The organism is Pseudomonas sp. GW821-FHT02C04 (assembly GCF_059421845.1).
This window is the reverse complement of sequence record NZ_JBWKVT010000004.1, coordinates 547,553-605,223: the sequence shown is the minus strand read 5'-3', so window position 1 is coordinate 605,223 and position 57,671 is coordinate 547,553. Positions and strand designations below refer to the sequence as shown.

Annotated in this window: 48 protein-coding genes (1 of these 48 cut by a window edge); 37 read left to right on the top strand and 11 right to left on the bottom strand. The window is 61.5% G+C overall.

Features of this window, described 5'->3' with window-relative positions:
- Nucleotides 1–64: 64 nt before the first annotated feature.
- Together AC07VV_RS18315 and AC07VV_RS18310 are read right to left on the bottom strand one after the other, a co-directional pair.
- Nucleotides 65–622 (bottom strand): NUDIX hydrolase, encoded by a 558-nt coding sequence (locus AC07VV_RS18315; RefSeq protein ID WP_495037022.1) that lies wholly within the window; start codon nucleotides 620–622, stop codon nucleotides 65–67.
- Between the two features lie 3 nt (nucleotides 623–625).
- Nucleotides 626–1,693, bottom strand: coding sequence for a DUF2333 family protein (locus AC07VV_RS18310; RefSeq protein ID WP_096819736.1), 1,068 nt, complete (start codon nucleotides 1,691–1,693; stop codon nucleotides 626–628).
- Between the two features lie 416 nt (nucleotides 1,694–2,109).
- Here AC07VV_RS18310 and gcbA point away from each other — a divergent pair, with 416 nt between their 5' ends.
- The 12 genes from gcbA (at nucleotide 2,110) to AC07VV_RS18250 (ending at nucleotide 18,186) form a co-directional block, all read left to right on the top strand.
- Nucleotides 2,110–3,780, top strand: a complete 1,671-nt coding sequence (gcbA, locus tag AC07VV_RS18305) for a diguanylate cyclase GcbA (protein ID WP_495037021.1) — start codon at nucleotides 2,110–2,112, stop codon at nucleotides 3,778–3,780.
- Between the two features lie 51 nt (nucleotides 3,781–3,831).
- Nucleotides 3,832–5,778, top strand: coding sequence for a methyl-accepting chemotaxis protein (locus tag AC07VV_RS18300; protein ID WP_495037020.1), 1,947 nt, complete (start codon nucleotides 3,832–3,834; stop codon nucleotides 5,776–5,778).
- A 175-nt stretch (nucleotides 5,779–5,953) separates the two neighbouring features.
- A complete protein-coding gene (aroQ, locus tag AC07VV_RS18295; RefSeq protein ID WP_096819739.1) occupies nucleotides 5,954–6,409 on the top strand; it encodes a type II 3-dehydroquinate dehydratase in 456 nt (151 codons plus the stop codon).
- A gap of 24 nt (nucleotides 6,410–6,433) precedes the next feature.
- A complete protein-coding gene (accB, locus tag AC07VV_RS18290; protein ID WP_096819740.1) occupies nucleotides 6,434–6,898 on the top strand; it encodes an acetyl-CoA carboxylase biotin carboxyl carrier protein in 465 nt (154 codons plus the stop codon).
- 17 nt (nucleotides 6,899–6,915) lie between these two features.
- On the top strand, nucleotides 6,916–8,274 hold the full coding sequence (accC, locus tag AC07VV_RS18285) for an acetyl-CoA carboxylase biotin carboxylase subunit (protein WP_096819741.1): 1,359 nt from the start codon (nucleotides 6,916–6,918) through the stop codon (nucleotides 8,272–8,274).
- A 166-nt stretch (nucleotides 8,275–8,440) separates the two neighbouring features.
- Nucleotides 8,441–9,319, top strand: coding sequence for a 50S ribosomal protein L11 methyltransferase (gene prmA, locus AC07VV_RS18280; RefSeq protein ID WP_085732735.1), 879 nt, complete (start codon nucleotides 8,441–8,443; stop codon nucleotides 9,317–9,319).
- Between the two features lie 30 nt (nucleotides 9,320–9,349).
- Nucleotides 9,350–10,621: a DUF3426 domain-containing protein gene (locus AC07VV_RS18275; protein ID WP_495037019.1), complete on the top strand. Its 1,272-nt coding sequence runs from the start codon at nucleotides 9,350–9,352 to the stop codon at nucleotides 10,619–10,621.
- Between the two features lie 185 nt (nucleotides 10,622–10,806).
- On the top strand, nucleotides 10,807–11,817 hold the full coding sequence (gene dusB, locus AC07VV_RS18270) for a tRNA dihydrouridine synthase DusB (RefSeq protein WP_493065778.1): 1,011 nt from the start codon (nucleotides 10,807–10,809) through the stop codon (nucleotides 11,815–11,817).
- On the top strand, nucleotides 11,814–12,134 hold the full coding sequence (gene fis, locus AC07VV_RS18265; RefSeq protein ID WP_003186237.1) for a DNA-binding transcriptional regulator Fis: 321 nt from the start codon (nucleotides 11,814–11,816) through the stop codon (nucleotides 12,132–12,134). Before dusB ends, fis begins: the two co-directional genes overlap by 4 nt.
- Before the next feature lie 82 nt (nucleotides 12,135–12,216).
- Nucleotides 12,217–13,824, top strand: coding sequence for a bifunctional phosphoribosylaminoimidazolecarboxamide formyltransferase/IMP cyclohydrolase (gene purH, locus AC07VV_RS18260; RefSeq protein WP_495037018.1), 1,608 nt, complete (start codon nucleotides 12,217–12,219; stop codon nucleotides 13,822–13,824).
- Nucleotides 13,825–14,013: 189 nt separating this feature from the next.
- Nucleotides 14,014–15,306 (top strand): phosphoribosylamine--glycine ligase, encoded by a 1,293-nt coding sequence (gene purD, locus AC07VV_RS18255; protein WP_102620084.1) that lies wholly within the window; start codon nucleotides 14,014–14,016, stop codon nucleotides 15,304–15,306.
- Between the two features lie 102 nt (nucleotides 15,307–15,408).
- Nucleotides 15,409–18,186: a hybrid sensor histidine kinase/response regulator gene (locus AC07VV_RS18250; RefSeq protein ID WP_495037017.1), complete on the top strand. Its 2,778-nt coding sequence runs from the start codon at nucleotides 15,409–15,411 to the stop codon at nucleotides 18,184–18,186.
- On the opposite strand, the gene AC07VV_RS18245 is transcribed toward AC07VV_RS18250, so the two are convergent.
- Both AC07VV_RS18245 and AC07VV_RS18240 read right to left on the bottom strand, forming a co-directional pair.
- A complete protein-coding gene (locus AC07VV_RS18245) occupies nucleotides 18,187–18,897 on the bottom strand; it encodes a hypothetical protein (RefSeq protein ID WP_495037016.1) in 711 nt (236 codons plus the stop codon).
- A 61-nt stretch (nucleotides 18,898–18,958) separates the two neighbouring features.
- Complete coding sequence (locus AC07VV_RS18240; protein ID WP_495037015.1) at nucleotides 18,959–19,753, bottom strand: hypothetical protein; 795 nt, start codon at nucleotides 19,751–19,753, stop codon at nucleotides 18,959–18,961.
- Between the two features lie 252 nt (nucleotides 19,754–20,005).
- Here AC07VV_RS18240 and AC07VV_RS18235 point away from each other — a divergent pair, with 252 nt between their 5' ends.
- A complete protein-coding gene (locus AC07VV_RS18235; protein WP_096819748.1) occupies nucleotides 20,006–20,602 on the top strand; it encodes a MarC family protein in 597 nt (198 codons plus the stop codon).
- A gap of 65 nt (nucleotides 20,603–20,667) precedes the next feature.
- Here AC07VV_RS18235 and AC07VV_RS18230 read toward each other — a convergent pair whose 3' ends face one another.
- The 6 genes from AC07VV_RS18230 to AC07VV_RS18205 form a co-directional block, all read right to left on the bottom strand.
- Nucleotides 20,668–27,807, bottom strand: coding sequence for a TcdA/TcdB pore-forming domain-containing protein (locus tag AC07VV_RS18230; RefSeq protein WP_495037014.1), 7,140 nt, complete (start codon nucleotides 27,805–27,807; stop codon nucleotides 20,668–20,670).
- A gap of 345 nt (nucleotides 27,808–28,152) precedes the next feature.
- Nucleotides 28,153–29,856 (bottom strand): precorrin-3B C(17)-methyltransferase, encoded by a 1,704-nt coding sequence (gene cobJ / locus AC07VV_RS18225; RefSeq protein ID WP_495037013.1) that lies wholly within the window; start codon nucleotides 29,854–29,856, stop codon nucleotides 28,153–28,155.
- Nucleotides 29,856–30,590 (bottom strand): precorrin-2 C(20)-methyltransferase, encoded by a 735-nt coding sequence (locus AC07VV_RS18220; RefSeq protein ID WP_372238685.1) that lies wholly within the window; start codon nucleotides 30,588–30,590, stop codon nucleotides 29,856–29,858. The genes cobJ and AC07VV_RS18220 overlap by 1 nt, the downstream gene beginning before the upstream one ends.
- A complete protein-coding gene (locus tag AC07VV_RS18215) occupies nucleotides 30,587–31,213 on the bottom strand; it encodes a precorrin-8X methylmutase (RefSeq protein ID WP_495037012.1) in 627 nt (208 codons plus the stop codon). The genes AC07VV_RS18220 and AC07VV_RS18215 overlap by 4 nt, the downstream gene beginning before the upstream one ends.
- Nucleotides 31,206–32,591, bottom strand: coding sequence for a precorrin-3B synthase (gene cobG / locus AC07VV_RS18210; RefSeq protein ID WP_495037011.1), 1,386 nt, complete (start codon nucleotides 32,589–32,591; stop codon nucleotides 31,206–31,208). The genes AC07VV_RS18215 and cobG overlap by 8 nt, the downstream gene beginning before the upstream one ends.
- A 57-nt stretch (nucleotides 32,592–32,648) precedes the next feature.
- Nucleotides 32,649–33,299: a hypothetical protein gene (locus AC07VV_RS18205; RefSeq protein ID WP_495037010.1), complete on the bottom strand. Its 651-nt coding sequence runs from the start codon at nucleotides 33,297–33,299 to the stop codon at nucleotides 32,649–32,651.
- A gap of 185 nt (nucleotides 33,300–33,484) precedes the next feature.
- On the opposite strand from AC07VV_RS18205, the gene cbiE reads away from it, so the two are divergent.
- From cbiE to ureC, 24 genes are all read left to right on the top strand, one after another.
- Nucleotides 33,485–34,696: a precorrin-6y C5,15-methyltransferase (decarboxylating) subunit CbiE gene (gene cbiE / locus AC07VV_RS18200; protein ID WP_495037009.1), complete on the top strand. Its 1,212-nt coding sequence runs from the start codon at nucleotides 33,485–33,487 to the stop codon at nucleotides 34,694–34,696.
- Nucleotides 34,689–35,786 carry a cobalt-precorrin-5B (C(1))-methyltransferase gene (locus AC07VV_RS18195; protein ID WP_495037008.1) on the top strand — a complete coding sequence of 366 codons (1,098 nt, stop codon included), beginning with the start codon at nucleotides 34,689–34,691 and terminating at the stop codon, nucleotides 35,784–35,786. Before cbiE ends, AC07VV_RS18195 begins: the two co-directional genes overlap by 8 nt.
- On the top strand, nucleotides 35,783–36,502 hold the full coding sequence (locus AC07VV_RS18190) for a cobalt-precorrin-6A reductase (protein ID WP_495037007.1): 720 nt from the start codon (nucleotides 35,783–35,785) through the stop codon (nucleotides 36,500–36,502). Before AC07VV_RS18195 ends, AC07VV_RS18190 begins: the two co-directional genes overlap by 4 nt.
- A gap of 188 nt (nucleotides 36,503–36,690) precedes the next feature.
- Nucleotides 36,691–37,092 (top strand): DUF2946 domain-containing protein, encoded by a 402-nt coding sequence (locus AC07VV_RS18185; protein ID WP_096819757.1) that lies wholly within the window; start codon nucleotides 36,691–36,693, stop codon nucleotides 37,090–37,092.
- Between the two features lie 48 nt (nucleotides 37,093–37,140).
- Nucleotides 37,141–37,620 carry a copper chaperone PCu(A)C gene (locus AC07VV_RS18180; RefSeq protein WP_495037006.1) on the top strand — a complete coding sequence of 160 codons (480 nt, stop codon included), beginning with the start codon at nucleotides 37,141–37,143 and terminating at the stop codon, nucleotides 37,618–37,620.
- Nucleotides 37,621–37,641: 21 nt separating this feature from the next.
- Complete coding sequence (locus AC07VV_RS18175) at nucleotides 37,642–38,076, top strand: DUF2946 domain-containing protein (protein ID WP_495037005.1); 435 nt, start codon at nucleotides 37,642–37,644, stop codon at nucleotides 38,074–38,076.
- Between the two features lie 84 nt (nucleotides 38,077–38,160).
- Nucleotides 38,161–40,281, top strand: coding sequence for a TonB-dependent copper receptor (locus AC07VV_RS18170; RefSeq protein WP_495037004.1), 2,121 nt, complete (start codon nucleotides 38,161–38,163; stop codon nucleotides 40,279–40,281).
- 80 nt (nucleotides 40,282–40,361) lie between these two features.
- Nucleotides 40,362–41,741 carry a PepSY-associated TM helix domain-containing protein gene (locus tag AC07VV_RS18165; protein ID WP_495037003.1) on the top strand — a complete coding sequence of 460 codons (1,380 nt, stop codon included), beginning with the start codon at nucleotides 40,362–40,364 and terminating at the stop codon, nucleotides 41,739–41,741.
- Nucleotides 41,742–41,903: 162 nt separating this feature from the next.
- Nucleotides 41,904–44,030, top strand: coding sequence for a TonB-dependent receptor (locus AC07VV_RS18160; protein ID WP_495037002.1), 2,127 nt, complete (start codon nucleotides 41,904–41,906; stop codon nucleotides 44,028–44,030).
- A gap of 12 nt (nucleotides 44,031–44,042) precedes the next feature.
- Nucleotides 44,043–44,831, top strand: coding sequence for an ABC transporter ATP-binding protein (locus tag AC07VV_RS18155; RefSeq protein WP_495037001.1), 789 nt, complete (start codon nucleotides 44,043–44,045; stop codon nucleotides 44,829–44,831).
- Complete coding sequence (locus AC07VV_RS18150; protein ID WP_495037000.1) at nucleotides 44,828–45,775, top strand: ABC transporter substrate-binding protein; 948 nt, start codon at nucleotides 44,828–44,830, stop codon at nucleotides 45,773–45,775. The genes AC07VV_RS18155 and AC07VV_RS18150 overlap by 4 nt, the downstream gene beginning before the upstream one ends.
- Complete coding sequence (locus tag AC07VV_RS18145; RefSeq protein WP_495036999.1) at nucleotides 45,772–46,782, top strand: FecCD family ABC transporter permease; 1,011 nt, start codon at nucleotides 45,772–45,774, stop codon at nucleotides 46,780–46,782. The genes AC07VV_RS18150 and AC07VV_RS18145 overlap by 4 nt, the downstream gene beginning before the upstream one ends.
- Nucleotides 46,783–46,826: 44 nt before the next feature.
- Nucleotides 46,827–47,126 carry a 7(1) septoil knot domain-containing protein gene (locus tag AC07VV_RS18140; protein WP_096819766.1) on the top strand — a complete coding sequence of 100 codons (300 nt, stop codon included), beginning with the start codon at nucleotides 46,827–46,829 and terminating at the stop codon, nucleotides 47,124–47,126.
- Nucleotides 47,127–47,350: 224 nt separating this feature from the next.
- Nucleotides 47,351–48,616, top strand: coding sequence for an urea ABC transporter substrate-binding protein (gene urtA / locus AC07VV_RS18135; protein WP_495036998.1), 1,266 nt, complete (start codon nucleotides 47,351–47,353; stop codon nucleotides 48,614–48,616).
- Nucleotides 48,617–48,758: 142 nt separating this feature from the next.
- The gene (gene urtB, locus AC07VV_RS18130) at nucleotides 48,759–50,261 is read left to right on the top strand and encodes an urea ABC transporter permease subunit UrtB (RefSeq protein WP_495036997.1); all 1,503 of its coding nucleotides are present in this window, start codon (nucleotides 48,759–48,761) and stop codon (nucleotides 50,259–50,261) included.
- The gene (gene urtC, locus AC07VV_RS18125; protein ID WP_495036996.1) at nucleotides 50,261–51,340 is read left to right on the top strand and encodes an urea ABC transporter permease subunit UrtC; all 1,080 of its coding nucleotides are present in this window, start codon (nucleotides 50,261–50,263) and stop codon (nucleotides 51,338–51,340) included. Before urtB ends, urtC begins: the two co-directional genes overlap by 1 nt.
- Nucleotides 51,337–52,209 (top strand): urea ABC transporter ATP-binding protein UrtD, encoded by an 873-nt coding sequence (gene urtD, locus AC07VV_RS18120; RefSeq protein WP_495036995.1) that lies wholly within the window; start codon nucleotides 51,337–51,339, stop codon nucleotides 52,207–52,209. Before urtC ends, urtD begins: the two co-directional genes overlap by 4 nt.
- A gap of 14 nt (nucleotides 52,210–52,223) precedes the next feature.
- Complete coding sequence (gene urtE / locus AC07VV_RS18115; protein ID WP_432218434.1) at nucleotides 52,224–52,922, top strand: urea ABC transporter ATP-binding subunit UrtE; 699 nt, start codon at nucleotides 52,224–52,226, stop codon at nucleotides 52,920–52,922.
- A gap of 30 nt (nucleotides 52,923–52,952) precedes the next feature.
- Nucleotides 52,953–53,792 (top strand): urease accessory protein UreD, encoded by an 840-nt coding sequence (locus AC07VV_RS18110; protein ID WP_495036994.1) that lies wholly within the window; start codon nucleotides 52,953–52,955, stop codon nucleotides 53,790–53,792.
- Between the two features lie 33 nt (nucleotides 53,793–53,825).
- Nucleotides 53,826–54,128, top strand: a complete 303-nt coding sequence (gene ureA / locus AC07VV_RS18105; RefSeq protein WP_007950602.1) for an urease subunit gamma — start codon at nucleotides 53,826–53,828, stop codon at nucleotides 54,126–54,128.
- A 9-nt stretch (nucleotides 54,129–54,137) separates the two neighbouring features.
- Entirely contained in the window at nucleotides 54,138–54,671 is a 534-nt protein-coding gene (locus tag AC07VV_RS18100; protein WP_495036993.1) for a GNAT family N-acetyltransferase, read from the top strand.
- Between the two features lie 5 nt (nucleotides 54,672–54,676).
- Nucleotides 54,677–55,210 (top strand): GNAT family N-acetyltransferase, encoded by a 534-nt coding sequence (locus tag AC07VV_RS18095; protein WP_102620108.1) that lies wholly within the window; start codon nucleotides 54,677–54,679, stop codon nucleotides 55,208–55,210.
- A complete protein-coding gene (locus AC07VV_RS18090) occupies nucleotides 55,210–55,515 on the top strand; it encodes an urease subunit beta (RefSeq protein ID WP_096819774.1) in 306 nt (101 codons plus the stop codon). The genes AC07VV_RS18095 and AC07VV_RS18090 overlap by 1 nt, the downstream gene beginning before the upstream one ends.
- A 36-nt stretch (nucleotides 55,516–55,551) precedes the next feature.
- A complete protein-coding gene (ureC, locus tag AC07VV_RS18085) occupies nucleotides 55,552–57,252 on the top strand; it encodes an urease subunit alpha (RefSeq protein ID WP_495036992.1) in 1,701 nt (566 codons plus the stop codon).
- Between the two features lie 49 nt (nucleotides 57,253–57,301).
- On the opposite strand, the gene AC07VV_RS18080 is transcribed toward ureC, so the two are convergent.
- A protein-coding gene (locus tag AC07VV_RS18080; RefSeq protein WP_495036991.1) for an NEL-type E3 ubiquitin ligase domain-containing protein crosses the window boundary here: on the bottom strand, nucleotides 57,302–57,671 show its 3' portion. The gene runs 6,683 nt beyond the window's last position; the window shows 370 of its 7,053 coding nt (coding positions 6,684–7,053); its start codon lies beyond the right edge, outside the window; the stop codon is at nucleotides 57,302–57,304.

Sequence of the window (57,671 nt, the reverse complement as noted above, 5' to 3'; positions counted from 1 at the left end):
GCTTGAAAAGGTCGCGCAGTGTAACGGCAAAAACGCCGATTGCTAAGTGCCAATCGGCGCCATTTTATGAGTTCTTTGCGACGTCGCTTTGTTGAGCCTTCAGATAGCGCTTCAAGGCTGCCAGAGAGTCCGGGCAATAAGGCTTTTGCTCGATTTCCAGCATGACCTGAGCGACCGGAATGAAGCGTGCTTCGAGTACCTCTTCCGGTTGCAGGATCAACGGCCCGTCCCACACCGCCGAGAACGCCGAGCACCACAGGCGATTGCCGGTGTCCTCGAAGTAGAAATGGTCGTGGGCCGTCAGCTCGACGCCGCTCACCCCCAACTCTTCTTCCAGCTCACGGGCCGCCGACTCGACGTAGGTCTCGTTCGCCTGCACCATGCCGCCCGCCGCCACATCCCAGTAGCCGGGATAAATGGCTTTGCTCAGGGTCCGCCGATGGACACAGAGCTCACCGGCGGAGTTGAACAGCATGATGTAGGTGCCACGCCCGATCAGCCCGCGTTCGCGAAGGTCGGAGCGCACCAGGGCGCCGAGCAGGTTGTCCTGCTCGTCGACCCAGGCGATCTGTTCGGCATCCGAGGCCGCCCGGTGGGCTGCCTCTCTGGCGTTGTCGCTCATGACTCAGCCCTGATTGAGCAGTTGACGAAGATCGATCACGGCGGCGTTGGCCCGGGAAATGTAGTTGGCCATCACCAGCGAGTGGTTGGCCAGCACCCCGAAGCCGCTGCCGTTGAGGATCATCGGACTCCACACCGGCTCCTGCGAAGCCTCCAGTTCACGAATGATCTGGCGCACGCTGACCGTAGCGTTCTTCTTCGCCAGCACGTCGGCGAAATCGACTTCGATGGCACGCAGCATGTGCGAAAGCGCCCAGGCCTGGCCGCGGGCTTCATAGAACACGTTGTCGATCTGCATCCACGGGGTCTCGACGATTTCCTCGTCGACCTGTGGCACTTCACCCACCGCCGGCACTTCGGTTTTCAGCGCGGTGTTGAGCTTGACCCGGCCGACACTGGCCGACAGTCGTTGCGACAGCGAACCGAGACGAGTCCCGACATCACCCAGCCAGTTGTTCAGGTTGTCGGCGCGAGCGTAGAACAGCGCGTTCTTTTGCGTCGGGTCAGACAGGCGCGCCTGATAACGGCTCAGGGAGTTGATGCCTTCCTGGTATTCCGACTCACTGGACGGCAGGATCCAGCTCTTGTTGTCGAAGTTGAAGCGCGGTTCGGCCTTGGCCAGATCGGCGTCTTCAGCCGATTGCGACTGCGAGCGGGCGAAGTCCTTGCGCAAGGCACGGGTCAGGTCACGCACCTGCACCAGCACGCCATATTCCCAGCTCGGCATGTTGTCCATCCACAAGCCCGGCGGGAAGCGATCGTTGGAAATGTAGCCGCCCGGCTTGTTCAGCAGCGTGCCGGCGACGGTCTTGAGGGTTTCGACGGTGGTGTAGCCAACCACCATCTGCTTGCCTTCTTTCTCGGCGGCAAGCTGTGCGTTCTGCGCCACCGGGAACAGGGCCGGCTCTTCACTCCAGTACCAGCCCAGGCCGATGGTCACCAACAGATAAATACCGACCAGCGTGGCCAGCGCGCGGCTGAACAACAGGCCGCCAACATAGCTGCGCGCGGCCGACTTCGGCTCGGCGGCACGTTCGGGCGCGCTGCCCGCGCGATTCTTCCAGTCCAGCATGGCGATATCCTTTCAATCTTGGGTTCAACGGTTCGACAGCAACCATACAACAACGTGCCTCTGGCCCGCACCCGTCAATAATGACAGGGGGTGACTCTTCTGGCCTGCCGTCGTGCGCTAAGGGATTCCCTGATACCTGTCGCCCTGAGAAAACCTTGTCGATACCGATGGAAAAATTCGTGAACCCTCAGGTTTTCGTTTCGCGCTTTCGGCAGAACCTGGTTCTCGATACGCCACGAAGTGCCCTGTTCACGGGAACTTTCCCGACGATCCGGTGCGGATTGAAACCCGCCGGTCGGAAACTGAATGGTGACGCACCGCAGATTATTGACGTACGACACTCATGTAACCGGAAAGAGGTGCTAGCATAGAGCCACCAGTCGATCTCAGCATGCACCCTAACTAGTAGTCAGGATATGACCGAGCCAGAAGACCCCAGCCGTGAGCGCCTCAAGCACCACTTTGCCCAGCGGGTAATTCATCAGGCACGTCAGATTCTTGAGATATGGCAGCGCCTGCAACGCAGTGAGTGGTCCACTGCCGACCTCGCCGAACTGAGCGAGGCCAACCTGCGCCTGCTGCGTTTTGCCGAACGCTTCGAACAGCCCGAGCACACTCAACTCGCCCATCACATCAGCCAGTCACTGGAAGCGGTGGATGCCAATCGCGGACGCTTGAGCAGCGGCCTGATCACCGATCTCAACCGTTTGATGCAGCGCTTGTCGCGCACCGGCCTGCGCCATGGCGATCAGCTCGACCAGACCTTTTTGCCGCCCCTGCGCAAACCGATCTACGTGATGCTTCAGGATCACGACCGCGCCGAGCGGCTGGCCAAGCAACTTGAGTTTTTTGGTCTGAGCGCCCAGGCGCTGGACAGCGTGTCGGCGTTTCGCTCGTCGATGGTCGAGCGCCTGCCGGCCGCCATCGTCATGGACGTGGACTTCAGTGGCGCCGGCGTCGGCCTGAAACTCGCCGCCGAGGCCCAGCAAGGTCTGGAAGAACCGCTGCCGCTGCTGTTCTTCAGCCTGCATGAAACCGACACCCCGACCCGCCTCGCCGCCGTGCGCGCTGGTGGTCAAGAGTTTCTCACCGGCACCCTCGAAGCTTCGAGCCTGCTGGAGAAAATCGAAGTCCTGACCTGCGTCGCCCAGTACGAGCCTTATAAAGTACTGATCATCGACGACTCCCGCGCCCAGGCGATGCACACCGAGCGCCTGCTCAACAGCGCCGGGATTGTCACGCGCACATTGATCGAGCCGATTCAGGCGATGGCCGAGCTGGCGGATTTCCAGCCGGACCTGATCATCCTCGACATGTACATGCCGGCCTGCACCGGCACCGAACTGGCCAAGGTCATCCGTCACAACGATCGCTACGTCAGCGTGCCGATCATTTACCTGTCGGCCGAAGACGACCTGGACAAGCAGCTCGACGCCATGAGCGAGGGCGGCGATGACTTCCTGACCAAACCGATCAAGCCGCGCCACCTGATCACCACGGTGCGCAACCGTGCGGCACGGGCACGTAATCTCAAGGCGCGGATGGTCCGCGACAGCCTCACCGGCCTGTACAACCACACGCACATTCTTCAGTTACTGGAAGACTGCTCGTTCCGCGCCCGCCGCGAGAACAAGCCGCTGAGTTTTGCGATGCTCGACATCGACCACTTCAAACGAGTCAACGACAGCCACGGCCACCCCATGGGCGACCGGGTGATCAAGAGCCTGGCGCTGTTCCTCAAGCAACGTCTGCGCAAGACCGATTTCATCGGCCGTTACGGCGGCGAAGAATTCGCCATCGTCATGCCCGACACCGATATAGAAGCCGCGCACAAAGTGCTCGACGAAATCCGCCAGCGCTTTGCCGAAATCCATTACCCGGCCCAGCCGCAGGATCTGTGGTGCACGTTCAGCGCCGGGGTGGTGGAGATGCACGACGACTCCGACAGCCTGATGATGGCCAGCCAGGCCGACGAGGCGCTGTACCGCGCCAAGGGTGAAGGCCGCAATCGGGTGCAGACCGCGCGGGACTCAAAGCAAAGTGCCACTTTTTCACCGGATTCCACCGATTCGGTCATAACCCTGTAACAGAACCGCAATAAATTCAGGCGCTTACCATTTCTGCCGTTGGTAGCCGTCATGCGCCTGAAGTTGCTCACCAATCTCAACACGCTGTTGCTGGTCGCCGTCTGCGTGGCCCTCGGCGCCACGCTGTGGTGGTCGCAAAAAGCCCTCGAACGCCCTTATCTGCTGATGGAGCGCTACCTCGGGCTGTCCCAGCAATTTCAGAATGAAGTGGCGCGCAACGTCGAGGACTACCTCGGCAGCGGCGACGCCTTGCGCCTGAGCAGCGCCAGTCAGGCCATCGACAGCTTGCAGAAAGAGCTCGGCGAACTGCCGCCAGCGTTGGCCGACACCCTACGCCCGAGCCTGTCGAGCCTCGAAGAATTCAGCAAGACCGACCTGCTCGCCGCCGGCAAACTGGCCGGGGATCCACAGGCCTTGCTGTTGCAGGCCGAGCGCGAACTGAGCGCCAGCCTCGATCAGCTCAGCACCTATGCCGGTGGCAACTCGACTTACCTGACACCGCTGCTCGCGGCCTCTCAACACCTGGGCAAGTTGTCGCTGGCCCGGGACAAACTGGTCAGCAGCGGGCGCAGCGAACTGGCTGCCGATGTCGAGCGGGAGGTCACCAACATCCGCACCCAGGCCCAGGCGATCGATGCCCTGCCCTTGCTTGGCGTGGTCACCCGCAGTGAATCCGGCAGCGACGATTTTGCCTCGATGATGGGCATTGAAAGCACTGAAAAAGCGGTCGCCGAAGATGCCGGCGTCGGCCTCAAACGCGAACTCAACAGCTTGCTTGGCCGCTATCCTGCAGAACTGGCCCGTACCCGCGACCAGATCCAGAAACGCACCGAACTCAGCACCGCCACCCACCAGAAAATCGCTGCCGTTCAACAAGCCATCGCCGGTCTGGAGCCAGTAGTGCGCGCCCAGCACGGCCAGATTCAGAGCGAAGTGCGCCTGATGCAAGGCGTGATGATCGGCCTGATCCTGTTGATCGCCCTGCTGATCGACACCTTGCAGCGACGCCTGGCCCGTACCCTGACCAACCTCGCACCGGCGCTGTCGACCTGGGCCGAAGGTGACTTCAGCCGTGACATTCATCTGGGCAAGACCAACCGCGAACTGCACGACATCGAAGCGTCGCTCAACCGCCTGCGTGCCTATCTGGTGGATCTGGTCGGGACGATTCGCGGCAACGCCGAGCAAGTAGCGGGCAGCAGTCGCACCCTCGCCGATCTGAGCAATGACCTGCACAGCGGTGCCGAACATCAGGCCGGCGATACAGCACTGATCCGCGACTCCCTGAGCGAACTGGAAGCAACCATCCAGCAAGTGGCCGGCGATGCGCGTCAGGCTGCAGACGCCAGCCGTCACGCGGGACAGGCTGTCGAGCATGGGCAAAAAGTCATCGGCCTGAGCCTCACCGGCCTGCATGCACTGGTAGAAGAAGTGCAAGGCAATGCACAGATGATCGAGCATCTGGCGGAAGAGTCGGCCACCATCGGCGGCGTGCTGACGGTGATTCGCTCGATTGCCGACCAGACCAACCTGCTGGCGCTGAACGCAGCGATCGAAGCCGCCCGCGCCGGGGAAATGGGCCGTGGTTTTGCCGTGGTGGCCGAGGAAGTCCGCTCACTGGCGCAACGCACCGCTGGCGCCACCGCAGAAATCCAGACCTTGATCGCCGGCCTGCAAACTGCGGCCCGACAATCGGTCGAAGGCATGCGCGCTCAGGTTGAACACGCCGAAGCCACAGCCAATCAGGCGCAATCGGCGGACGGTGCGCTGGACAAGATCGTCGGCGCAATCCAGACCATTTCCGACACGGCAGTCCGCATCGCCGATGTCACGGCGCAGCAAAGCGGCGCGGTCAGCGAAATCCGCGATCACAGCGAACGGATTCACCAATTGGGTGGGGATAACTTGCTGCGCATCGGCGAAGGACGCGAACAAGGAGAGAATCTGCTGGTATTGGGTGGGCAACTGCATACAGCGGTTCAGGCATTCCGTGTCTGATCGCGATTGTGCCGGGTTTAGCGGCGTGAATGACCGGATCTGATCACTCAGTCACATATTTCGCGCAAACATCGGAGATCGTGCTGGCTATTGCAGAGAACTGGACAGTCACAAAGTCTTTGCGGCATAGTCGCCGGGTTCTGACGAAGGCTCACCCATAACAAGGAACACGCAGATGGCAACGCTACTGGTGCTGCACGGCCCCAACCTGAACCTGCTCGGCACCCGCGAACCCGGGACCTACGGGTCGACGACCCTGGCGCAGATCAATCAGGACCTGGAACGCCGCGCCCGTGAAGCCGGCCATCACCTGCTGTACCTGCAAAGCAACGCCGAGTACGAATTGATCGACCGTATCCACGCCGCACGCGGCGAAGGTGTGGACTTCATTCTGATCAACCCAGCAGCTTTTACACACACAAGTGTCGCATTACGTGACGCGCTGCTGGCGGTGAGCATCCCATTCATCGAAGTGCATTTGTCCAACGTGCACAAACGCGAACCTTTCCGCCATCACTCTTACTTCTCCGACGTAGCGGTGGGAGTGATCTGCGGCCTTGGCGCCAGCGGTTATCGACTGGCCCTGGAGGCTGCACTAGAGCAGCTTGAACAACAAGCTATACGCCCCTGACCGACCCTTGGGAGTTGATGATTCATGGATATCCGTAAAGTTAAGAAACTGATCGAATTGCTGGAAGAGTCCGGCATCGACGAGCTCGAGATCAAGGAAGGCGAAGAGTCCGTACGCATCAGCCGCCACAGCAAGACCCCGGCGCAGCAGTACTACGCACCGGCTCCGATGCAGGCTCCGGCCGCTGCACCTGTTGCCGCTGCCGCTCCAGTCGCTGCCGCCGCTCCAGCTGCCGCTGCTGCTCCAGCGCTGAACGGCACCGTTGCCCGTTCGCCGATGGTCGGCACCTTCTATCGCAAATCTTCGCCAACCTCGCCGTCCTTCGTTGAAGTCGGCCAGACCGTGAAGAAAGGCGACACCCTGTGCATCGTTGAAGCCATGAAGATGATGAACCACATCGAAGCTGAAACCAGCGGTGTGATCGAGTCCATCCTCGTCGAAGACGGCCAGCCGGTTGAGTACGACCAACCGCTGTTCACCATCGTTTGAACTGCGGAGAGCCTTTGATGACTGCGAAGTTGGAAAAAGTTCTGATCGCTAACCGCGGTGAGATCGCCCTGCGGATTCTGCGTGCCTGCAAAGAGATGGGCATCAAGACCGTCGCCGTTTACTCCAAGGCCGACAAAGAGCTGATGCACCTGGGTCTGGCAGACGAATCCGTCTGCATCGGCCCGGCTTCTGCCGCGCACTCTTACCTGCACATCCCGGCAATCATCGCGGCAGCTGAAGTGACTGGCGCTACCGCCATTCACCCAGGCTACGGTTTCCTCGCGGAAAACGCCGACTTTGCCGAGCAGGTCGAGAACTCCGGTTTCGCTTTCATCGGCCCGAAAGCCGACACCATTCGCCTGATGGGTGACAAGGTATCGGCCAAGCACGCGATGATCGAAGCGGGCGTTCCAACCGTTCCAGGTTCTGACGGCCCACTGCCGGAAGACGAAGAAACGGCGCTGCGCATCGGCCGTGAAGTCGGCTACCCGGTGATCATCAAAGCCGCTGGCGGCGGTGGTGGTCGCGGCATGCGCGTGGTGCACAAGGAAGAAGACCTGATCGCCTTCGCCAAGCTGACCCGCACCGAAGCTGGCGCGGCGTTCGGCAACCCGATGGTCTATCTGGAAAAATTCCTGACCAACCCGCGTCACGTCGAAGTGCAGGTTCTGTCCGACGGCCAGGGTAACGCCATCCACCTGGGCGACCGTGACTGCTCGCTGCAGCGCCGTCACCAGAAGGTCCTCGAAGAAGCGCCAGCACCGGGCATCGACGAGCAGGCCCGCAAGGAAGTCCTCGCTCGCTGCGTCAAGGCGTGCGTCGACATCGGCTACCGTGGCGCCGGCACCTTCGAGTTCCTGTACGAGAACGGTCGTTTCTACTTCATCGAAATGAACACCCGTGTTCAGGTGGAGCACCCGGTTTCGGAAATGGTCACCGGTATCGACATCGTCAAGGAGATGCTCAGCATCGCCGCTGGCAACAAGCTGTCGTTCACTCAGGATGACGTGGTCATCCGCGGTCACTCGCTGGAATGCCGGATCAACGCTGAAGACCCGAAAACCTTCATGCCGAGCCCGGGCACGGTCAAGCATTTCCACGCACCAGGCGGCAACGGCGTTCGCGTCGATTCGCACCTGTACAGTGGTTATGCGGTTCCGCCGAACTACGACTCGCTGATCGGCAAGCTGATCACTTACGGCGCCACCCGCGACGAAGCCATGGCACGCATGCGCAATGCCCTGGACGAAATCGTGGTCGACGGGATCAAGACCAACATCCCGCTGCACCGTGACCTGACCCGCGACGAAGGCTTCTGCAAAGGGGGCGTGAACATTCACTACCTCGAGCACAAGCTGGCTGGCGAGAAGCACTAAGCTTCAGCCCGCACATGACAAAGCCGCCTTCGGGCGGCTTTGTTGTTTCTTAAGGTTTCATCTGCTCACACATTACCCGCTCCCACAAAACCGTCGCGCTCGCGTAAACTTGCGCGCTTCTCGCAGGCCGCTAGGCTGCAATCAATCTTTTTCACAGGTGCCCGCCATGCCTTGGCTGCAAGTCCGTCTCGCCATCAGCCCAGAACAAGCCGAAACCTACGAAGACGCTTTCCTTGAAGTGGGCGCCGTTTCGGTGACCTTCATGGACGCCGAAGATCAGCCGATCTTCGAACCGGAACTCAATACCACCCCGCTGTGGGCGCACACCCACCTGCTGGCCCTGTTCGAGGGCGGCACCGAAGCCGCCCCGGTACTGGCCCATCTGGAACTGCTGACCGGCAGCCCGCTGCCCGAGCATCACAGCGAAGTGATCGAAGACCAGGACTGGGAACGCAGCTGGATGGACGGTTTCCAGCCGATGCAATTCGGCCAGCGCCTGTGGATCGTGCCGAGCTGGCACGCCGCGCCGCAGCCTGACGCGGTCAACCTGCTGCTGGATCCGGGCCTCGCGTTCGGCACCGGCACCCACCCAACCACTGCCCTGTGCCTGGAATGGCTGGACGGTCAGGACCTGAAAGACTGCAACGTGCTGGACTTCGGTTGCGGTTCGGGGATTCTGGCCATCGCCGCCCTGCTGCTCGGCGCCAAGGAGGCCGTCGGCACCGACATCGACGTGCAAGCGCTGGAAGCTTCCCGCGACAACGCCGGTCGCAACGGCATTGCCGACGAGTTGTTCCCGCTGTACCTGCCGGAGGATCTGCCGCAGGTCAAAGCCGACGTGCTGGTGGCCAACATCCTGGCCGGCCCGCTGGTTTCCCTGGCGCCGCAACTGTCCGGTCTGGTCAAGTCCGGCGGGCGTCTCGCACTGTCCGGGATTCTCGCCGAACAGGGTGAAGAAGTCGCCGCCGCCTATGCGCAGGACTTCGATCTCGACCCGATTGCCAATCGTGATGGCTGGGTGCGCATCACCGGCCGTCGGCGCTAGAATGACCGCCTGCTCAATCCGGATCGCCGCATGACCGACAGCTTCGTCACCCAGTGCCCGCATTGCCAAACCAGTTTCCGCGTCAGCCACACTCAATTGAGCGTGGCCCGCGGGGTGGTTCGTTGCGGCTCCTGCCTGCAAGTGTTCAACGCAGCCAAGCAGTTGCTCGAACAACGCGCAGGCAAGGAAGCAGTCACGCCGGTAGCGCCAGCCATCGTCGAACCGGCACCGGTCACCGAAGCACCGGTCGTCGCCAGACCACCCGAGCCAATCGAACCGCCTGAGCCGCGCGCCATCAGCCAGAAGCAGTGGAGCGCCGCCGAGCTGGACCTGGACAGCCTGGATCTGGATCAGGAACTGGCCCGCCTCGAGCAGCGGGAAATCCAGCCGACCACCGAATTCGGCCGCCCGCGCGAAGAGTCTCTCAGCGCTCGACGCGACAGCCATGAGCCGGAAGACGAGCCGTGGTCGGACAGCCTGTTCAGCGAACCGGCGGACGAGCGGATCAGCGAGCCCGAGCATGAAACCGAAGCCGTCGATCCGGAACCGGTAAAACCCGAACGCACCGAACCGTCATTGTCGCTGGAACCAGTGGATCTCGATGACGAGCCGCCCATCCCGCAACTGCGCCTGCACGACCCGATCGATCATTCCGCGCGCCACGAACGCCTGTCGGCCAGTGACGAGACGGACGACGACCTGACAACGGTCGAGCCGCCGCGTAAAAAGCGCGAACGCAGCGAGCCCGGCGTACGTGCCGAAGTGCTGCAGGACCTGACCGACGACCCGCTGCAACTGGACTGGCAGAAACGCCGCTCGCCCTGGGGCCGACGCCTGCTCTGGCTGTTGCTGATCCTATTGGCCGCTGGCGCTCTCGCCGGCCAGTACATCGCCTATCATTTCGATGAGCTGGCCCGTCAGGATCAATACCGCCCATGGTTCCAGCAACTGTGCCCGCAGATCGGCTGCACAGTGCCGTCCAAGGTCGATATCGCCAAGATCAAGAGCAGCAACCTGGTGGTGCGCAGCCATCCGGAATTCAGCGGAGCGCTGGTGGTGGACGCGATCATTTATAACCGCGCGCCCTTCTCTCAACCGTTTCCGCTGCTGGAGTTGCGCTTCGCCGACCTCAACGGCCACCTGATCGCCAGTCGTCGTTTCAAACCCGGCGAATACCTCAACGGCGACCTCGAAGGCATGGCGGAAATGCCACCGCAGACGCCGATCCACATCGCCCTGGACATCCTCGACCCGGGGCCGAAAGCGGTGAACTACAGCCTGAGTTTCCACTCGCCCGAGTGAAACGCTTCACCGCTCCGGGTTTGACGGCAGTTTTCTGACTGGGCATCGACCGACCAAACCGGCGGTAATAACAGAATAACTGTTCAGATTTTGTTCAATTCAGCCTTTATCCAGTCATCGAGAGCGGGTATCATGCCAACCCTTTTTCGAACTCTCATGATCCGGCCCCACTTCAGGGAAGTCCTATGTCGGCGGTACGCATCGGCCCATATACATTGCAGAACGGCTTGATCCTCGCCCCCATGGCGGGTGTCACCGACCAGCCCTTTCGTCAGTTGTGCAAGCGATTGGGCGCAGGGCTTGTAGTCTCGGAAATGGTCACCAGTGACATGAGCCTGTGGAACACCCGCAAGTCGCGCATGCGCATGATCCACGAAGGCGATCCCGAGCCACGCTCGGTACAGATTGCCGGTGGCGACGCGCAGATGCTGGCGGATGCGGCCCGGGCCAACGTCGAACTGGGTGCACAGATTATCGACATCAACATGGGTTGCCCGGCGAAAAAAGTCTGCAACAAGGCAGCCGGCTCCGCGTTGTTGAAGGATGAAGCACTGGTTACCGAGATCCTGCACGCCGTGGTGGCTGCGGTTGATGTGCCGGTGACCCTGAAGATCCGCACCGGATGGGATCGCGACAACAAGAACGGCCTGACCGTGGCGAAGATCGCCGAGCAGGCCGGGATCACGGCGCTGGCGGTGCATGGCCGCACCCGCGCCGACCTGTACACCGGCGAAGCCGAGTACGACACCATTGCCGCAATCAAGCAGGCGGTGTCGATTCCGGTCTTTGCCAACGGCGACATCGTATCGCCGGAAAAGGCCCGCTACGTGCTCGACGCGACCGGTGCCGATGGCCTGTTGATCGGCCGGGCCGCCCAGGGGCGGCCATGGATTTTTCGTGAGATCGACCACTTCCTGCGTACCGGCGAAAAACTGCCGGCGCCGGAGCTGATCGAGGTGGAACGCATTCTGCTTGAGCATCTGGCTGCCCTCCACGCCTTTTATGGGGACGTGATGGGTGTACGCATTGCCCGAAAGCATGTGGGCTGGTATCTCGCAACCTTGCCGGGCGCCAAGGAGTTTCGCGCCCGTTTCAATCGTTTGGATGGTACGGAAACACAATGCGCCAACGTTCGGGAGTTCTTCGCCGAACGTTACAAGAGCCTGACAGGGGACGGAGAAGGGGTGGCCGCATGACGATGATGACCGAGACTTTAGTGAGTGGAACAACACCCGTGAGCGACAACGTGAATTTGAAACAGCACCTCAATACACCGAGCGAAGAAGGCCAGACCCTTCGCGGGAGTGTCGAGAAGGCGCTGCACAATTATTTCGCCCACCTTGAGGGCGCAGCCGTCACGGACGTGTACAACCTGGTGCTCTCCGAAGTCGAGGCTCCCCTGCTCGAAAGCGTGATGAACTACGTCAAGGGCAACCAGACCAAGGCCAGCGAGCTGCTCGGACTCAACCGCGGCACGCTGCGCAAGAAACTCAAGCAGTACGATCTGCTGTAAGCATTCAATCAAACCAGAAAGGCGCCCGCGTAAAACCGGTCGCCTTTTTTGCTGACTTCCCTTGCTTTTGATGGAAATTGAGATGACCGACCAGACTACCCGCCTGCCGATCCGCCGCGCCTTGATCAGTGTTTCCGACAAGACCGGGATCCTCGAATTCGCCAGGGAGCTGGAAGCCCTGGGCGTGGAAATCCTTTCCACCGGCGGGACCTTCAAACTGCTGCAGGACAACGGCGTGGCCGCAGTGGAAGTCGCGGATTACACCGGTTTCGCAGAGATGATGGACGGCCGGGTGAAAACCCTGCACCCGAAAATCCACGGCGGAATCCTCGGTCGTCGCGGTATCGATGACGCGATCATGAACGAGCACGGCATCAAGCCGATCGATCTGGTAGCCGTCAACCTGTACCCGTTCGAAGCCACCATCAGCAAGCCAGGCTGCGACCTGCCGACTGCCATCGAGAACATCGACATCGGCGGCCCGACCATGGTCCGTTCGGCCGCGAAAAACCACAAAGACGTGGCCATCGTGGTGAATGCCAGCGACTACGCCAACGTCCTGGAAAACCTCAAGGCCGGCGGTCTGACCTACGCTCAGCGTTTCGACCTGATGCTCAAGGCGTTCGAACACACCGCCGCCTACGACGGCATGATCGCCAACTACATGGGCACCGTGAACCAGGCAGCCGAAAACCTGAGCACTGAAGGTCGCAGCGAATTCCCGCGCACCTTCAACAGCCAGTTCATCAAGGCCCAGGAAATGCGCTACGGCGAGAACCCGCACCAGAGCGCGGCGTTCTACGTGGAGGCCAAGCCTGCCGAAGTCGGCATCGCCACCGCGACCCAACTGCAAGGCAAAGAGCTGTCGTACAACAACGTGGCCGACACCGACGCCGCGCTGGAATGTGTGAAGAGCTTCGTCAAACCGGCCTGCGTGATCGTCAAGCACGCCAACCCGTGCGGCGTGGCCGTGAGCCCGGACGCCGAAGGCGGCATCCGTCAGGCCTACGAACTGGCCTACGCCACCGACACCGAATCGGCGTTCGGCGGCATCATCGCCTTCAACCGTGAACTGGATGCCGAGACCGCCAAGGCGATCGTCGAGCGTCAGTTCGTCGAAGTGATCATCGCCCCGAGCGTCAGCGAAGAAGCCCGCGCCATCGTTGCTGCCAAGGCCAATGTGCGCCTGCTGGCCTGCGGCGACTGGTCGGCTGACCGCGCTGCTGCCTGGGACTACAAGCGCGTCAACGGTGGCCTGCTGGTTCAGAGCCGTGACATCGGCATGATCGGCGCCGACGACCTGAAAGTGGTGACCAAGCGCGCCCCGACCGAACAAGAAATCCACGACCTGATCTTCGCCTGGAAAGTGGCCAAGTACGTTAAATCCAACGCCATCGTCTACGCCAAGAACCGCCAGACCATCGGTGTCGGCGCCGGCCAGATGAGCCGTGTGAACTCGGCGCGTATCGCCGCGATCAAGGCTGAACACGCCGGTCTGCAAGTCGCCGGTTCGGTGATGGCATCGGATGCGTTCTTCCCGTTCCGCGACGGTCTGGACAATGCGGCCAAGGTCGGTATCACGGCGGTGATCCAGCCAGGTGGCTCGATGCGCGATGCTGAAGTGATTGCTGCTGCTGACGAAGCCGGCATCGCGATGGTATTCACCGGTATGCGTCATTTCCGTCACTAATCAGACAACGGCCGCACTGAAGCCGGCATCTGCTGCGTTGGAGCCGACCTCGATGATGCTCATTGCCAAAAGGCAACTCCGCTCACCGAGGTCGACTCCGCCTTGCATCTACCGACTTCATTGCGACCTCTTGGAGCGTGAAGCGCTTCAGGTTCTAAAACAGAATTAGCGTCATCCGAGGTTTTTGAAATGAATGTTTTGATCATTGGCAGCGGTGGCCGCGAACACGCCCTGGCCTGGAAAGTGGCTCAGGATCCGCGTGTGCAGAAGGTTTTCGTCGCACCGGGCAACGCTGGCACCGCGATTGAAGCCAAGTGCGAAAACGTTGCCATCGACGTGCTGGCCCTTGAGCAACTGGCTGACTTCGCCGAGAAGAACGTTTCCCTGACCATCGTCGGCCCGGAAGTACCGCTGGTGGCCGGCGTCGTCGATCTGTTCCGCTCTCGTGGCCTGGACTGCTTCGGCCCGACCGCCGGTGCCGCGCAGCTGGAAGGCTCGAAAGCCTTCACCAAGGATTTCCTGGCTCGCCACAAGATCCCGACCGCCGACTACCAGAACTTCACCGAGATCGAGCCTGCCCTGGCTTACCTGCGTGAAAAAGGCGCACCGATCGTGATCAAGGCCGACGGCCTGGCCGCCGGTAAAGGCGTGATCGTCGCCATGACCCTGGCCGAAGCCGAAGACGCCGTGCGTGACATGCTCGCGGGCAACGCCTTCGGCGACGCCGGTTCGCGCGTCGTGATCGAAGAGTTCCTCGACGGCGAAGAAGCCAGCTTCATCGTCATGGTCGACGGCAAGAACGTCCTGCCGATGGCCACCAGCCAGGACCACAAACGCGTCGGCGACGGCGACAGCGGCCCGAACACCGGCGGCATGGGTGCCTACTCCCCTGCCCCGGTGGTCACCGCCGACGTGCACCAGCGTGTGATGGATCTGGTGATCTGGCCGACCGTGCGCGGCATGGCCGAGGAAGGCAACGTCTACACCGGTTTCCTGTACGCCGGTCTGATGATCGACAAGGCCGGCAATCCGAAGGTCATCGAGTTCAACTGCCGTTTCGGCGATCCGGAAACCCAACCGGTAATGCTGCGTCTGCAGTCGAGCCTGGTGTTGCTGGTCGAAGCGGCATTGGCCCAGGCCCTGGATAAAGTCGAAGCGCAGTGGGATCCACGTCCGAGCGTCGGCATCGTGCTGGCCGCTGGCGGTTACCCGGGCGACTACGCCAAGGGCGCGACGATCAACGGTCTGGACGCGGCAGCAAACCTGGAAGGCAAGGTCTTCCACGCCGGCACCGCGCTCAAGGACGGCAACGTCGTGACGGCCGGTGGTCGGGTGCTGTGCGCTACTGCTATGGGCGCCAGCGTGGGTGCTGCCCAGGAGCAGGCCTACAAACTGGCCAAGGCCATCGACTGGGAAGGCTGCTTCTACCGCACCGACATTGGCTACCGCGCCATTGCTCGTGAACGCGGCGAAACCCGGTAATAAGCTACGCTGTGTTTCCGGCAAGGGCCCTTGGTCCTTGCCGGACTGTTCCGACGCTGCGCATCGTTATATTCTGGCATCAACCTACGAAGGGATTTCGCCGTGCGCTGGCTCAGGATTGCCATAGGCTTCACCGTCACACTGTTGACCTTGCTCTGCATGCTCCCGGCCCAGGCCGCGCAAGGCAGTGGCTGGTCGGTATTGCTCGACGATCAGGGCAACCTCCAGCTGAGCGACATTCGCTCCGCCCGCTACACCAATCAATTCAGCCCTATCGAGCTTGACCGCCTCACCGCGGCCGAACCCGATGGCGCGTTATGGCTGCGCTTCAGACTGGCGCCCGGCAAGCACGAACAAGTGCTGCGCATCTTCGCTCCCGACCTGTCACACCTCAATCTGTACGTGCTCGATGGCGACAGACTGATCGAGCAACGGGAAACCGGCACCGTCCAGGCCCAGGCCGAGCGCCCATTGCCGAGCAGTGACTTCCTGCTGCCGCTGCCGCAAAGCGACAAGTCCCTCGACGTCTATCTGCGGCTGGTCTCCGACCACCAGTTGCGCCCGTACATCACCCTGCAATCGGCGGTGATGGGCGCGGCCAACCATAATCAGACGCTGATCTACGGCTTGCTGTTCGGCTGCCTCGCCATGCTGATCCTGCACAACCTGATCCGCTACGCCTACACCCGCTCGCGCAGCAGCCTGTGGCTGGCAGTCTGTGAAGCGTTGCTGAGCCTGAGCCTGTTGCTGTTGCTCAACCTCGCCGGCCCATGGCTGCCGAACTGGCATGCGATCCAGACCCCCGGCGCCTATCTGGCCCTTCTGTTGACCGCGCCGGCCGGCCTGATGTTCGCCTACCGCTTCTTCGCCCCGCTCGGCCCGCACCCGCTGAACAAACTGCTGCTGGGCGACATCCTGTTCATCGTGATCTGCAGCCTGCTACTGTTGTTCGTCAACACCCTGCCGCTGAACATCATCACTTACGCACTGGTGGCCCTGGCCGGTCTGAGCATGTTGCTGGTGGCGTTCTATCACTGGCAGAAAGGCTACCGCCCTGCCCGCTTGTTCGTCGCCGCGATGGTGGTGTTCAACATCGGCACGCTGATCATCCTTCCGGCCTTGCTGGGGCTGACCCTGGTGGCACCGCAAGGCCTGATCATGACCCTGATGGGTTTCATCTGCATCAGTGGCCTGCTGATGAGCATTGCCCTTGGCGAGCGCCAGCGCAGCATCACCGAAAGCCGCTTCAGCATCAGCCGCGACCTCGCCGCGAGCAACGCAGAAATCAATGCCAAGGCCGAGTTCCTCGCCAAGATCAGCCACGAGATCCGCACGCCGATGAACGGCGTATTGGGCATGACCGAACTGCTGCTCGGCACGCCGCTGTCTGTCAAACAACGCGACTACGTGCAGACCATCCACAGCGCCGGCAACGAACTGCTGACCCTGATCAACGAGATCCTCGACATCTCCCGCCTCGAGTCCGGGCAGATCGAACTGGACGACGTGCAGTTCGACCTCAACGCACTGATCGACGATTGCCTGAGCATCTACCGCGCCAAGGCCGAACAGCAGAACGTCGAGCTGATCAGTTTCATCCAGCCGCAAGTGCCACGGGTCATCAGCGGTGACCCGACGCGTCTGCGCCAGACGTTGCTGAGCCTGCTGGAAAACGCCCTGAAGAAAACCGAAGAAGGCGAAGTGCTGGTGGTGGTTGCCCTCGATGAGCGCAGCAGCAAACCGCGCCTGCGCATTGCCGTGCAGGACAGCGGCCAGCCGATGGACCAGGAAGAGCGTGATGCGTTGATGCACGCCGAGCTGCACAGCAAGCACTTCCTGTCGGCCAACCGGTTGGGCGGCAATCTAGGGCTGGTGATCGCACGGCAACTGATTCGCCTGATGCAGGGCGAGTTCGGCATCAAGAGTGGCGCCACCCAGGGCAGCACCCTGTGGCTGACCCTGCCGCTGGACCCCGACCGACTGGAACACCCGACTTCCGATCTCGACAGTCCGTTGCAAGGCGCGCGGGTGCTGGTGGTCGACGACAACGACACCTGCCGCAAAGTGCTGGTGCAACAGTGCAGCGCCTGGGGCCTGAACGTCAGTGCGGTGCCGTCAGGCAAGGAAGCACTGGCCCTGTTGCGCACCAAGGCGCACTTGCGTGATTACTTCGACGTGGTCTTGCTGGACCAGAACATGCCCGGCATGACCGGCATGCAACTGGCGGCCAAGATCAAGGAAGACCCGAGCCTGAACCACGACATCCTGTTGATCATGCTCACGGGTATCAGCAATGCACCGAGCAAGATCATCGCGCGCAATTCGGGGATCAAACGCATCCTGGCCAAACCGGTGGCCGGCTACACGCTCAAGACCACGCTGGCCGACGAGTTGAACCAGCGCAACCGGGGTCAGGCGGTGTTCCAGCCACAAGCGGCTGGCCCGGCCACAGCAGTCAAAGTCCCGAGCGATTTCCGCATCCTCGTCGCCGAGGACAACACGATTTCCACCAAAGTGATCCGCGGCATGCTCGGCAAACTCAACCTGCAACCGGACACCGCCAGCAACGGCGAAGAAGCCTTGCAGGCGATGAAGGCCCAGCGCTACGACCTGGTGCTGATGGACTGCGAAATGCCGATCCTCGATGGTTTCTCCGCCACCCAGCAACTGCGAGCCTGGGAAGTCGGCAATCAGCGCATCCGAACGCCGATCGTCGCACTGACTGCGCACATCCTCGCCGAACACAAGGAGCGTGCACGCCAGGCCGGCATGGACGGGCACATGGCCAAACCGGTGGAACTGTCGCAACTGCGCGAGCTGATCGAGCACTGGGTGGCCCAGCGTGATCAGCAAAATCGCAGCACCGCACGGACGTCCTGATCAGCGTTCGACGCTGACCTCCACCTCTGGCTTCCCGGGCATTTTCCGGATCAGCTCAGCGAACGGTTCCAGGCGTTTTTCCAGCACGCTTCGGATCGGCTCCTGCAGTACGGCAGACATATCCGCCTGGAAAAACTTTTGTTCGACGACGCCCTGCACATCGGCCGATGTGAAGACCCTGGAAAACGGATTGACTGCGCCGCCCTCTGAAGACTTCAGGGTGATATACACCGCGTTCAGACGAGGACCCGGTTGCGCAACGACGACCAGAAAACGAAGCAGGTCAACCGGCCCGGCCTCGTCCTCCGGTGCCAGTACAGGTTGCTGGACTCTCTCCCGAAGAAACCCGATCAGCGGATCTGCCGCCGACAAACCGGCAATGTCTTGCAGTAACGGCAGGCATTCACGGGCATCGACATCATCGAGCGACTTCTCCAGCAGCAGGGTCATCCAGTCCATGGCCGTTGCCGTGGCGTCTACCGGCGGGGTGAAGGTGTCCCATGCCACTTTCCGTTGCAACCAACTGTCTTTCAAAACTTGCTGCCAGATCGAATACCATTCGACCTGGCTGGATTGAAGCCATTTCCGGGTGGCTGCCAATTGTGCAAACAAGACAGAGTGTTGAACGTCTTGCTGTTCCTGGGCGGACATTCCTGACGGCAGCAAAACCAGTGCTCCCGCATTGGCATAAGCCAAGTATTGCGTGTTCATCCATACCTCCAGCACAGGAAGTAGATGGCGACGTTTCACACCACCATCTACTTTTATTAAATCAGATTTCCCACTCACTGATTTGCTTGACCGCACGATCACCCAACTTGCCAGCGATAATGGCGCGAGTCTTTTCAATGATGGACGGCACCATGGTCATGTGCGATTCGCCACGATACAGATCCACGGAACTGCTATCCCAATTAACGAACAGCACTTTAGTCTGATTCGTACGATTAATAAAACGGACAGCACCCAATGTCAAAATAACTTCCTGGCTATCGGTTTCAAGGCAAGAGCCCACAGCAAAACCGCCAGTGCCTTTATCTTTAATGTTCTGATCGAATACTTTCAGCGGTTTATCCGAACTCTGCAGCGAGGCCATCGCATCGCCGGCGACTTTCAACAACAGTGCCGACGTCGGGCCCGGCACAGCAGCCGCAGCGACTGCCGAGCTCAGGATCTTCAGGGCCAACTGGTCCATGGTGAAGCTTTTACCCGAGGCGCTGGTCGAGTCGTAGTAGCGTTTCAGGACAATCCAGCCAGCGTCCTGCATGACCGTGAGGAAGGTTTGATACCACTCTTTACCCTGATGATCGGCGGGGTATTTCTTGTTCGCTGCCAGCGATGCAAACAGATAAGTATTGAGCACATCTGCACGATTCTGATCGGACATCCCCGAAACAAAAGATAGAATCGCATCACCCACCACCGAAGCCCGACTCGGCGCTTCAATTTCAAAAGCCATTACGCCGGCAGCACTGCGCGAATTGATAATGATCTTTTCAGGCGTTACATCATAAGCACTTAGACGCTCCAGGCGATCGGCGACGGTAACAACAGTATTTTTTTCCACGACTTATTTCCTTAGTTTAATTTATCAGCAAACTCTTCCTGAGCTCGCAAAACAAAACTACACAGCAGAAAACCAACTAACAAGCCAACAACCATTACCAATAGATAACAACAAACAGTCACAACAACACTTGAACCAAAACAACCAACAGCAACTTCACAACTACCAATCGATCACCCATAGCGATCTTGCCGACAGACCGCCCGGCGCCTGATAGACTCCGTTCAACTTTCGTCGGCGCGAGTTTCAATCATGCTCCATGTGTTGTTCAGCGTTTACCTGAAGATGCTGGTGCTCTACAGCCCGTTCTTCGTGTTGTCCTGCTTCATCAGCCTGACCCGGGGTTATTCGCGCAAGGAACAACGGCGCCTGGCCTGGAAAGTAGCGATCGCCACCCTGGTGTCGAGCGTGTTGTTGTATCTGTTCGGACGGGTGATTTTCGATGTGTTCGGCATCACCGTGGATGCGTTCCGCATCGGTGCCGGCAGCGTTCTGTTCATCTCGGCGCTGGGCATGGCGCAGGGCAAGTCGGCCGTGCAGACCGACAACGTGCAGCAGGATGTGACGATTGTTCCGCTGACCATTCCACTGACCGTCGGCCCCGGCACCATCGGTGCATTGCTGGTGATGGGCGTCAGCCAGCCGCATTGGGATGACAAGCTGATCGCGATCATGAGCATCGCGCTCGCCAGTTTCACGGTTGGCGTGGTGCTTTACTTGTCGAACCGCATCGAGCGGATTCTCGGCGACCAGGGCCTGCAGATCGTCAGCCGCCTGATGGGGCTGTTCGTATGCGCGCTGGCAGCACAGATCATCTTTACCGGGGTCAAAGGCTACCTGGTGCCTTGAGCCGGAAACAAAAAGACCGCCGACGGAAACGTCGGCGGTCTTTTTTCGTCAGTGCCCCTAATCCCTCAACCGGCAGACTCGACGGTTTTCTTCGCGCTTGCCTGATCGATCAAGGCTTTCAACGTCACGCTATCGGTTCCGTCCTTGCGCGCCTTCAGCCAGCGCACCAGGGTCGACACCTGGCACGGACGCAGGCCCTTGACCTCAAGCATGGCATCACCATGCAGCGCCGGATCAGGCGCATCCGCATTGCGCACCAGCACACAGTGCTCACTGTCGGGATCGATCAGCACCAGATGCTCCTCGACCATCCCCACTTCGAGCTTGTGCGGATCTGTCATGGTCAAAAGCAAGCGGCTCATGACCAGTGGACGGCCACCCAACGGATAGCGGCAATCCACCACCAGCGAATCGAGCTTGCGCATGAGTGCCTCGGTCACGTGCCATTTCATCGAACCACGCCCCACCCGCAAAACCAGCGTACGCACATCGTCCGGCACCAGCGGCTGCAGATCGTAGGCATCCACCCGCCCTTCAAGCACCAGTACCTCACCCGTGCGCTGGACATAATCCAGCGGCTTGATCTGACGCAAACTCGGGTAGCCCTGAACGACCCGCTCCTGCGGCTTATGTAGCAGGACATCGGTATTTCGCCGGGTTCCGAGCAGCTCGAAATCCTCCGGCAAATTGGCAGCGGGGATCTGGATCAGCCGTGCGCTGTCGGCGATGTACCACTGAACACTGGCGTCCTGCGCAGCGATCGAAATGAACGGACGATGCACCTCGTTCGCCAGCAAGGCCTGCAAGTTGCCGATCAGATTGTCGCCATGGGCCTCCAGCCAATCATGCTGCACGCCGGTGATCAACGGGGGTACCTGATGTTCCAGTTGCAGCACCACCCCCTCCCGCGTCGTGCCCACAAGACCGGCACCGTCGATCCGCACATCGGCAAAACGCCAGGCAGTCCACTGTCGTTCGGGTTTGGGCAGCAACGAGGCCTGTAACAATTGCGTGCCTTTTCCGAACGCCTGGTCAAGTTGCTCTTTATCGATAAAGGTCTGGCGCCAGACCTCGCCGCTTTCGGGTTCGAACAGCCATGACGATTGATTATCCGGCGTCATGCCGAGCAGTCGGAGCTGCGTCTGTTGCGCCTCACACAGCAGCAGGCGCTCACCCACGTACCAGGCGTGCAAGCGTGCATCGCCCGCGGCGTTGGCAATGCCGACAATCGGGAACTGTTCAACGGTGTATTGCCGCGCCACCGCTTCGAGCGCCAGCCACCATTGCCCTCGTCCCTTGAGCCATGGTTCGGCCAGACCCGCAAAGCGCACTTCGCCGTCGGTACCGATCTCGAACGACAACCCGTCCTCGGTCCGCGCCTGATAACCCTTGTGCTCGGTAGTCACCTGTTTCAGGCCCCCGGGTTGCACCCAGCGGTGCGACCATTGGCCCTGCCCTTCCTCCACTGTGCGCTGCACCCGGCACAGGTTCTGAAGCTGGCGGTCGTAGATGACAAACACGTCGCCGTCATCAGCCAGCGTCAGCAGCATCAACTCGTTCAGGTTCTGGACCGAGTCGGGCCAGCCGCGTGCATGGTGACGGCGCGGTACTGGGCGCACGATCAAGTTGTCGCGGGAGCGAACCCAAGCCATGTCCCGGGCGTTCTCTTCGATCTTCCAGCAGATCGAAACGTAAGGCGCGAACTGCCAGTCGACCGTGGCATAACCCTTGTCATCGTGGACCGGTTTGGGCATCACCCACTCGCCCAGTATCGGAGCCCAGCCGGCCAAGGGAGTGCTGTCATCGAGCAGCGACTCCAAGGTCGGCTCAAGTCCGCGGGTAACCGAACTCAGCCACAGCAAGCCTTCGTGAATCAGGTAATTGAGGCGCTCAAACGTGCCGTTTTCAAAGGCATACTCTTGCACCACATGCACGACGCCCTGAGTATCGGCTTCGACACTGCGGATCGTGCTGACGCCAGTGCGACGGAACATCAAACGATAGCGATGACTGAGCAGCCCCGTGCCGGCATCGACCTGGCAGACCTCGTAACCGAGCGGATCGTGGAAAAACGCCGAACCGCCGACCACCATCGATAACAGGCCCTCATCGTCGAACACCTCGTCGTTGCGGATGTAGAAAATCCGGTCCTGCGCGGCGTCGTACCAGCCATTGGTGTAACGCGGTGCCTTGATGTTTTCGAACGGAATCAGATAGTCGTGGATCGGCGTGTAGCGCAGCGCCAATCGATGGGCTCGCGCCAGGTCTTGCAGATGATCCTGCAGGATCTGGCTGTCCAGCCCTTTGGGCGCCTGTTCTTCCAGAAGATCCAGCTCAAGCCGTTTGTCGCCGGCAATCCGGAAGAGCCGGCCATTTTCGATCAGCAGGGAAATTTCCGGCGCTATGTCAGCCGTTACCTTGAATTCGCAGCCTTTGATACTGAATTGCCCGTTGCTGCCGAACACGATGTCCGTCTCGACGGCCCACGGCGCGACAATGATCCAGCGGTCCTTTTGTTTGCCTACTGACGTCAGTCCGACGTTGACGCCGGGGTTGAGCACGAGTGTGCATGTGCCTCCACCGCCCTGAATCCGATAGCTGATCTGCTCGTGCCAAGGCTTGGGGATGACCGGCACCACCAGTTTGCGTGCCTGCGCATCGAGCGTGACGTTGATCTCGGTCGGCCGATAATCGGGGTACATCCGATAGAGGATGTAGTGGCTGGGAAACGAGTAGAACGAAAACAGGAACAGCCACTGACCGTCTGCTTTTTTCTTCTCCAGACGCCGGGCGATGTCGAAGCCCTTGTCGTGGCGCTGCGATGCAAACGGCAGGATCTGGTACTCGTAGCGGTAGCAGGTGATCGGCGTACACGGCAGGACAATGGCTTGCTCGGCCGGTGGCGAGAACTTCATCTCGGCGGGGTAGCCCAGCTCCTTGCTCAGGTTGATGGCGCGTGAATAGTCGACCTCGAATTCCGGTACACCGAAATGATCGCGCTGCGGATACAGACGAGTGCTGTCGAGCAACAGTTTACCGGCGCCCAGATCCAGACCGTTGATGATCAGCGCCGGTCGCGGTAACCAGGCACCCTGCTCGCCGCTGTAGCGATACCCGGCATCGTGATGCGCCTGCTCCAGCTCCGCGAAAAACAGCCCGACCGCTTTCGCTTCTTCTGCGATGGTTGCGAAGTTCTGCGCCAGTGCAGCTACGCCAACCGCCAGGCCACCCAGAATCACCCCGGCGCCACCCAGCACCGCAGCCGCCGTACCCGCGCCAGCGAGCGCTGCACCAAGTCCCGCCCCGGTGAGGACCAGACTGCTGGCGTCGAATGTCAGTTGAGTGGCGTACGTCGCGATCTCGACATCGTTACGGGCATTCGCCAACTGATAGATATCGAAGCCGACATTGGCCAGACCCAGCACGGCACCTACGCCCTCGTTGGCGACATGCCCGGCCACTGCGCCGAGGGTTCTGCCGGTCAATGGCTCGAGTGCTTCGCCGACCACCTTCGCACTGGTGCGGGCAATCAGTTTTTCATCGCGCAACGCGGCTTGCACCAGACTGATCAGCCCTGCCACATCGACGACGTTGCCATGCACCAGTTGTGCGTAGTTGACGTAGGCATGCCATTGGACCGCAGTGGTCATGGTGCGATCTTCGCCTTCACGTCCGCGCAATGCGTTCATCAGAGCCTGCACCGCAAACCCGGCATTGAGTGTGTGCACTGCCGCTACCTCGGTCGGGTCCACCACAGCGCCGGTCGCACGTTTGCGCCCCAGGGTCGAGAACAGATCAGTCAGGTAGCTCCTGATTCGCAACAGGCGATCATCCCGGCTGGTGACCATGGCCACCGACTCGCCACTCTGCGGATCGATCATGTTCACCCGATAGCCGCCCTCGGGCGTCACCTCCAGCGAATCGAACAACGGCACCAATGGAGTGACCGAATCATGGCCCTCCTGCAAGCGCGAAGTCGCCTCAGCGATCTGCTCCGCCCACCAGTGATTGTCTGAAGACAGCAGCGCACTGCCCAGGCGAGAATTCGCCATCAGCGACTGGCCGTGAGCACTGTTCACCCTCTGGCGAATGGGCCTGAACGGTTTGCCCGGCAGTGGTTCATCCTTGAGCAACTGAGCCACCTTGAAGCCGCTCGACAGCTCCAGACCGGCAACCTGCTCCCCCTGGACATCGATCAGATCGAACTGCGGCCTGCCAGGCTTGCCATACACGGCGTAGTGTCGGGCCATGTCCGTGTCCTTGAAGAATTGCTTCAGGGCCATTTTGAAGGTCGCGGGACTGTCGAATTCGAACAGGCCGAAGTTCGGATCATAAAAGTGGTAAGCGTCTGACACCCCACTCACCGTCCGGGCCACCAGCATCGAGTGGTTGTCTGAATTGAGCATCAGGGTTCGGGGGCCGGCGGACGCCTCGAGGGTCGCGACCACCGTGTCCAGATCGACCCGCCCCAGCGGGGTGCCGACCTCTGCGGCGTTCATGCCACGCATTTCCTCCAGTGCCCCCAGAAACGCCGTCGAGTCCGATTGCCCCGGTTCAAGTACCGTCAGGAAAAACCGCTCGCGCAATTGTCGGGTCGCTACCTCGCCCTGCGTGAGGGCGGCACTCATCGCCAGCACCAGCGGAAAGCAACGGCCGCCAGCCGTGTCACCTGGTCCATGCATCAAAAGATCTTGAGGCACCAGTTTGGCGGTTCCGGCCTCGAACTGGTTCAGCACTTGCTCCACCCGTTCCTGTACCTTTTCACGGTGTTCCCGCGTCGCGAGTCGCTGGATCTGCGCCACCTGACGCCCCCAGTCAAACAGCGTCACGGCGTTGGCCAGCGCGTTTTTCTTCAGGCTCAGTGCGCTGACCGAGTTCGCCGGCAAGCCATCCTCGACACTCGCCATCCCTGCCTGGAACGCGGGCGCCCGACGCTGATAGAGATGCTGCTCGATCACTGCGTAACGCCCGGACGTCCCACGCTCGCTGACGCTGTTGATCAGATTGTCCAGCGCACCGCTCAGGGCGGAAAAGCTCTGACTGTCCAGTGACTCGATGCCCACCAACGCCCCAAGCGTCAAACGCTGCAACGGGTTGAGCTGCGCAAGTTGCCAGGAGCCGGCGCCCAGACCGATCAACAGTTCATCCAGCGCGAGATTCTGGGCGATCGGACTTTTCGGGAATGCCGGTGGCCGCAGGCGAGTGTCCTGATTGCGGATGGCCTGACGATCATCGAAGCTCAGCGGCAATCTTTCAGCGAACACAACCTTGCCATCGTGGCCACTCATCATCGCCTTGGTAAACGGTTCACCGAGGCGCTCGCCCATGCGCTGCAACAACTCGGTATTCAGGACATGGCGTCCTTCGACCCGTGGCCAGCCGAGTTCGAACTCGACGGTCGTCTGCTTCAACAACTCAGCGATGTTCCCGGCGTAGCGGGCCTTGTATTGGCCATCGCGCCAGTTCTGCTTCTCGGTTTCCACCCACTTGTCAAAGTCGGTTTCATTGTCTTTCCAGGAGTGATCCTGCTCCTCTTCGGTTGTGCGATTGACTGTCGCCAGGGGATCCATTGCCATCTCCGCACGGGAGGCTTCTGCGCCGCGAGACGTTAACCGAGCCTTTTCGAAATCGCTTGTACCGTCCTTGATGCCGACCGGGCCGGTCAAATAGATCGTCCCCTCACCTTGCGGACGGATGCCGTCGTTGTAGTAATTGGCGGCGGCGTCTGCAAGATAGGCAGCGAAAATCGACTCCTCCCCTGGTAAGTCAATGAGAGGCCCGTAGGCTTTTTCCAGAACCTCGTTCGCCAGTGAAGACATCGCCTCAGAATCTTCAAGTCTGACACCTCTCTGAGCAGCCAGCCGGGCAGTGTCTTCAACCAACCGATAATTGAACCGGAAGCGATCAAACACGGACTCGATGACTGTCGAACCGGGATGGGCCAACATGAAGGCGTTACTGATCGTGGAACCCTCTGCCACGGCCCTTAAGGTGTAAGGTCGGGCGAGAAGATCCCGGGGAGGCTGGAACACTTGATTGAGGTCTGGCTGGCTACTGGCGAAAGCTTGCAGTTCTGGACGATGCTGTTCAGGAATTCGCACCGTGTAATCGGTGTATCGACTGCGCAGAGCTTCACGGCCAGGCATCCAGTGGGGGTTGTGATCCAGCAGCAACTGCAACACGCCCAGTCGTGCTCCGCTGTCGAAGCCGCTAATGTCGACACCACCGATCTCTTGCAGTAACGGAGGCAAGTTATCGACATCGGAATAACTGCCGCCTTCCGGATACAACGCTTCCACTCTGACAATGTCCGACGCTGCGGCGAAGTTGCCACGCAGACACATTTCGCGCTCGTAGATGTCTCGCAACTGCAAAGGTGTTTCCGTACTTGCCAGGTCGCGCAGTCGCAAACCTCTGTCAACCAAGCCCGTTACGCTTTCACGATTTCGGTTCTTCAGCTCACGTAAATCCCCTGCGTCTTGTCCATAAGCACGAGCCAGTAACTGAACTCTCGCGTCATCGGCCGATTCGCCTCCTGCGGTTGCATCATTGATGTAATCGTACATCTGCTGTTTCAGAACAATGGCGCGGGCGACATACGATTCGCCCAATACCCGCTCAGACGTACTTTCGGTTCCACCCTGCAACATTGCATCTGCCTTGGCGGCCTCGATAATCAAACGGTTGGTTTTATGGGCCAGTAACGCATCGCTGTCGTACCAGAGATTGATTGTGTAATCGTGTCCAGTCAGCACCTGCTTCCACAGGTTGATGTAATCACGCTGTATATCCCCGACGCCACCTCCGACCCAGACGAAGTGCAGTATCTTCGGCACCTGCGTCGCCGAAACCTTCATCAGTTCTATGCCGTATTGCAGTCGCGCGTCGAAGTCATCCACTCTTCCAAGGATTTGCGTCAGACCGGGTGACGCCTCTTGATCGGGGCTCGGCGCGGGATCCTGCTCCACATCGCGGCGTACACGACGCTGCCCCAACTCTCCCAGCGCCTGCCTGAACAGCGCCAGCGGATGCTGTAACCGGGGTGAGTCGAGCAAACCGATGCAGGCGAAGTAGTAACGGATAACCGCGTCATATTGACGAGTATTCTTGTAGGGCAAGAGTGCCTGTTCAAGCTCCGCCAGCTTAAACAGTTTGGTAAAACTCAAGTGCTTGCCATCAACCGTCTTTATCTTCATATCTTGCATAAACCACCTTCCTTGAAACACTCGATAACATACGCACAACAAAGTGCGCACAGCTGTACTCAACCGAAAAGAACAACGCCTTTTTGGCAAACCGAAACAGTGAACAATTCGAGAGATAAAAACTTTCAAGCAAAACTAGTACAACGCATCTCCAAAGACAAAAGCAAAGCCATTCAAACAATGTCAACAGAAACATCCAACAACACCAACTCAACATTTCTTACTTTAATCAAATACAAACTCGCATAACTTACCCGCACAAAAAAGAAAGGCCGCGAAACTTCCGTTCGCGGCCTTGTCACTTAGATCCATAAGTGTTTGCAACAATTTCCAACTACACCGTTATCAACTGACCGGTCTTTCCCCATACCAGCGCGGCGTATACACCCACTCCCCGCCCTCGGTGCGAGGGAAAGTGCAGGTGGTGGACGAACCGATCAGCACCATCGTGCGCATGTCGACCTGATCTGGTGTCAGTGCGCCCAACGTCGTCACTCGCAGTGTCTGCCCCGGCCGGCCGATATCACGGCCCAGCACTACTGGCGTTTGCGGTGTGCGATGTTGCGCAACGATTTCCAGCGCTCGCCCCAATTGCCACGGACGGGCACGGGAGATCGGGTTGTAGAACGCCAATGCCAGATCCGCTTCTGCAGCGAGATCCAGACGCTTCTCGATGATCGACCACGGCTTGAGGTTGTCCGACAGCGACATCACGCAGAAATCGTGCCCCAGCGGCGCACCGGCCTGAGCGGCGGTAGCGAGTGACGCGGACACACCCGGCAGGATTTCCAGATCGACGCTGTGCCACGCCGGATCTGTCGACTCGTGCAACGCCTCAAGCACCGCCGCCGCCATGGCGAACACGCCCGGATCGCCGGACGAAACCACAATCACCGAACGGCCCTGAGCGGCCAGTCTGAAGGCATGGCGAGCGCGCTGCATTTCTTCGCGGTTGTCGGTGCAATGTTGCACCTGATCGTCGCGGAACGGGCCGGCCATGCGCACGTAGGTTTCGTAACCCAGCACATCGGTAGCCCGAGCCAGTTCTGCTTTCACCGCTGGCACCATCAACTCGGCGGCACCCGGCCCGAGACCGATGACGGCCAGACGTCCGCGCGGACGACCGACCTGCGAAACATCCAGCGGCTGTTCGGCCACGGCGATGGCAATATCGTGGGATGTTGTGATGATTCGAGCGTCAGGGACGGCATGGCTTGCCAGCTCCGCGATGTCACTCGCTGGCGCAACAAAGCGTAGCGGCACCGCCAATTCAAGCGCAGCTTCACGCAACGCCGGGCTGGCCATCTGAACATCCGCCGCCACCAGACAGGCCAGCGATTGAATCGCCACACCGGCCTGCTGCAATGCATCGCGAATCGCATCCGGCAGGTCGGCCACATCGGCACCAACCGCCACCGCCACGCTGCGCGGATAAATCAGCAACTCACTGGCGCTCGCCACGCGGGCATCGCTGCCCACATGAATCGAGCGTTGTGCCTGTGGATCTTCCGGCAACTGCGCCTGCTCAAGCCACGGTGCAGCACCGTCGATGCGCACGCTGTGGCCGGCGAGCAGATCGGACACGAAGCGTTTGCCCTGCTCCAGATCGCCGAGCGCGTAACCGCCGGGCGGATTGAGCAGACAGGTGCCGAAACGCAATTCGCCGCTGGTGGTGATCGCCGCTGCCACTTCAAGTGCAACCGCCATCTCACGGGCCATGACATTCACCCCGCCCAGACCGCCGAGCAATGGCACCACAGCGCTGCCATCTTCAGCCACGGCGAGCACCGGCGGCTCGACGCCTTTCTCCAGCAACAGCGGCGCCAAGGTGCGAATGACGATGCCCGCCGCGCACAGGGCAATGATCGGCGTGTCCTGTTGATACAACTCGCGCAGCGTCACGCCGAACTCGCTGTAAGTCAGGTCGGCGCCTTCGACACGTCCTTCGAGACCGTGAATCTTTGAAGCCGGATAGACCTGTTGAAGGCAACGGGCCGTGGCCAGCGCGCCCTGGCCGAGAATGACGATGGCCGGTGTGGAATGCGTCATCAGCCTTGCCACCGTTCGCCGGGAACAATGATCAGCGAGAAGTACGGCGACGACATCGGCTCGACCTCATCCAGCGGCACGATCTTCTGGTTGGCCATGGTCGCGCGCTCGACGTACAGCGCACGCTCGGCCAGACCCAGCTCTGCCAACACGTCGCGCACTTTCGGGAAATTGCGCCCCAGCTTCATGATCACCGCCGCGTCGGCATCGGCCAGACGGCGCTTGAGCTCGTCATGTGGCAACACGCCGGACAGCACCGACAGGCTCTGATTGCGATACACCAGCGGTGCGCCCAGCACCGACGCGCCACCGAGCATCGAGCAGACGCCCGGCACCACTTCGGCTTCGTAACGGCTGGCGAGGCGATCGTGCAGGTACATGTAGGAGCCGTAGAAGAACGGATCGCCCTCGCAGATCACCGCCACGTCGCGACCGGCATCCAGATGCGCGGCCACTTCCTCTGCCGCGTCATCGTAGAAATCGCTGATCACCTGTTCGTAGGACAGCGGCGCCGGCAGCACTTCGGTGGTCACCGGGTACACCAGCGGCAGCAGATTCTGCGCGTCCTGCAGGTGCGCTTCGATGATGCCGAACGCGTTGCCCTTCTTGCCCTTGGCCACGAAATACGCCACCACCGGCGATTCGCGCAGCAGGCGCAGGGCCTTGACGGTAATCAGTTCCGGATCACCGGGGCCAACGCCCAGGCCAATCAAACGTCCTTTAGCCTGCATCATTCGATCTCCGTGGCGAGGGCATTGACCGCAGCGGCGGCCATGGCGCTCCCGCCGAGGCGGCCCTGCATGATCACGAACGGCACGCCACGGCTGTTGGCGGCCAGTTCGGCCTTGGATTCGGCAGCACCGACGAAGCCCACCGGGAAGCCAAGGATCAGCGCCGGTTTCGGAGCGCCGGCGTCGAGCATTTCCAGCAGATAGAACAGCGCGGTCGGCGCGTTGCCGATCACCACCACGCTGCCTTCCAGATGCGGACGCCACAGTTCCAGCGCCGCTGCCGAGCGAGTGTTGCCCAGCTCGCGCGCCAGCTCCGGCACGCTCTCATCGCGCAGGGTGCAGATCACCTCGTTGTTGGCCGGCAGGCGCGCACGGGTCACGCCTTCGGAAACCATCCGCGCATCGCAAAGGATCGGCGCGCCAGCGGCCAGCGCATCGCGCCCGGCCTTGCCCGCGCCTTCGGAGAATTGCAGCCCGTCGATGGCCTCGACCATGCCGCAGGCGTGGATCACCCGCACCGCGAGTTTTTCCAGGTCGGCCGGGATGCGCGAGAGGTTGGCCTCGCGGCGAATGATCGCGAAGGAGTTGCGATAGATCTCCTGACCGTCGCGGATGTAATCAAGCATCAAGGGGGCTCCGTGAGCGGGCGGCGAGCAGGGTCGCGGCCGCTTCGATAGTAAGGTTGTGAGCGTGCAGCGCGCCGAAACCCGGCAGAGCTGCATCGCGAAAATAGAGATCGTAGTGACCGGGGCCGACCGCCAGCAGAGTCATGGCAGCCCGATGTGCGGCGGCGCAGGAACGCGAGCAGCCGGACAGGTGCACATCCACGGCGTGTGGCAACAGCGTAGCCAGCAGGCGGGCATCGTGTTTGGTGTCGGCCAGGCCTTTGCCGCAACCGTTGGAACCGGTGCAGGCGATCAGGTGTGACAGCGGATCTTCGGTCCGGGTCAGCAGGTTCAGCTTGCCCAGCGCCTCGAGGGTCTGTGCCGCATCCGCGTCCCGCACATTGGGCAGCAACAGACTTTGCCATGGTGTGAAACGGAGGCTGCCGTCGCCAAAAGTTCTGGCCAGTTGCGCGGCGCCTCGCAGCATGTCTGGATCGAGACGACCGAGCGGCGGTGCTGCACCGACATACACCTGGCCGGCCGACTGCTGAGGATGAATGCCGATGTGCAAACCTTCCGACGCGGCTTCACGTTGCCAGTCGCCGACGCTTTGCAGGCTGATACGCTGACCGAGTTTTTTCAGGAACACCGGTGCAGGGCATTCATCCAGCAGATGACGCATCCTCGTCTGCTCCGGCCGGGCCAGTTCGAGGAACAGTTCCAGCACCGCCACCACCAGCGCATGTCCATCCGCAAGCGCCACGGCGGCCAATGGTCGATCCTTCGGGCAACCCGCCAGGCCGAAGGCCAACAATGCATTGCCGCGATCTTTGAATGCCGACAACCACAGATCGTGGGGATGTTCGAGCATCGCCAGCGCTTCACCGCCATCCAGTTGCACGGCGAACTTGGCGCTCAGCTCATGGAAACGCGGATGGCTTTGCAGGGTCTCGAGGATCTGCCCGGCCAATGGTCGGGTATCGAAGCGCATCTGCCGGTCGATGCCGGCGGCCGGGCTGAGCATCAGGTTGCGCACATCGTCGCCTGCTGCGGTTCGCGGCCCGAGTCCGGCGGCCAGCAGGCTGTCGATCAACGCGGCGGACTGGTCGCCGATGCCACGAATCTGCAGATTGCCCCGGTTGGTCGCCTCGATCGCCCCGCCGGCAAACCGCTCGGCGGCATTGGCCACCGCATCGGCCTGATCGGCCGCAATCGAACCACCATCGAGTTTGATCCGGCAGATACCGCCATCCAGCGCCTGGACGATACGCAGCAACCCCGGGCAAGCCGAGGGGCGTAAGGCATTGGATAGAGGACGTTCGTTCAAAGGATGACCGGCTGACGGGCAGCGCCAGGATGGGCGAAAGGTCGCCATTATGCCTGCTTTGCCCGAGGGCATGAAAATGCCTGCCGGTCGGATTCCATGAAGTTTGGGGAATTTCTCTGCCGAACGGATTTACAGTTCGTAATCCTCGAAATTGAACGACATGTTTTCGATCGCTTTTTCGACACGGGTCCGTCGGGCCTCCATGACTCGAGGACTGATCACCACCCGTCGCGCCCTGATATCCAGCTGGCTCATGGCTTGTGATATATCCCAGAACAAGTAGCGAGTATTCAGGCTCAACTTAATGAACCTGACGTGCGTTATCACAAGTTCCAAATCCCCGGCGGCGTTATAACTGACCGGCACTATCTTCAAGTCGAATGCCTTGCCGCTGATACCCTTGGTCTTTTCCAGCAGATCGACTCGTTGCTCAAGTGTCGCAAGCCCGACATCCACGCCGGCGACCTGTTCACGCGTGAGCAAAAAATTGGCCACGCTCATCCATGCCTGCTTCACGCTTCCCGCGAACTGCGGCTGCACATACTCCACCGCAGGCTGGTCACGATTCCAGCCGTGTGACCACAGGACATCCGCGTAGTAATCGATCCAGCGCCCCGGTTGCGTTTCGCTGTTGTACGTACTATCTGCCTGTTTCTTGGCCAGATACGTACAGTTCAACGCAAAGTTGTAATCATCTTTCGACTGGCCCAGCAGGCCTGTCAGTAAAATATCCCCCACCAGCGTCGCATGATGAGCGAGCGTTCCTGTTTTCACATTCATATCCCTATGTCTTCCCGCCAATCCTGGCTTTGGTTCCAGTTCATCCGAACCCTATCAGGCATGTCGAATCCGACAACCGCCTTACAGCAACGGGAAGTTTCCGTGACCGACAACAGACCAGCGCGAGACAACGGCCGCCGCGCTATCATGCCGCCCTGATACGCGAACACGAATTGAGGAACAGCATGACGGCCTGGCTGACGGTAGTGGGAATCGGTGAAGACGGCTTCAAGGGCCTGGGCAAGAATGCCCGGCGCGCCCTGATGGGCGCCTCGCGGATCATCGGCGGTCAGCGTCAGCTGGATCTGTTGCCGGTGTGCATCCGTGGCGAGCGCCAGTTGTGGCCGAGTCCGTTTTCACTGGCCCCGGTTCTCGAGCGTCGCGGCGAAGCGGTGTGCGTGCTGGCCAGCGGTGATCCGATGTTCTACGGCGTTGGCGCGAGCCTGGCGCGGCAGGTCTCGGGCGCCGAGATGCTGGTTCTGCCAGCGCCGTCCTCCTGCTCACTGGCGGCCGCCCGACTGGGCTGGCCGTTGCAGGACGTCAGCGTGCTGTCGCTGGTGGCTCGCCCGCTTGCGGCTCTCAATGGTCAGTTGTCCTGCGGCGTGCGCCTGTTGCTGCTGAGCAATGACGGTCAAAGCCCGGCTGCTGTTGCCCAATTACTGCGCGAGCGTGGATTCGGTGCCAGTCGCCTGAGCGTTCTGGAGCATCTGGGCGGCAGCGCCGAACGCCGGATCGACGGCACCGCCAACGACTGGAACGATCCGCTCATTGCCGACCTCAACGTGATCGCCCTAGAGTGCCTCGCCGATCCGCAGACACCGCGCCTGTCACGCCTCGCCGGCCTGCCGGATTCAGCCTTCAAACATGACGGTCAACTGACCAAGCGCGACGTTCGCGCGATCACCCTCGCCCGCCTCGCCCCGACGCCGGGCGAACTGCTGTGGGACGTCGGCGCCGGCAGCGGTTCGATCGGCATCGAATGGATGCGCGCTCACCCGGGTTGCCGCGCCCTCGCCATTGAGGCCGATGACGGTCGCCAGCAACTGATCGAACACAACCGCGATGCGCTGGGAGTTCCCGGCCTGCAACTGATTCGCGGCAGCGCACCACAGGCCCTCGTCGGGCTGGAACGCCCGGACGCGATTTTCATCGGCGGCGGCGTGACCCGCGAAGGCGTGCTCGACACCTGCTGGGAACAGCTTAAACCTGGCGGCCGACTGGTCGCCAACGCCGTGACCCTGCAAAGCGAAATGACCTTGATGAGTTGGCGCGAACGCCATGGCGGCGAGTTGACCCGCATCCACATCGCCCAGGCGCAGCCCCTGGGCGAGTTCGACACTTGGCGTCAGGCCTTGCCGATCACCCTGCTCGATCTGGTCAAACCCCTCGATGCGTGACGAAACCGCCGAACAACCCGCGCCCCTGCGCAGCGGCCTGACCACCGGCAGTTGCGCCACGGCCACCAGCCTCGCCGCCGCGCGCCTGCTGCTCGGCGGAGTGGCGGCTGATGCCGTGCAGATTGTGTTGCCCAAGGGCAAGCAGGTGCAGATGCGCCTGGAGTTCTGCCGGCTGACCGATGACGGCGCCGAAGCGGGAACGATCAAAGATGCCGGCGACGACCCGGACGTGACTCACGGCGCCCTGCTCTATTCGCGGGTGCGGCTGAATGGCGTTCCGGGAATTCGCTTCATCGCCGGTAAAGGCGTCGGCACTGTGACCCGTCCGGGTTTGGTGCTGGGGGTCGGTGAACCGGCGATCAATCCGGTGCCGCGCAAGATGATCAGCGATCACCTGACATTGCTCGCCGAAGAAACCGGCTATCGCGGCGGCTTCGAGGTGACGGTCAACGTCGAGGGCGGCGAAGCCCTGGCGCTGAAAACCATGAACCCGCGCCTGGGCATTCTCGGCGGGCTGTCGATCCTCGGCACCAGCGGCATCGTCCGGCCGTTTTCCTGCGCGGCGTATATCGCTTCGATCCATCAAGGCATCGACGTGGCGAAAACCAACGGCTACCTGCACATCGCCGCGTGCACCGGCAACGCCAGCGAAGACACCATGCGCCGGGTCTACGACCTGCCGGAAATCGCCCTGATCGAAATGGGCGACTTCGTCGGCGCGGTACTCAAGCACCTGCGCAAAGTGCCTGTGGATAAACTCAGCCTGTGCGGCGGCTTCGGCAAGATCAGCAAACTGGCGGCCGGACACATGGATCTGCACTCGCGCCATTCGAGCATCGACCTGCCGCAACTGGCCGAATGGGCCGCGGCGATTGGCGCCGACGACACCTTGCAGCAAGCCATTCGCGGGGCGAATACCAGTCAGCAGGCGTTGGCGATGGCCAGTGCGACGGGCGTTGCGCTGGGTGATGAGGTCTGCCGTCATGCCCTGGAATTCGCCCGTAGCGTGGTGCCGGCGCAGGTCCAGGTCGAAGTGTTTGCGATTGATCGTCAGGGCGGCATTGTTGGCCATGCGGGAGCTTTTGCATGAAACGGATCTTGTTGCTGGGCGGCGTGACTGAGGCGTTGGCCATCGCGCGCACGTTGGGGCCGGAACACATTTACAGCCTGGCTGGCGTAGGCCGTGTACCGACCGATCTGACGTGTCAGGTGCGCGTCGGCGGCTACGGCGGTGCCGAAGGTCTGGCGCAGTTCATTCGCGATGAAGGCATCGATCTGCTGCTCGACGCGACCCATCCGTACGCCGCACAAATCAGTCAGAACGCCGCCACCGCTGCACAACTCACCGGCATCCCGTGCTGGGCCCTGCGCCGCCCGGCGTGGCAACCACAGCCGGGCGATGACTGGCGCGAAGTCGCCGACTGGGCCGAACTGATCTCCGCCCTCGAACCCTTCCGCCGCCCGCTGTTCACCCTTGGCCGCGAACCGCTGCAACACCTCGATGAAATCCCGGCACACCAGTTCTGGACCCTGCGCGCCCTCGACGTCTACCCCGGCAACGAACGCTGCGAAGTCATCGGCGCCCGTGGACCGTTTCTGCTGGAGGATGAGCGGGCGCTGTTCGAACGCCGGCAGATCGACGTGCTGATCAGCAAGAACAGCGGCAGCACCGCAACCGAGCCGAAACTGGAAGTGGCGCGGGAGCTTGGGGTGCCGGTGATGGTGTTGAAGCGGCCGAGGTTGGCGGCGGTTGATCGGGAGTTTGCGACGGTTGATGACGTCATCTCGGCGCTTGAAAAACCTTGATCGGGACGGAGTTTTTTTCATCTCGAGATAGCTTCAGTTGTTGACGCAAGTCCCATGCAATGCAAATTCGAGCCGCTACACTCTCTTGAAAGTGCGCTGCGACACCAAACCGCACGACGCTTTTTTACTTATCGGCCCTGATCAGGCTAAATAGCCGCGCCTGATCGCCCACCCTACGGACCTGTCCCATGAACCGACACCGGCTCGCATTTGCCTGGATCGCCTGCTTTGCAGTGCTGTTCAACATGCTCGCCATGCCGTTGACGGGAGCGATGGCGCAGGCGGCGCAAACGCCGGCCGAGCAATTGCTGTGGAGCAGTTTCTGCACCGGCAGCGGGACGAAGATGGTGGCGATCGACATCGGCAGCCTCGATCAGAAAGCACCGCAAAGCGGTGACAATCATTCGACCATGCAGCATTGCTGGTGCTGTTCCGGATCGGCGCCGGTGGTGGCGTTGCCGGGGCATTCGCCGCAACTGTATTTCGCCCGATACGAAAGCAATCGCAGTGTGGCGCCAGCCTTGCTGCAAGCCCCGACACCGCGCCAGCAATGGCCGAGCCTCAATCCCCGCGCTTCCCCTCTGGTTTGATTTGTTCCCGCATTTGACCTGCGTTTCAAATCGTTCTGGAGAACTGCCATGTTGAACAAATTCATCGTCATCGCTGCGCTGTTGCTGCCTGCGTGCTTCGCCCATGCCCACGAATACAAGGCCGGCGAGCTGGAAATCGCCCACCCGTGGTCGCAGGAACTGCCGCCGAACGCGCCGACCGTTGCCGCGTACTTCATCATTCACAACGGCGGCAAAACCGCTGACCGCCTGCTCAGTGTCGATTCGCCCATCGCCCCGACAGCTGAACTGCACGAACACGTGATGCAGGGCGACCTGATGAAGATGCAACAGGTGCCGAACGTGGCTATCCCGGCCGGCGAGAACGTGACCTTCGCGCCGATGGCCTATCACGTGATGCTGATGAATCCGACCGACCGCAGCCTCCTGACCGACGGCAAGCGCTTTCCCCTGACGATGCACTTTGAGAAGGCCGGTGACGTGACCGTTGAGGTCGCCGTGCAGAAGAAGCCACCGCAGGACATGCCGGAACACGCGCACGCCCAGTAACCCCTTAGGCAGACTCCGCCCATGCGCCCGCGCAGCGCCAGGTCGTCCGTGCAACGCCGTCAGACTGAACACCTGACACGCGGCAGCTGGATAGCCCTGTTCGCCATGTTGATGATCTTCATCGGCCCGCTGATTTCTCAGTCGATGCCGATGGATCAGCACGCCTCGACATCCATGCCAATGAGCATGGACATGGCGGGCATGGATCATTCCGCGCATGAAGCAAAACCTTCGGCCGAACACTGTCCGCCGCAATCCTCGCACCATGTGCTGTGGGAAAAATGTGGCTATTGCAGCCTGCTGTTCAATTGCCCGGCGCTGACTGGCGGCGGCAGTTTTGCCACGTTCAGCATCGCCCACGTCAACACTTTCACCCCACCCTCCCCGCGTCTGGGCCATGCCCGGCAGACCTTCTTCCCCGGCGCCCGCACCCGCGCCCCGCCCGTCGCAGCGTAAACACCCACCTCTGATTGCACACGGTTGAGAAGACAGCTTCAGGCTGCCGGCCGTGTCGTTTACGACTGTTTGATGGAAATTGTCATGTCCAGGTTTTCTGCTGTCCCACGCTCGGGTTCTGCCCCGGCGTCCTTCGCCCTGAACGAATCCCGCGTTCGTTTCAGGCACGCTACCGCCGTCCTTTGCGGCGTCCTGCTGTCCCCGCTGGTCCACGCCGACGAACATGCCGGCCATGCTGACGAACTGAGCCCGACGGTGATCACCGCCATCGCCCCGAGTTCGCCGCTGACCATCGTCACCAACCCGAAAGACCCGCGCCAACCGGTGCCGGCCAGCGATGGCGGCGACTACCTGAAAACGATTCCCGGCTTCGCGCTGGTGCGCAACGGCGGCACCAACGGTGATCCGGTGCTGCGCGGCATGTTCGGTTCACGACTGAACATCCTCACCAACGGCAGCATGATGCTCGGCGCCTGCCCCGGCCGGATGGACGCGCCGACCTCGTACATCTCGCCCGAAACCTACGACAAACTCACCGTGATCAAAGGCCCGCAAACCGTGCTCTACGGACCGGGCGCATCGGCCGGCACAGTCCTGTTCGACCGCGAACCGGAAAGTTTCGGCGAACTCGGCACCCGCGTGAACGCCAGCGTGCTGGCCGGCTCCAACGGACGCTTCGACAAAGTCGTCGATGCGGCGGCCGGCGGCTCGCTGGGCTATGTGCGCGTGATCGGCAACACCGCGCACTCCGACGATTACCGCGACGGCAACAACGACACCGTCGCCTCGCGCTATGACAAGTGGAACGGCGATGTAGCGCTGGGCTGGACCCCGGACGCCGACACCCTGATCGAACTCACCGCCGGCAAGGGCGACGGCGAAGCACGCTACGCCGGGCGCGGCATGGATGGCTCGCAGTTCCTGCGCGAAAGCCTCGGTCTGCGCTTCGAAAAATCCAACATCACCGATGTGCTGGAGAAGCTCGAAGCGCAGGTCTACTACAACTACGCCGACCACGTGATGGACAACTACACCCTGCGCACGCCGTCCGGCACCGGGATGATGGCAGGTCCCATGGCGTCCAATGTCGACCGCCGCACCCTCGGTGCACGGATCAAGGCGACCTGGCGCTGGGCCGACATCCAGCTGATCACCGGCCTCGATGCGCAGACCAACGAACACCGTCAGCGCGCGGCCATGGGCATCGACGCCTACAAGGATCTGCCGCGCAACAAGGACGCCGACTTCCATAACTACGGGGTGTTCAGCGAACTGACGTGGTACGCCGCCGACCGTGACCGCCTGATCACTGGCGCCCGGGTCGACCGCGCCTCGGCCAAGGATTATCGGCAGAGCACCGGATCGGGAATGATGTCCCGCCCGAATCCGACTGCCGACGAAACCCGCGCCGACACCCTGCCGAGCGGCTTCGTGCGTTACGAGCATGATCTCGCCGACAGCCCGACCACGCTCTACGCCGGCCTCGGCCACGCGCAGCGGTTCCCGGACTACTGGGAGCTGTTTTCGCCCAAGTCCGGCCCGGCGGGTTCGGTCAATGCGTTCGATTCGATCAAACCGGAAAAAACCACTCAGCTCGACTTCGGCGTGAACTACAAGGACGCCGACCTCGAAGCCTGGGCCTCGGGCTACATCGGCGTGGTGCGCGACTACATCCTGTTCGACTACACCCCGACGATGATGGGCATGAGCACCTCCCGCGCCGAGAACATCGACGCGCGGATCATGGGCGGTGAACTCGGTGCAGCCTACAAACTCACCGACAACTGGAAAGCCGATGCGACCCTGGCCTACGCCTGGGGCAAGAACAGCAGCGACGGCAAGGCTCTGCCACAGATGCCGCCGCTGGACGCACGTTTCGGCCTGACCTACAGCGAAGACAACTGGAGCGCCGGCGCACTGTGGAGGGTGGTTGCCGCGCAAAACCGTATCGACCAGAACAAGGGCAACGTGGTCGGCAAGGATTACGACAAGAGTTCGGGCTTCGGCGTGTTCTCGCTCAACGGTGCCTACCGGATCAACAAACACTGGAAGGTCAGTACCGGCGTCGACAACCTGTTCGGCAAGGCTTACGCCGAACACCTCAACCTGGCGGGCAACGCCGGGTTCGGCTACCCGGCCAACGACCCGCAAGCCATCAATGAGCCGGGGCGCACGCTCTGGACCAAGGTGGACATGAGTTTCTAACCCTCAAGGGCACTCGCTCTCCTTGAGGGAGCGGGTGACAACAGACAACTAGAAGATCCAAGCCAAGCGGAGCACTCGTGATGAAACAGCCCAAACCGAATTTCTACAACCTGGCCTGGCGTTGGCATTTTTATGCCGGATTGTTCGTCGCGCCATTCATGGTGATGCTGGCCCTGACCGGCATCATTTACCTGTTCAAACCGCAGCTCGATTCGCTGATGTACAGCAGCCTGCTGAACGTCCCGGCCGGGCATCACACCGTGCCGGCCGATGACTTGCTGCAAAAGGTCAAAAGCGCTTACCCACAGGGCCAGGTCACCCAGTACCTGCCGCCAGCGAACGCCGAGCGCAGCGCGCAATTCGTGGTGAAGAACGCCGGCCATGAGCTGAACGTGTTTGTCGATCCGTACCACGGCGACATCCTCGGCGAGCAGGATGCCAAGCAGAACCTGCAAGCACTCGCCCGGGCGATCCACGGCGAACTGATGATCGGCACCGTCGGTGACCGACTGATCGAACTCGCCGCCGGCTGGGGCGTGGTGCTGGTGGTGTCCGGGGTTTTCCTGTGGTGGCCGCGAGGTCAGGCCGCCGGAATTCTGTGGCCACGCCTGAACAGTCGCGGTCGCGTGCTGTGGCGTGATCTGCACGCGGTCACCGGTTTCTGGGGCGCCGCGTTGCTGCTGGTGATGCTGCTCAGCGGCATGACCTGGACCGGGTTCTGGGGCAAGCAGTACGCCCAGGTGTGGAACGTGTTCCCGGCGGCGATGTGGGACAACGTGCCGACCTCCGACGTCGAGGCTGGCAGCCTCAACAACGCCGCCCGCCAGACCGTACCGTGGGCCATGGAAAACACCCCGATGCCGATGTCCGGCGACCACGCCGAACACATGGCCCACGGCGGCATGCAACACGGTCCCGCCGCGCCGATCATCAGCCTGCAGGATGTGCAGAACATCGCCATCGAGCGCAAGGTCGAGCCGGGCTACAGCATCACCCTGCCGACCACCGCGACCGGCGTGTTCACCATCGCCGTGTTCGCTGACGACCCACGCAACGACGCCACCCTGCACGTCGATCAGTACACCGGCAAAGTGTTGGCCGATGTACGTTTCGAGCAATACGGCGCTGTTGCCCGGGCTACCGAGATCGGCGTGATGCTCCACGAAGGCAAGATGTTCGGCACTTTCAATCAGATCATCGTGCTGCTGATCTGCCTGATGATCCTGCTCAGCGCCGTCAGCGGCGTGGTGATCTGGTGGAAGCGTCGCCCGCAAGGAAAATTCGGCGTACCGCCGCTGCGCCACGATCTGCCGAAATGGAAAACCGGCGTGGCGATCATGCTGGTTCTGGCGGTGGTGTTTCCACTGGTGGGCGCTTCGCTGGTGGTGGTGTGGTTGCTGGATCGGCTGCTGTTGTCGCGTCTGGGCCGGCAAACTGAATCTGCCTCAACTTCATCATGAAACAGGCGAGATGCGCGACCTAGACAGATCTTTAAACTGCCGGGGCTTAAACTCCGGCAATTTTTAGTGTTACTGTATAACACTAATTTGCTGCTCTGCCCGCAGCCATGCATTGCCATGAGCCTGCGGGCTTTTCTTTTGAAGAAGTGATTCACCGCCCCGATGAACAAGTACCTCTTGTCCAGCCTCTGCCTGTTCGCCCTGAACAACAGTGCCCACGCCGAAAACGCCGCGCTGACGCTGCCCACCGGCACCATCACGGCCCTGGCCAATGACGATCCAACTGTCAGCCTGACCACGCCGACCAGCGCCGGCTCGCGCCTGAACCTCAGCGCGATGGAAACCCCGGCCAGCGTCGAAAGCCTGAGCGGCGAGCAAATCCGCGCCCGTGGTGATCGCAGCGTGCAGGACGCGGTGTCGCGCAGCACCGGCATCAGTCGCACCGGCACGCCGGGCGATGGCGGCACCTCGTTGCAGGCCCGGGGTTTTACCGGGCAGAGTTCGGTGATGCAGTTGTATGACGGCAACCGCATGTACACCGGCATGGGCACCGTGACCTTTCCCGTCGACACCTGGTCGGTGGAGCGCGTCGATGTCCTGCGCGGCCCGGCCTCGGTGCTGTACGGCGAAGGCGCGACCGGCGCGGTGGTCAACGTGATCCCGAAGAAACCGTTCGAAGGCGAAATCGAAAACCACGTGCGCGTCGGTTACGGCTCGTTCGATAGCCAGCAACAGGCGTTCGACAGCGGCGGTTCGCTGACCGATACCCTGAGCTATCGCCTCAACCTCAATCGCCTGCGCAGCAATGGCTGGGTCGATCGCGGTGATTCGTCCAGCGACTTCATCAGCGCCGCCCTGCGCTGGCAGGCCACTGATGATCTGGCCTTCACCCTGGCTCACGATTACGGCGATCAGCGCCCGCAGAACTACTTCGGCACGCCGTTGATCAACGGCCAGTTGAAGGACAGCCTGCGCAACAAGAACTACAACGTGCGCGACGACAAGCAGCACTACAACGATCAATGGACGCGCCTGACCACGGATTGGCAGATCAACGATGCGGTCAGCGCCAGCAACGAGCTTTACTACCTCAAGGCCCAGCGCCGCTGGCAGAACGCCGAGAACTACAACTTCGATATCGCTAGCCAACAACTCAGCCGCAGCGGTTACTTCGGCATCGGCCACCAACAGGAACAGGTCGGCGACCGCCAGACCTTCACCTTCAAGCATTCACTGCTCGGCCTCTACAGCCAGACCGTGACCGGCGTCGACTACAACCGCATCCGCTTCCAGCTCGACAGCAACTCGCCGTTCAATGACGTATCGCCGAACGGTCAGCCGCTGGATCTGTATCACCCGCAAACCGGTTACTTCGAGAGCGCCGACCCGTATCGCGATCAGTTCGACAGCACCACCAGACAGATGTCGGTATTCGCCGAAAACCGCACACAACTGAGCGAGCGCTGGTCGCTGGTAACCGGTGTGCGCCGCGACTACGTGCACGTGGATCGCAACAACCTGGTCGACGGCAGCCAGAGCGACAAGACCCTGACCGGCAACAACTGGAAGGCCGGTCTGGTGTTTGCGCTGACGCAGGACACCTCGTTCTACGGTCAGGTCGCCACCAGTACCGACGGTATCGGCGGTTTGATCTCCCTGAGCCCGAGCCAGCAGCAATACGACTTGTCCACCGCGCGGCAAACCGAGATCGGCATGAAGCAGCTGTTCTGGGATCAGCGTGGCGAGTTCACGCTGGCGGCGTATCGCATCGTGAAGAAGAAGCTGCTGACCGACGATCCGGGCAACCCGACGCTCAAGCAGCAGGTCGGCCAGCAATCGTCGAACGGCCTGGAAGCCAGCCTCGATCTGCAACTGCCAAACGCCTGGCAACTGCAAGCCAACGCCGCCATCGTTAAAGCCAAGTACGACGATTTCGAAGAAGTGGTCGGCGGTGTGCCGGTGTCACGCAATGGCAATCGCCCGGTGGATGTGCCACGTCGCACGGCGAATTTGTGGCTGAGCAAAGCCATTACGGATGACGTGAAAGCCGGCGCCGGCGTGCGTTATGTCGATGCGCGCTTCGCCGACATGGCCAACCGCAACGAGCTGCCGAGCTACACCGTGGTCGACGCAACACTGTCGTGGAAAGCCCTGCGCAACACCACGCTGGGTCTGCAGGTGAACAATCTGTTTGACCGGACCTATGCGCAAAGCCAATACAATGAGGGCCAGCAGTGGATTCTGGGTGAGCCTCGTTCGTTCTTTGTCACAGCTGACTACACCTTCTAGAACAGGAACGAAATGACCTCCCTGACCCTCACCGACCTGAGATGGTCCCCCTTGGGCCACGACCACTGCCATCACCAGTTCCAGCTGCGTGACGCCTCGTTGCAAGTGGCCGCCGGTGAGTTCGTCGGGCTGATCGGGCCCAATGGCAGCGGCAAGACCAGCCTGTTGCGCTGCGCCTACCGCTTCAGCCAGCCGGAACACGGCGAGGTCAGGCTCGAACATCACAACGTCTGGAAACAATCCTCGCGCTGGTGCGCGCAACGTATCGCCGTGGTGCTACAGGAGTTTCCCGACGCCTTCGGCCTGACCGTCGAAGAAGTGGTCGCCATGGGCCGCACGCCGCACAAAGGCCTGTTCGACGGCGACACGCTGGAAGACCGCCAACTCGCCACTCAGGCCCTCAAGTCCGTGGGACTCGACGGCTTCGAAGATCATGCGTTCGCCACGCTCTCCGGTGGTGAAAAGCAACGCGTGATCCTCGCCCGTGCCCTGACCCAGCAACCGCAACTGCTGATCCTCGACGAGCCGACCAACCACCTCGACCCGCGCTATCAGCTGGAACTGCTGCAACTGGTCAAGCGTTTGCAGATCGGCACCCTGGCAAGCATTCACGACCTGAACCTCGCCGCCGCGTTCTGCGACCGTTTGTATGTGATCAACCACGGTCGCATCGTCGCCAGCGGCACCCCGCAAGAAGTCCTCACGGTTGAATTGCTGCGCGACGTGTTCGGCGTCGAAGCACTGATCGATTCCCACCCCCTCCACGGCTACCCGCGAATCACCTGGATAACCCGACCATGACTGTGCGTTCCCTGCTTTGCCTCGCTCTGTTGCTGGGCACCTCCCAAGCCTTCGCCGAGGCCACCAAGTACCCGCTGACGATCCACAGCTGCAACCGCGAAGTGACCTTCAAGGAAGCGCCGAAACACGCGGTCAGCCACGACATCAACATGACCCAGATGATGCTCGCCCTCGGCCTCAAGTCGAAGATGGCCGGCTACAGCGGCGTCAGTGGCTGGAAGTCGGTGACACCGGAAATGCAGTCGCTGCTCGATGGCCTGCCGGAACTGGCGGCCAAATACCCGTCGGTGGAAACCCTGCTCAACGCCAACGTCGACTTCTTCTTCGCCGGCTGGGATTACGGCATGCGCGTCGGTGGCGATCTCACGCCGCAGACCCTGCAACCGCTGGGCATCAACGTCTATGAGCTGACCGAGTCCTGCGCCTTCGTGATGAAGCGCCCCGCCGCCACGCTGGAAGATACCTACAACGACCTGCGCAACCTCGGAAAGATCTTCGACGTGCAGGATCGCGCCAACGCGCTGATCGCCGACATGCAAAGTCAGGTCGCGGACATCCGCAAAGACCTGCCCGCCGAGAAACCACGGGTGTTCCTGTACGACAGCGGCGAAGACCGCGCCATGACCTCCGGCCGCCTCGGCATGCCGCAAGCATTGATCGACGCCGCTGGCGGGCGCAACATTCTCGATGACGTCGATGCGAGCTGGACCCGGGTCAACTGGGAAACCATGGTCGAGCGCAATCCGCAGGTGATCGTGATCGTCGACTACAGCGAAATCACCGCCGAGCAGAAGATTGAATTTCTGCTGAAGAACAAGGCGCTGCAATCGGTGGACGCGATCAAAAACCAGCGCTTCATCGTCATCCCCTACGTGCAGGCCACGCCGGGGATCGACAACGTGCTCGCGGTCGAAACCCTGGCCAAAGGTTTCCACGGCGAATGATCAATCGTCGTTACGGCTGGCTGCTGATTACCCTCGGTGCGGTGCTGCTGGTGTCGTGCGTGGTGTCGCTGGGCTTCGGCCCGGCGCGGGTGCCGGTGGACGTGGTGTGGCGGATTCTGCTGCACAAGTTGTTCGGCTTCGGCGTGCCTGACTGGAGCGCCGGCCAGGAGCACATCGTCTGGCTGATCCGTGTGCCGCGCATGTTGCTCGGCGCATTGGTCGGCGCCGGTCTGGCGTTGATCGGCGCGGTGCTGCAAGCGGTCACCCGCAATCCGCTGGCCGATCCGCACCTGCTCGGCGTCACCTCCGGTGCGACCCTCGGCGCAGTGATCGTGGTACTGCACGTCGGCGAGATCGTCCGTCTGCTGACCTTGCCGATTGCCGCGTTTATCGGCGCGTTGTTGAGCATGTTTCTGGTGCTGGGCATCGCCAACCGTCACGGGCGACTGGACAGTGATCGCCTGCTACTGTGTGGCGTGGCGGTGTCGTTCGTGATGATGGCGATCGCCAACCTGCTGCTGTTCATGGGCGATCATCGCGCCAGTTCGGCGGTGATGTTCTGGATGCTCGGGGGCCTTGGTCTGGCGCGCTGGGAGTTGTTGGCTGTGCCGGCGCTCAGCGTGTTGCTCGGGCTGATTCTGCTGCTGGGCATGGCCCGGCCATTGAACGCTTTGATGGCTGGCGAACAGACTGCCGTCACCCTTGGCCTGAACGCGCGGGCAGTACGTCTGCGGGTGTTCGTGATTGCTTCGCTGATGACCGGGGTGCTGGTGTCGATCAGCGGCTCCATCGGGTTTGTCGGGCTGATGGTGCCGCACATTGCCCGGCGCCTGATCGGTGCCGAGCACCGGCGTCTGCTGCCGGTGTGCGTGTTGCTCGGCAGTGTGTTTCTGGTGTGGGTCGATGTCGCGGCGCGGACGCTGATCGCACCGGAAGACTTGCCGATCGGCGTTGCCACCGCAGCGCTCGGCGGGCTGTTTTTCATCGGCCTGATGCGCCGCCGCTGAGCCTGCCTTAGACTGCGCACCCGATTTTTCTCAGGATGAGTGTCATGTTGAAAGCAGCTGTTGTCGCGTTGTTGTTTGTGGGATCCAGCGCGGTGCTGGCCGATACGACCGTCGATGTCTCGAAGATCTACGGCAAGATCAAATTCGTCGACAGCTTCCCCGATTACAAGGTGAAGGTCGTGGACTCGTTTCCCGACCTCAAAGTGAAGAAAGTCGACTCGTTCCCGGACTCGGCCGGTAAATGGAAAACCGTCGACAGCTTTCCCGACTACAAAATCCAGATCGTTGATTCCTTCCCTGATTTCACCATCAAGTACGTCGATTCGTTCCCCGGTGTGAACTGAGTTCCACCCGACACTGCTGCCGCCTCGCGGCAGCACCACAATGAAGCACTTCCCCGCACCACCCCCTGCCGACTGTTCCCTCCTGGTGCGCCGCCCCTGCGCACAACCGCTCTAAACCGACCTTTTGCTGCCCGATCCCGACCGGGCACAGCCCTTGCAAAACACCCTTCAGTCGTTCGCATCTGCCAACCATAAAAAACTTTAACGTTCGTGGAGATCGCACAATGAAGCGTCGCAGTTTGATCAAGGCTTTCACACTCACGGCATCCATTGCCGCGATGGGCATGACCTGGACGGTACAGGCCGCCGAGACCATCAAGGTCGGGATTCTGCATTCGTTGTCCGGCACCATGGCGATCTCCGAAACATCGCTCAAAGACATGGCGTTGATGACCATCGACGAGATCAACGCCAAGGGCGGGGTGAACGGCAAGATGCTTGAACCAGTGGTGGTCGACCCGGCGTCGAACTGGCCGCTGTTCGCGGAAAAGGGCCGGCAGTTGCTGACGCAGGACAAGGTCGCGGTAGTGTTCGGTTGCTGGACCTCGGTGTCGCGCAAATCGGTGCTACCGGTGTTCGAAGAACTCAACGGCCTGCTGTTCTACCCGGTGCAATATGAAGGCGAAGAGATGTCGCCGAACGTGTTCTACACCGGCGCCGCACCGAACCAGCAAGCGATCCCGGCGGTTGAATACCTGATGAGCGAAGAAGGTGGCGGCGCCAAACGCTACTTCCTGCTCGGCACCGACTACGTGTACCCGCGCACCACCAACAAGATCCTGCGTTCGTTCCTGCATTCCAAAGGCGTAGCGGATAAAGACATCGAAGAGGTCTACACCCCGTTCGGCCATAGCGACTATCAAACCATCGTCGCCAACATCAAAAAATTCTCGGCCGGCGGCAGGACTGCTGTGATCTCCACCGTCAACGGTGACTCCAACGTGCCGTTCTACAAGGAACTGGCCAACCAGGGCCTGAAGGCTACCGACGTACCGGTGGTGGCGTTCTCGGTGGGCGAAGAAGAACTGCGCGGCATCGACACCAAGCCACTGGTGGGCAACCTCGCTGCCTGGAACTACTTCGAGTCGGTGGAGAACCCGGTGAACAAGAAGTTCGTCGATGACTGGAAGGCCTACGCGAAGAAACACAACCTGCCGGGCGCCGACAAAGCGGTGACCAACGACCCGATGGAAGCCACTTACGTCGGCATTCACATGTGGGCGCAAGCAGCTGAGAAAGCCAAGTCCACCGACGTCGACAAGGTCCGCGAAGCCCTCGGCGGCCAGACCTTCGCCGCGCCGTCCGGCTACACCCTGACCATGGACAAGACCAACCACCACCTGCACAAACCGGTGATGATCGGCGAGATCCAGGCCGACGGTCAGTTCAACGTGGTGTGGCAGACCGAGGGGCCGATTCGTGCGCAGCCTTGGAGTCCGTTCATTCCGGGGAATGACAAGAAGCCGGAGTATGCGGTGAAGAGCAACTGAGTTAACCCGCTCAACCTGATCGTTCCCACGCTCTGCGTGGGAATGCAGCCGGGGACGCTCTGCGTCCCAAAAGCGGACGCGGAGCGTCCGTTGAGGCATTCCCACGCAGAGCGTGGGAACGATCAATACAGGAACGCCCGTTATGCCCACTGCCCTATACCGTTTGCTCCTGGCCGTCGCACTTTTGCTGCCGATGGCCGCCTATGCCGGGGATGCCGAAGACTTCGTCGCCGCCAACCCCATGCAACAGGCCAAACTGCTGGAAGCCTGGGCCGCGCAGCCCGATCCGGCCCGTGTCGAACTGATCAACGCCCTGCAACAAGGCGAACTGACCGTCGACGGCCAACCCAAAACCCTGCGCCTGAACAACCGCCTGCGAGGTCTGATCGACACCGCACTGGCCAGCCACCAATTGCTCGCCGCCGACGCCAAAACCCGTCTGACTGCCGCGCAGCAATTGCAGAAAAGCGCCAAACCCGCGCAGCTGAAATTCCTCGACCAGCAACTGGCTGGCGAAAAAGATGAAAACGTCCACGCCGCCCTGAGCCTGGCGCTGGCCAACCTGCAACTGGTCGACACTGACCCGGCAGTGCGCCTCGCGGCCGTGCGGCTGCTCGGTGAAACCGGCGACCCGTTGGCCCGCACTCGCCTCGAAGGTTTGCTCGAACCCGGCGTCGAGGCTGACGCCAATGTGCGCACCGCCGCCGAAACCAGCCTCGCCCAGGTCAAGCGCAAACTGCTGATCGGCGAACTGCTCGGCCAGGCCTTCAGCGGCATGTCCCTCGGTTCGATTCTGTTGCTCGCGGCGCTGGGGCTGGCGATCACCTTCGGCCTGCTGGGTGTGATCAACATGGCCCACGGCGAGATGCTGATGCTCGGTGCCTACTCGACTTACGTCGTGCAGTTGATGTTCCAGCGCTACGCACCGCAGGCCATCGAGTTCTATCCGCTGATCGCGCTGCCGGTGGCGTTCTTCGTCACCGCCGCCATCGGCATGGCACTGGAGCGCACGGTGATTCGCCATCTCTACGGCCGGCCGCTGGAAACCCTGCTCGCCACCTGGGGCATCAGCCTGATGCTGATTCAGCTGGTGCGTCTGGTGTTCGGTGCGCAGAACGTTGAAGTGGCGAACCCGGCATGGCTGTCCGGCGGGATTCAGGTGTTGCCGAATCTGGTGCTGCCGTACAACCGCATCGTGATCATCGCCTTCGCATTGTTCGTAGTGGTGCTGACCTGGCTGCTGCTGAACAAGACCCGCCTCGGTCTGAACGTGCGCGCCGTCACCCAGAACCGCAACATGGCCGCCTGCTGCGGCGTGCCCACCGGTCGCGTCGACATGCTCGCCTTCGGCCTCGGCTCGGGCATCGCCGGGCTCGGCGGCGTGGCGCTGAGCCAGATCGGCAACGTCGGCCCGGACCTGGGCCAGAGCTACATCATCGACTCATTCCTGGTGGTGGTGCTTGGCGGCGTCGGGCAACTGGCCGGCAGCGTGTTCGCCGCGTTCGGCCTGGGCATCGCCAACAAGATTCTCGAACCGCAGATCGGTGCGGTGCTCGGCAAGATCCTGATCCTCGCGCTGATCATTCTGTTCATCCAGAAACGTCCGCAAGGCCTCTTCGCACTGAAAGGACGGGTGATCGACTGATGAACCAGCCTCTACTCGTAACGGCCACGCAAAAGGCCGGCCCGAAAATCTCCATCGCTGTCGGTGCCGTTGTTCTCGCGTTGCTGATCGCCCTGCCGCTGCTCTCGTTGTTGCCGGCGGACAGTGCGCTGCAGGTTTCGGCTTACACCCTGACGCTGGTCGGCAAGATTCTCTGCTACGCCATCGTCGCCCTGGCGCTGGATCTGGTCTGGGGTTACGCAGGTCTCTTGTCGCTGGGCCACGGTCTGTTCTTCGCCCTCGGCGGTTATGCGATGGGCATGTACCTGATGCGTCAGGCGGCCGGCGATGGCCTGCCGGCGTTCATGACGTTCCTGTCGTGGACCGAGTTGCCGTGGTACTGGAGCGGTACCGGCAACTTTCTCTGGGCGATGTGCCTGGTGGTGCTGGCGCCGGGTTTGCTGGCGCTGGTGTTCGGTTTCTTCGCCTTCCGCTCGCGGATCAAAGGCGTGTATTTCTCGATCATGACCCAGGCCCTGACCTTCGCCGGGATGCTGCTGTTTTTCCGCAACGAGACCGGCTTCGGCGGTAACAACGGCTTTACCAATTTCCGCACGATCCTCGGTTTCGGCATCACCGAACCCGGCACCCGCGCGGTGCTGTTTCTGGCGACGGTGTTGCTGCTGGTGGCGAGCCTGTTCATCGGCTGGCGGCTCGCGCGCAGCAAGTTCGGCCGGGTGCTGACAGCGCTTCGCGATGCGGAAAACCGCCTGATGTTCTGCGGCTACGACCCACGGGGTTTCAAGCTGTTCGTCTGGGTCTTGAGCGCGGTGTTGTGTGGTCTGGCCGGTGCGCTGTACGTGCCGCAGGTGGGGATCATCAACCCGAGCGAAATGTCGCCGACCAACTCGATCGAGGCCGCCGTGTGGGTAGCGCTGGGCGGGCGCGGCACCCTGATCGGCCCGCTGCTCGGCGCCGGCGTGGTCAACGGTATGAAGAGCTGGTTCACCGTGGCCTTCCCCGAATACTGGCTGTTCTTCCTCGGCGCACTGTTCATCGTCGTGACGTTGTACCTGCCCAAAGGCGTGATCGGTCTGCTGAAGAAACGAGGTGAATCATGAGAGTCACGGCGAGCGCTGAATTCATGCTGGAACCGGCCTTCTTCCCGCCGCTGGAACCGAACAAGGACGCCGGCACCAGCCGTGACGCTGTCGGCCTCGGCCAGCGCGTGGGGCCTGGGCTGAACACCCTTCACGGCACGATCCTGACCCTGGAAGACATCAGCGTCAGCTTCGACGGCTTCCGGGCGCTGAACGCTCTGAACCTGTACATCGGCGTCGGCGAATTGCGCTGCATCATCGGTCCCAACGGCGCGGGCAAGACCACGCTGATGGATGTGATCACCGGCAAGACCCGCCCGAGTCATGGCAAGGCCTGGTTCGGCGAAACCCTCGACCTGACGCAGATGAGCGAAGTGCAGATCGCCCAGGCCGGTATCGGTCGCAAGTTCCAAAAACCCACGGTGTTCGAAGCGTTGAGCGTGTTCGAGAACCTGGAGCTGGCGCAGAAAACCGACAAGTCGGTGTGGGCCAGTCTGCGGGCGAAGTTGAGCGGCGAGCAGAAAGACCGGATCAGCGAAGTGCTCGACACCATTCGCCTGACCACCTCGGTCAATCGCCCGGCGGGGCTGCTGTCCCACGGGCAGAAACAGTTTCTGGAAATCGGCATGTTGCTGATGCAGGACCCGCAACTGCTGCTGCTCGACGAACCGGTGGCGGGCATGACCGATGCCGAAACCGAGTTCACCGCCGAGCTGTTCAAGTCGCTGGCGGGCAAGCATTCGCTGATGGTGGTGGAACACGACATGGGCTTCGTCGGCTCGATTGCCGACCACGTCACGGTGTTGCATCAGGGCAGCGTGCTGGCCGAAGGATCGCTGGAACAGGTGCAGGACAACGAGCGCGTGATCGAAGTCTATCTCGGGCGCTGAAGAGGAATTCCAACATGCTGCAAGTCGACAAACTGCACCAGTACTACGGCGGTAGCCACATCTTGCGCGGCCTGAGCTTTGACGTGAAGGTCGGCGAAGTGACCTGCCTGCTCGGCCGTAACGGCGTGGGCAAGACCACGCTACTCAAATGCCTGATGGGCCTGTTGCCGGCCAAGGAAGGCGCGGTGAACTGGGAAGGCAAACCGATCACCACGTTCAAGCCGCATCAACGGGTGCACGCCGGGATCGCCTACGTGCCGCAGGGACGGGAGATTTTCGGCCGACTGACCGTGGAAGAGAACCTGCTGATGGGTCTGTCGCGTTTCCCCGGCAGCGAAGCCAAAGAGGTTCCCGCGTTCATCTACGAACTGTTCCCGGTGCTGTTGCAAATGAAGCAACGACGCGGCGGCGATCTGTCCGGCGGTCAGCAACAACAACTCGCCATCGGCCGCGCACTGGCCAGCCGTCCACGGCTGCTGATTCTCGACGAACCCACCGAAGGCATTCAGCCGTCGGTGATCAAGGAAATCGGCGCGGTGATCAAAAAGCTCGCCGCCCGAGGCGACATGGCAATCCTGTTGGTGGAGCAGTTCTACGACTTCGCCGCCGAACTGGCCGATCAGTACCTGGTGATGTCCCGGGGCGAGATCGTGCAGCAGGGCCGTGGCGAAAATATGGAAAGCGAGGGTGTGCGCGGACTGGTTACGATCTAACCTGTAGCGTCCTAACGATAATCAGAAAACATGAACTTACCTTTAGCGACTGCCCTGTTTACCCCGAGCTGGCACGCCGAGCTTGAGCTGGCCTACGCCCGCTTCGGCGATTGCACGCGGCCGACCCGACGCCGACACCTCGGCCCGCTGCGGGTGCAAAAGCATCTGTACGCCGAAGGACCCGAGGTCTGCCAGCACATCATCGTCCACCCGCCGGGCGGCATTGCCGGCGGTGACCGGCTGAACATCAGCGCCCGCGTCGAACAGGGCGCCTGGGCACAGATCACCAGTCCCGGCGCGGCCAAGTGGTATCGCGCGGCGGGGTCCGCTTATCAGTCGCTGAACCTGCATGTCGCTGATGGCGCGACACTGGAATGGCTGCCCCAGGAAACCATCGTCTACAGCGCTGCCCAGGCGGAGCTCTCGACTTCGATTGAGCTTGAAGGCGATGCGCGGCTGTTTTACTGGGACGTGGTGGCCCTCGGGCGCCCGGCCAGTGGTGAGCGTTTCGACCTCGGGCATTTCCAGGCACATCTGGATATTCGCCGTGATGGCCGGCTGTTGTGGCATGAACGCCAGCGCATCGTCGGCAATGACGGCTTGCTTGATTCGCCGATCGGACTGGACGGTAATCCGGTGTTTGCGACGTTGCTGGTCACCGGTGAGATTGATGCCGAACTACTGGAGCGCTGCCGCTCGCTGGGGCATGAAGTGCGCGGGGATTTGACGCAATTGCCTGGTCTTTTGGTCGCCCGTTGCCTGGCCAGTGAAGCGTTGCTGGCGCGGGCCTGGCTGATCGATCTGTGGCGACTGCTCAGGCCTGCGCTGCTTGGCCGTGAAGCCCTGCCTCCCCGAATCTGGAACACCTGATTTTCTTCAACTGCCGACAATGGATTTCAAACGATGGACCTGACCCCACGCGAAAAAGACAAGCTGCTGATCTTCACCGCCGGCCTCGTTGCCGAGCGGCGACTGGCCCGTGGCGTGAAGCTCAACTACCCGGAAGCCATGGCCTTCATCTCGGCGGCACTGCTCGAAGGCGCCCGTGACGGCCAGACCGTGGCCGAACTGATGCATTACGGCACCACCCTGCTGACCCGCGATCAGGTGATGGAAGGCATCCCGGAAATGATCCCGGAGATCCAGGTCGAAGCGACGTTTCCCGACGGCACCAAACTGGTCACCGTCCACCAACCGATCGTCTGAGGCCGCGCCATGACTTACACCATCCGCGATGCACTGCACGCCGACCTGCCGGCGATCCGCGACATCTACAACGACGCCGTGCTCAACACCACGGCGATCTGGAACGAATCCCCGGTCGACCTCGGCAACCGTCAGGCGTGGTTCAGCGCACGCCAGAGTCAGGGCTATCCGATCCTGGTGATCGTCGACGCCGACAACACCACCCTCGGCTACGCTTCGTTCGGTGACTGGCGGCCGTTCGACGGTTTCCGTCACACGGTCGAGCACTCGGTCTACGTGCGCAGCGACCAGCGCGGCAATGGGCTCGGCCCGCAACTGATGACCGCGCTGATCGAACGCGCGAGAACCTGCGGCAAACACATCATGGTCGCCGCCATCGAAAGCGGCAACGCGGCGTCGATCCGTCTGCACGAACGCGCCGGGTTCATCATCACCGGGCAGATGCCGCAGGTCGGCACCAAGTTCGGCCGCTGGCTCGACCTGACGTTCATGCAACTGACCCTCAACCCTGGCGCGGAGCCGCCGCTCGCCAACAAGGAGTGACACCGATGAACCCCGCCCAACTGCGACGCGTCAATGCTGAAAGTTTTGCGCACTATCGTCAGGGCCTGATCGACCTGCTGCTCGACGCCGTGGGGTATGGCGCCAGCGTCGGCTTCATGGCCGATCTGGATGCCACTCAGGCCCGCGCCTATTTCGATGAAGTGCAGGACAACCTGAACAAGGGCAACGTCTTGCTGTGGGTGGTGGTCAAGGACGAACAGGTGCAGGCCAGCGTGCAACTGGGTCTGTGCCAGAAGGCCAACGGCCTGAACCGCGCCGAGGTGCAGAAACTGCTGGTACGCGAACACGCCCGGCGGCGCGGCCTCGGCCAGCAGTTGATGGAAGCGCTGGAACTGACGGCCCGCCAGTACAAGCGCGGCATGCTCTACCTCGACACCGAGGCCGGCTCCCCCGCCGAAGATTTCTACAAGGCCCTGGGTTACACCCGCGCCGGGGAAATTCCCGATTACGCCTGCGACCCGAGCGGCACCTATCGCCCGACAGCCCTCTACTACAAGATTCTGCAAGGAGCCCACTGATGATTCCCGGCGAATACCGAATCCAGCCCGGCGACATCGAACTCAACGTCGGTCGTCGCACGATCAGCCTGAAAGTGGCGAACAGCGGCGACCGGCCGATCCAGGTCGGTTCGCACTACCATTTTTTCGAGACCAACGACGCCCTGACCTTCGACCGCGCCGCCAGCCGGGGCATGCGCCTGAACATTCCAGCGGGCACGGCCGTGCGTTTCGAGCCGGGCCAGAGCCGCGAAGTGGAACTGGTGGATTACGCCGGGCACCGGCGGGTGTTCGGGTTTGCCGGACGGGTCATGGGGGACCTCTGAGTCCGCGTGTGCCGTTATTTCTCTGAAGGACGCTAGATGAAGATTTCCAGACAAGCCTACGCCGACATGTTCGGCCCCACCGTCGGCGACAAGGTGCGCCTGGCCGACACCGAGCTGTGGATCGAAGTCGAGCAAGACTTCACCACCTACGGCGAAGAAGTGAAATTCGGCGGCGGCAAAGTGATCCGCGACGGCCAGGGCCAGAGCCAGTTGCTGGCGGCCGAAGTGGTCGACACTGTCATCACCAACGCGCTGATCATCGACCACTGGGGCATCGTCAAGGCTGACGTCGGCCTCAAGGACGGACGCATCGCCGCCATCGGCAAGGCCGGCAACCCGGACGTGCAGCTCGGCGTGACCATCGCCATCGGCGCCAGCACCGAAGTAATTGCCGGCGAAGGCATGATCCTCACCGCCGGCGGCATCGACACCCACATCCACTTCATCTGCCCGCAGCAGATCGAAGAAGCACTGATGAGCGGCGTCACCACCATGATCGGCGGCGGTACGGGGCCGGCTACCGGCACCAACGCAACGACCTGCACTTCGGGACCGTGGCACCTGGCGCGGATGCTCCAGGCGGCCGATGCGTTCCCGATGAACATCGGCCTCACCGGCAAGGGCAACGCCAGCCTGCCGGAGCCGTTGATCGAACAGGTCAAGGCCGGCGCCATCGGCCTCAAGCTGCACGAAGACTGGGGCACCACGCCGGCGAGCATCGACAATTGCCTGAGCGTCGCCGACCAGTACGACGTGCAGGTGGCGATCCACACCGACACCCTCAACGAATCCGGTTTCGTCGAAACCACCCTCGGCGCATTCAAGGGTCGCACCATCCACACCTACCACACCGAAGGTGCCGGTGGCGGTCACGCGCCGGACATCATCAAGGCCTGCGGTTTCGCCAACGTGCTGCCGAGCTCGACCAACCCGACCCGGCCGTTCACCCGCAACACCATCGACGAACACCTCGACATGCTGATGGTCTGCCACCACCTCGACCCGAGCATCGCCGAAGATGTGGCGTTCGCCGAAAGCCGTATCCGCCGCGAAACCATTGCCGCCGAAGACATCCTCCACGACCTCGGCGCGTTCTCGATGATCAGCTCCGACAGCCAGGCCATGGGCCGCGTCGGCGAAGTCATCACGCGCACCTGGCAGACCGCCGACAAGATGAAAAAGCAGCGCGGGCCGCTACCTAAGGACGGCGAAGGCAACGACAACTTCCGCGCCAAACGCTACATCGCCAAGTACACGATCAACCCGGCGATCACCCACGGCATCAGCCATGAAGTGGGTTCGGTGGAAGTCGGCAAATGGGCGGACCTGGTGCTGTGGCGCCCGGCGTTCTTCGGCGTGAAACCGACGCTGATCCTCAAGGGCGGCGCCATCGCCGCGAGCCTGATGGGCGACGCCAACGCCTCGATCCCGACCCCGCAACCGGTGCATTACCGCCCGATGTTCGCCAGTTACGGTGGCTCGTTGCATGCCACCAGTCTGACGTTCATCAGCCAGGCAGCGCAGGAATCCGGATTGCCCGAAGCGCTGGGCTTGAAGAAGAAAATCGCGGTGGTCAAAGGTTGCCGCAACGTGCAGAAAACCGACCTGATCCACAACGATTACCTGCCGAACATCGACGTCGACCCGCAGACCTATCAGGTCAAGGCCGACGGCGTGTTGCTCTGGTGTGAACCGGCCGAAACCCTGCCGATGGCGCAGCGTTACTTTCTGTTCTGAGTCAGTGCCCCGGTCGTCGAGGCTTTCGACGACCGGGACTGCCGACACTTCAGCGGGTTGAGGTGTCCATCAAATAACGTGAAGTGCCTGGCTGCTCCTCATCGAGCCCGACCGTCACCGGCTCGCCTGTTTCCAGGCGCGACAGAGCAATCAGCTGCTGATTGCGCTCAATACCGCGTTCGATCTCGAGCATCTGCACCGCCTCCTGGTACGCCGTGCTGGTCACGTCTTCGTGCTCATCTTCGAGCCGCTGCAGTTTTTCATCGGTTCTGCGTTTGAGGGCGCCGAGTTGATCCGGGTATTTCTCGGTCAGGTACTGCACCCAGTAATCACGGCTGATCAGCTCCTCATAGAACCCCTCGCCTTTTTCAGCCTTCACCACCGCAGCGCGAGCGGCTGCCAGATCCTCGCCCCTGAGC

Excerpts from the sequence above, each read along its gene's own strand:
- AC07VV_RS18145 (WP_495036999.1), top strand. The coding sequence starts at position 45,772 with ATGATCAATCGTCGTTACGGCTGGCTGCTGATTACCCTCGGTGCGGTG.
- accC (WP_096819741.1), top strand. The coding sequence starts at position 6,916 with ATGACTGCGAAGTTGGAAAAAGTTCTGATCGCTAACCGCGGTGAGATC.
- AC07VV_RS18100 (WP_495036993.1), top strand. The coding sequence starts at position 54,138 with ATGACTTACACCATCCGCGATGCACTGCACGCCGACCTGCCGGCGATC.
- urtE (WP_432218434.1), top strand. The coding sequence starts at position 52,224 with ATGCTGCAAGTCGACAAACTGCACCAGTACTACGGCGGTAGCCACATC.
- AC07VV_RS18160 (WP_495037002.1), top strand. The coding sequence starts at position 41,904 with ATGAACAAGTACCTCTTGTCCAGCCTCTGCCTGTTCGCCCTGAACAAC.
- purH (WP_495037018.1), top strand. The coding sequence starts at position 12,217 with ATGACCGACCAGACTACCCGCCTGCCGATCCGCCGCGCCTTGATCAGT.
- AC07VV_RS18230 (WP_495037014.1), bottom strand. The coding sequence starts at position 27,807 with ATGCAAGATATGAAGATAAAGACGGTTGATGGCAAGCACTTGAGTTTT.
- cbiE (WP_495037009.1), top strand. The coding sequence starts at position 33,485 with ATGACGGCCTGGCTGACGGTAGTGGGAATCGGTGAAGACGGCTTCAAG.
- cobJ (WP_495037013.1), bottom strand. The coding sequence starts at position 29,856 with ATGACGCATTCCACACCGGCCATCGTCATTCTCGGCCAGGGCGCGCTG.
- AC07VV_RS18195 (WP_495037008.1), top strand. The coding sequence starts at position 34,689 with ATGCGTGACGAAACCGCCGAACAACCCGCGCCCCTGCGCAGCGGCCTG.
- AC07VV_RS18215 (WP_495037012.1), bottom strand. The coding sequence starts at position 31,213 with ATGCTTGATTACATCCGCGACGGTCAGGAGATCTATCGCAACTCCTTC.
- AC07VV_RS18165 (WP_495037003.1), top strand. The coding sequence starts at position 40,362 with ATGAAACAGCCCAAACCGAATTTCTACAACCTGGCCTGGCGTTGGCAT.
- AC07VV_RS18315 (WP_495037022.1), bottom strand. The coding sequence starts at position 622 with ATGAGCGACAACGCCAGAGAGGCAGCCCACCGGGCGGCCTCGGATGCC.
- AC07VV_RS18170 (WP_495037004.1), top strand. The coding sequence starts at position 38,161 with ATGTCCAGGTTTTCTGCTGTCCCACGCTCGGGTTCTGCCCCGGCGTCC.
- fis (WP_003186237.1), top strand. The coding sequence starts at position 11,814 with ATGACGATGATGACCGAGACTTTAGTGAGTGGAACAACACCCGTGAGC.
- AC07VV_RS18180 (WP_495037006.1), top strand. The coding sequence starts at position 37,141 with ATGTTGAACAAATTCATCGTCATCGCTGCGCTGTTGCTGCCTGCGTGC.
- AC07VV_RS18205 (WP_495037010.1), bottom strand. The coding sequence starts at position 33,299 with ATGAATGTGAAAACAGGAACGCTCGCTCATCATGCGACGCTGGTGGGG.
- AC07VV_RS18175 (WP_495037005.1), top strand. The coding sequence starts at position 37,642 with ATGCGCCCGCGCAGCGCCAGGTCGTCCGTGCAACGCCGTCAGACTGAA.
- ureC (WP_495036992.1), top strand. The coding sequence starts at position 55,552 with ATGAAGATTTCCAGACAAGCCTACGCCGACATGTTCGGCCCCACCGTC.
- purD (WP_102620084.1), top strand. The coding sequence starts at position 14,014 with ATGAATGTTTTGATCATTGGCAGCGGTGGCCGCGAACACGCCCTGGCC.
- urtC (WP_495036996.1), top strand. The coding sequence starts at position 50,261 with ATGAACCAGCCTCTACTCGTAACGGCCACGCAAAAGGCCGGCCCGAAA.
- prmA (WP_085732735.1), top strand. The coding sequence starts at position 8,441 with ATGCCTTGGCTGCAAGTCCGTCTCGCCATCAGCCCAGAACAAGCCGAA.
- AC07VV_RS18220 (WP_372238685.1), bottom strand. The coding sequence starts at position 30,590 with ATGATGCAGGCTAAAGGACGTTTGATTGGCCTGGGCGTTGGCCCCGGT.
- AC07VV_RS18275 (WP_495037019.1), top strand. The coding sequence starts at position 9,350 with ATGACCGACAGCTTCGTCACCCAGTGCCCGCATTGCCAAACCAGTTTC.
- aroQ (WP_096819739.1), top strand. The coding sequence starts at position 5,954 with ATGGCAACGCTACTGGTGCTGCACGGCCCCAACCTGAACCTGCTCGGC.
- gcbA (WP_495037021.1), top strand. The coding sequence starts at position 2,110 with ATGACCGAGCCAGAAGACCCCAGCCGTGAGCGCCTCAAGCACCACTTT.
- AC07VV_RS18095 (WP_102620108.1), top strand. The coding sequence starts at position 54,677 with ATGAACCCCGCCCAACTGCGACGCGTCAATGCTGAAAGTTTTGCGCAC.
- AC07VV_RS18155 (WP_495037001.1), top strand. The coding sequence starts at position 44,043 with ATGACCTCCCTGACCCTCACCGACCTGAGATGGTCCCCCTTGGGCCAC.
- AC07VV_RS18190 (WP_495037007.1), top strand. The coding sequence starts at position 35,783 with ATGAAACGGATCTTGTTGCTGGGCGGCGTGACTGAGGCGTTGGCCATC.
- AC07VV_RS18140 (WP_096819766.1), top strand. The coding sequence starts at position 46,827 with ATGTTGAAAGCAGCTGTTGTCGCGTTGTTGTTTGTGGGATCCAGCGCG.
- AC07VV_RS18150 (WP_495037000.1), top strand. The coding sequence starts at position 44,828 with ATGACTGTGCGTTCCCTGCTTTGCCTCGCTCTGTTGCTGGGCACCTCC.
- AC07VV_RS18245 (WP_495037016.1), bottom strand. The coding sequence starts at position 18,897 with ATGAACACGCAATACTTGGCTTATGCCAATGCGGGAGCACTGGTTTTG.
- urtB (WP_495036997.1), top strand. The coding sequence starts at position 48,759 with ATGCCCACTGCCCTATACCGTTTGCTCCTGGCCGTCGCACTTTTGCTG.
- ureA (WP_007950602.1), top strand. The coding sequence starts at position 53,826 with ATGGACCTGACCCCACGCGAAAAAGACAAGCTGCTGATCTTCACCGCC.
- urtA (WP_495036998.1), top strand. The coding sequence starts at position 47,351 with ATGAAGCGTCGCAGTTTGATCAAGGCTTTCACACTCACGGCATCCATT.
- AC07VV_RS18090 (WP_096819774.1), top strand. The coding sequence starts at position 55,210 with ATGATTCCCGGCGAATACCGAATCCAGCCCGGCGACATCGAACTCAAC.
- AC07VV_RS18300 (WP_495037020.1), top strand. The coding sequence starts at position 3,832 with ATGCGCCTGAAGTTGCTCACCAATCTCAACACGCTGTTGCTGGTCGCC.
- AC07VV_RS18185 (WP_096819757.1), top strand. The coding sequence starts at position 36,691 with ATGAACCGACACCGGCTCGCATTTGCCTGGATCGCCTGCTTTGCAGTG.
- AC07VV_RS18110 (WP_495036994.1), top strand. The coding sequence starts at position 52,953 with ATGAACTTACCTTTAGCGACTGCCCTGTTTACCCCGAGCTGGCACGCC.
- cobG (WP_495037011.1), bottom strand. The coding sequence starts at position 32,591 with ATGCCCTCGGGCAAAGCAGGCATAATGGCGACCTTTCGCCCATCCTGG.
- urtD (WP_495036995.1), top strand. The coding sequence starts at position 51,337 with ATGAGAGTCACGGCGAGCGCTGAATTCATGCTGGAACCGGCCTTCTTC.
- accB (WP_096819740.1), top strand. The coding sequence starts at position 6,434 with ATGGATATCCGTAAAGTTAAGAAACTGATCGAATTGCTGGAAGAGTCC.
- dusB (WP_493065778.1), top strand. The coding sequence starts at position 10,807 with ATGTCGGCGGTACGCATCGGCCCATATACATTGCAGAACGGCTTGATC.
- AC07VV_RS18235 (WP_096819748.1), top strand. The coding sequence starts at position 20,006 with ATGCTCCATGTGTTGTTCAGCGTTTACCTGAAGATGCTGGTGCTCTAC.
- AC07VV_RS18310 (WP_096819736.1), bottom strand. The coding sequence starts at position 1,693 with ATGCTGGACTGGAAGAATCGCGCGGGCAGCGCGCCCGAACGTGCCGCC.